Genomic DNA, 55,711 nt, shown 5'->3' on the forward strand with positions numbered 1-55,711 from the left:
ACTCGTCGACCGCCGACTCGACGTCGGCGGGCGCGTACTGGTCATCGATCTGCTCCATACGCGTTGGTCTGCGCGCGCGTATTTGAATACGGCGGAGTCGTGGGAACGGTTCGGTCGGTACGGCGGAGTCGCGAGAGGGGTTCGGTCGGTACGGCGGAGTCGCGAGAGGGGTTCGGTCGCGGGAATCGCGATCGGCGCCGCGGACGGTTCCGGACCGACGACGCCGGAGAGACGGGTAATCGCCCCATACCAATACCGACTTGCTCCGTGGGCCTCCGCATGGACGTCGCACGTTCGACGCTGATCGGCGCGGCAGTACTGTTCGTCGCGGTCGTCGCGACCGGCGGCGCGGTCGCCGCGGATCCGGTCACGCTCACCGTCTCGGTGACCGATCAGGACGGCGACACGCTCGGCGGCGTGACCGTCGAGGCGACGTGGGAGACCGAGTCGGGGGAGACGGAGACCGCGTCGGGGACGACGGCGAGCAACGGGAACGTGCTCCTCGACGTCCCCGAGGGGGCGAACGTCGAGCTGGACGTCGACGACGACACCTATGTCCGGAACAGACCGCTTCGGGTCACTAACGCGAGCGCGACGGCCGTCGCGCTCGGCGTCACGCGGAGCGGGACCGCGACGGTGACCGTGGTCGACGGCGAGAACCGGTCACAGGCCAACGCGACGGTCCGGATCCGCGAGGACGGGCGGACGGTCGACCGCGGCGAGACCGGCGCCGACGGCGTCTACGAGACAGCGCGCCTCGAGCGCGGCGCGTACGAGGTCGCCGTCGTGAAGCCGGGGTACCTCCGGACGGAACGCGAGGTTACGGTGGCGCTGAACGCGGAGACGACGGTCGGAATCGAGCGGGGGGCAACGACGCTCGACGTGCGCGCCCTCGACGACCACTTCGACCCGCCCGCCCGGATCGAGACGGGAGCGGTTCAGGTGTCCTCGTCGGTGTACGAGGCCGAGGTGAGCGTGACCGAGGGGACGGCCTCGATCAACGTCCCCGTGAACGCGGTGTACACGGTCGAGGTCGTCAAGGAAGGGTACGACGCTTCGCCCGAACGCGTCAGGGTGCGGGAGTCCTCGGTGAGCGTGAACGCCACGGCACAGCGGGCCGCCACCCTCTCGGTCACACCGGCGAACCAGCGCGTCCTCGTCGGCGAGACGACCCGCGTGACGGTGCGGAACGCCTACGACGAACCGGTATCGGGCGCGACCGTCGAGGTCGACGGCGACGCGGTCGGTGAGACCGACGACCGCGGGGAAGTCGACGTACCGGTGTCCGCGGCCGGGAACCGAACGGTGGTCGCCCGGGACGGCTCCGTCGCGTCTGAGCCGGTGACGATCGAGGGCGTCGACAGCGCGGAGGAAGCGGACGCAAACAGCTCTGACGGCGCGGGAAGCGGGGGCGATGACGACGGCTCCGGGAGTACCGACGACGACTCCGGGAGTACCAATGACGACTCCGAGAGTACTGACAGCGACTCCGGGAGTACTGACAACGACTCCGGGAGTACCGACGACGACAGCCCCGGACTCGGGGTCGTCGCGGCCGTGCTCGCTCTCCTGGCGGTCGGTCTCGGGAGCCGCGTTCGCCGTCGGTGAGGCGTCAGACTGAGGGGGCGAGCGAAGGTCGTCGCGGGCATCGACCGGCGCCGGCCGGGGACGTTGCCGCTCACCGCGGGTCAACCGCGCCGTCGGCGAAGTAGTCGGCGAGCCGCTCGGCGGCCTCGGTCGCGCGCGGCGTCACGAGGGCGAACCGGATCCACTCGTCGCGGGCGGTGCCGAACGCCTCGCCCGGCATCCCGGCGACGCCCGCCTCGTCGACCAGGCGCTTGACGTTCGCCATCGTGCCGGGGAACCCCTCGAAGCGCGCCAGGACGTAGAAGGCGCCCTCCGGGCGGCTGTACTCCGCGCCGGCCGCGTCGAGCGCGTCGGTGAACGCGTCGACGCGGTCCGCGAGCAGGTCGCGCGACGCGGCGTAGTAGTCCGACGGCGTCTCCGCGAGCGCGTGGTAGACCGCGTACTGGGAGGGGCGCGCCCCGGTGACGTTCACGAGCATGTGCCGGGTCTTGGCGTCGCCGACGTGCGCCTCCGGGAACACGCCGTAGCCGACGCGGAGCCCGGTGATCGCCATCGACTTCGAGAAGCCGCTCGTGACGATCACGCGGTCGGAATCGAGGGTGAGGGCGGACTCGAAGGAGCCGGAGAGGTCGAAGCGGTCGTACACCTCGTCGACGACGACGAGCGCGTCGACCGCCTCGGCGACACCGACGACCTCGCGGACCGCGTCGAGGTCGTAGACGGCGCCGGTCGGGTTGTTCGGCGTGTTGAGGACGATGAGGGCGGTGTCCTCGCTGGCGGCCTCGCGGACCGCGTCGACGTCGAGGCCGCCGTCGCGCTCGGTGGGCACGAGCGTCGGCTCCCCGTCGAGCAGGTGCGTCTTTCCCGGGTAGTACGGGTACACCGGGTCCATGAGCAGCGCCTCGTCGCCGGCGTCGCGGTTGAGCGCGCGCGCCATTGCGAGGTAGTTCGCCTCGCCGGTGCCGTTGGTGACGACCACGCACTCGGGGGCGACGTTTTCGCGGGTCGCGATCGCCGCCCGCAGCTCGCGGAGCCCGTCGCTCGGCGGGTACTGGAAGTCGGCGGGCGGCAGGTCGGCGTACTCGCGGAGCGCCTCGCGGAGCGCGGCGGGCGGCTCCCAGTCGGGGTTGCCGCTCACCATGTCGATGACGTCGCCGTCGGCGGCCGCGGCGTACTGCATCACGTGGAAGAACTTCGGCTCCTCGTACTCCATACGGGCGGGTCGAGCGCGCCCGCCGTGGCTCTTTCGACCCGGGAGCGGTAGCGCGGGACGGCTCGTGGTAAGCACCGCTTACGTCCCTCGCCGCGATCCGGTGGTTTGACCTACCGACGCGCACAGCCAGCGGTATGAACAAACGCGGCCACGTCCTCAACGGGCTGCTGCTCGCCTTGGGGCTGGGGTTCATCCTCGAACCGAGCCTTACCCTCGCGACCGCCGAGACGATCGCAGAGATCACCGTTCCCGTCGTGTTGGGGGCGCTGTTCCCCGACGTCGACACCGCCTTCGGGCGCCACCGGAAGACGCTCCACAGCCTCCCCGTGTTGGCTGTCTTCCTCGCGTACCCGATCGTCTTCGGGAACCTCCAGTACGTGTGGATCGGCGTGTTGACCCACTACATCCTCGACGTGGTCGGGAGCCGGCGCGGCATCGCGCTGTTCCACCCGCTCTCGGACAAGGAGTTCGGGATGCCGTCCGGCGTGACGACGAGCAGCAAGTACGCCGACCTCGTCACCGTGATCATCACCGGTATCGAGCTGGCGGCCTTCTGGGCGATCCACACCTACGTCGTGAACCTCGATCTGGACCTGTCCGCGGCGTCGGAGGCGGCGGCCGGATTCGGCTTATAAGTGAGTCGGCGTCGGGCCGGTCTTGTGGGGATCGACGGCTCCGAGGAGGTCGTCAACGATCCGGCCGTCCACTTATAAATAGCCGGTGTAGGATCGGCAGCTACGAGCGCCAAATCTCCGACCGCTTATTTATAACTAGTTGTTAGCAGATCAGCGGCGGACACTGCCAAAGATTCGGCCATTCGCTTATAAATGAGTGACTGCGGATCGATAGCGAACACCGCCAAAGCCCCAGCCGCGAGGGCTCGGTGCGCTCGCTGCGCGCCTCGTTCGTTCGCTCCGCTCACTCACTGCGGTGCTTACGTCGCGCGGCTTCGCCCTCACGGCTGCCCCTTTGATTCCCACCCCGCACAGCGCCTCACGCCTCCCCAGCCTCGCCGCTCGCTCGGGGCTCCCTTCGGTCGCCCACGTCGCTCGCGGCGTCCCTCGCGCGCGCTCCTCGCGGCCGCCGCCGGCGGCCGCTCGCAGGCACGCGCCACCGCAATCTCTCTACTCGTAAACGCTCACGTCGTCGAACCGGCCCTCGTAGGCGACGTTCGAGGGGAGGGTCGGCTCGTTGCCGGAGAGAAACATCCGGTCGAGTTTCACCCACGTGTTCTCGTAGGCGAGGTGTGCAAACTCCACGAGGCCGCGGAGCCGGTGGCCGGCCCCGCCGCGGTGGATCACCTTGCGGGGGCGGCGCTCGCGGAACGCGTCGGCGACCGCCTCGGCGTCGTCGAGGTCGCCCTCGAAGGCGGTCCACGCCTCGCCCGCCGTGCCGGGGAGGTGCGCGTACGACGAACCGAAGCCGGCGCAGCCGGTCGCCTCCGCGGTCCGGCGCGCCCTGACATTCTGGTGGGGGAGCAGCTTCGTGTTGTACGTCTCGACCGCGTCGATCCGGTCGGCGTGGGCGTCGACCTCCGGCCGCGTGAGCGAGATGGTGGCGAAGCCGGGATGGGGGACGAGGACGGCGGCGTCCTGCCGCTCGAACTCGGCCATCGCGCCCTCGAAGGTGATGTAGTCGGGGACCGGCTCGGAGAGGCCTAAGACGAGGAGGTGCCGCCGGTTTCCCCAGTCGCCGGTGAACACCTCGCGAGCGGGAACGACCGTCAGCTCGTCGTCGGTGTACCGGGCCGCACGCTCGCGGATCGTCGGGAGGCGCGTGAAGTGCGGCGCGTACACGAGCGCGTCGATCCCGCGGGCCTTCGCGCGGGCGACGACCTCGTCGTCGAGCACCTTGACGTGGGCGTCGACGCGCGTTTGCGATCGGGTCACGGTCGCATGGTCGTCGCGCCCGCGCAAAGGCGTATCGTTCGACGACGACGGTGCCGCGACCGCGGACAGGGACGGTTGTGGCAGCAGGCACCGGTCGACGCCGGGAGGAGAGTCCGCCGGCTTGGGAAACCGTTAATCCCCCTCGGGCGAGAGTTCGGGTATGGCCCCTCGCTGGACGTGCGGCATCGGCGACTGCGACGCCGCCTTCGACGACGTGGAGGCGGCGATCGTCCACCAGACGAACGACCACCAACGCCACGAGTGCAAGGTCTGCGGCACCATCGTCCCGGACGGCTACTTCGCGATCCGCCACGCGTTCGACGAGCACACCCGCGCCGAGTTCGTCCGCGCGTACGACGCTGACTCAGCGGCCGTCCGCCGCCGCGAGGAGATCAAAGGCGAGATCGAGGCCGCGGCGGACCTCCAGCGGGTCGTCGAGGACCTCGACCGCGGCGTCTGACCCGGCGTTTCGCTCGCCCGGGGTTCCGCCCGCTCTGTCTCCCTCCCTCCGAGTTATAAGACGCGCTTCCCGAACGCGCTCGCTGCCAGCTCCGTCGCCAGCTCGGCCGTCTCGTTGTGCTGGTCCAGCGTCGGATTCACCTCGACTATCTCCATCGAGCGGAGCGCGTCCGTCTCGTCGACGATCTCCATCGCGCTGTGCGCCTCGCGGTAGGTGACCCCGCCGCGGACGGGGGTCCCGACGCCGGGCGCGGCGTTGGGGTCGAGCCAGTCCAGATCGAGGCTGACGTGGATCCCGTCGACGCCGTCCGCGGCGACCGACAGGGCCTCCTCCGTGACCTCCGTGATCCCCCGCTCGTCGATGTCGGACATCGTGTACGCGGCGAAGCCGCGCTCTTTGATTAGCTCCGCCTCCGCTCCGTCGACCGAGCGGAGCCCGACCAAGGCGACGTTCTCCGGCGAGAGCCCCGGCGCGTTCGCCCACTCGGTGTCCGCGAACTCGTCGATCCCGAGCGCGGCCGCCAGCGGCATCCCGTGAACGTTGCCCGACGGCGTCGTCGCGGGCGTGTTGAGGTCGGCGTGCGCGTCGAACCACACGGCGCCGATCTCCGCGTCGCGCGCGGACCCGGCGAGGCTCCCGATCGCGATGGAGTGGTCGCCTCCGAGCGCGAGCGGCACCTCGCCGTCGGCGAGCGTCGCGGCGACCTCGTCGCCGAGCCGGCGGCAGACGTCTTCTGTCTCCCGGAGGAACTTCGCTTTCCCCTCGCTGGGCGCGTCCGCGTCCGGGTCGCGCTCCTCCGCCCGCGGGACGAGGAGGTCGCCCCCGTCGACGGTCTCCACGCCGGCGCCGGCGAGCTGGTCCGCGAGCCCGCCGTACCGGATCGCCGAAGGCCCCATGTCGACCCCGCGTCGGTTCGCCCCGTAGTCGGTCGGCGCGCCGATGATCCTGACCGTGGTCATACCGGCTACGCGGCGCGCCGCCGCTTCAATGGTGGGGGATCGGCGCGCTCGCGTCGCCCCGGATTCGTCGGCGACCCCGCCGTCCCCCCTCGCCGGATCGGACACCGTTTTGCGCCCGGCCCGCCACGGGATGCTCATGGACAGCTCCGATCCCTACTCGGTCGACCCCGGCGACATCGAGCCGATCGGCGCCGTGATCGCGGTCGCGTTCACCGGGGCGGCGATCGGACTCGTCGGCGCCGCGGTCTCGTTCGTCGCGGTCGACTTCGGCGTCGCGCTGATCGGCGTCGGCGTCGTCGTCGCGCTGTCGAGCCCGCTCGCGTACGTCCGGATGAAGCGGCTGCGCGGGGAGTGAGCCGGCGCCCTCGCGCGGACGGCGACCCGCTCACCGAGCGGATCTCACACGATCATTTATAAGTGAATTCCATCGCATTTAAGCGGGGGCGTCGTGTATTCGCCACCATGTCATCGATCGAGCTCACGTCGAGCCAGAAAAGCATCCTCACGGCCCTCATCAACCTCTACGGGGAACAGGAGGACGCCGTGAAAGGCGAGGCGATCGCCGAGGAGGTCGACCGCAACCCGGGGACGATCCGCAACCAGATGCAGAGCCTCAAGGCCCTCCAGCTGGTCGAGGGCGTACCCGGACCGAAAGGGGGGTACAAGCCCACCTCGAACGCCTACGAGGCGCTCGACATCCAGCGCATGGACGAGCCGGCCGACGTCCCGATCTACCACGAGGGCGAGCAGGTCGAGGGGACCAACGTCGACGGGATCGACCTCTCCAGCGTCCACCACCCCGAGCTGTGCCGCGCCGAGATCCACGTCCAGGGCTCGGTCCGCGACTTCCACGAGGGCGACAGCGTCACCGTCGGCCCGACGCCGCTCTCGAAGCTCGTCATCGACGGGACCGTCGACGGGAAAGACGACACCGCGAACGTGCTCATCCTGCGGATCGACGACATGCGGGCGCCCGACGAGCCGGCCGAACACTGACTGCGAGAAGTCCTTCGATCGCTTCGAGAACAGTTCTATCGGAAATCGCGAGCCGTCCGTCGCCGAGCCGCCGGACTAGTTCGTCGCCGAAAAGCGTCGAAATCGGTGTCGAAAGAAGCGTCGCTACCGCGAGTCGCCCGGGCTCACATGTCGCCGAACGCGCCGACGCCGCGGCTCGCGGAGGAGACCTTGGCGATCCAGCGCGTGGCGATGGCCTTCTTCAGCAGCTTCGCAGGCGTGCCGCCGAACGTCTTGATCGGCATGCCCATCACGTCGTGGGCGACCGCCTCCTCGCCGACGGAGATGACCGTCCCCTTGTCCTCGTGGGTCCACGAGCGGAGCGGCGCGCCGCGGGCGGCGCGCGCGAGGTTGGCGCCCGCGACCTCCGCGGCCTGCCAGGCGGCCTGCGCGGTCGGCGGTGCCACGTCGTCTTCGCCCTGCTCAACGAGCGCGGTGTCGCCGATGGCGAACACGCGGTCGTCGCTGGTGGCGAAGTCGGAGCCGGCGTGGACGCGGTTCGAGCGCTCGTCCTTCTCGATCTCGACGTTCTCGAGCTCGGGCTGTCCCGTAATTCCGCCGGTCCAGATCAGGACGTCGTAGGCGAGCTCCTCGGGCTCCTCCTCGTCGCCGCCGCCGAGGTAGACGGCGTCCTCGTCGGCCTTCGAGATGAAGTCGCCGGTGAGGATCTCGATGTCCGCGTCCTCCAGCCGCTGGCGGAGCGCGCCCTGAATCTGGGGGTCGTTGCCGGGGAAGACCTCGTCGAGCCCCTCGACCAGCTTGATCTCTATCGGCGCGCGGTGTTTGTCGCGGTACTCGGCGATCTCGCCGGCCGTCTGGATGCCGGAGAGCCCGGCGCCGCCGACGATGACCTCGACGGGGTCGGAGCGGGTCGCCTCGGCCGCCGCCTCGCGGACCTCCTCGTGGATCGCCTTCGCGTCGTCGAGCCCCTTCAGCTGGTGGGCGTTCTCCTCTAACCCCTCGATGCCGAAGAAAGCGGTCGTGGAGCCGACGCCGAGCAGCAGGTAGTCGTAGTCGACGGTCGTCCCGTCGTCGGTCTCGACGACGCGCTCGTCGGTGTCGACGTCGACGACGCGGCCCTGGACGAAGTCGGACTCGGGCGACTTGATCTCGTCGACGGGGATCGTGATCTTGTCCTCGACCGCGGGGTTGCGGATCGCGCGGTGGACCTCGTGTAAGACGAGGTGGTAGTCGTGTTCAGAGACCCACGTGAGTTCCGCCTCGCCCTCGCCGACCTCGTCTTCGAACGCCTTCACCGCCCCTGCGCCGGCGTAGCCGGAGCCGACGACGACGACCTGTGTACTCATGCCAGTAAGTCCACGGTGCGCGGATAAAGTCGCTTTGGAACGCTCGCAGGCAGATAACGTCAACGCGGCGGGGCGACGCGGCCGCTACAGCGAGAGGCCGGCGTGCCAGCGGTCGGCGCCCGCCTCGCGTTTCACCTCGTCCATGCGAGCGAGCAGCTTCACCGCGAGGCTCGCGGTCTCGGCCGCGCGCGACTCGCCCTCCGCCCGGAACTCGCCGGTCACGCGGTTCGCGTAGACGGAGCAGACCGCGCCGGCGCGGAGCCCGTACACGTTCGCGATCGTGAGGATCGCCGACGCCTCCATCTCGATGTTCTTCACGTTCGCGTCCTGAAGCTCCGCGACGAGCTCGTCCGAGCCGGCAGCCTCGAACCCCTCGAACCCGGGGCGGCCCTGCCCGGCGTAGAAGGAGTCGGCGCTCATCGTAACGCCGGTGTGGTAGTCGTGGCCAAGCCGCTCGGCGGCGGCGACTAGCGCGGAAACGACCTCGCCGTCCGCGGCGGCGGGGTAGTCCTCGCGGACGTACTCGTCGCTCGTCCCCTCCTGGCGGACGGCGCCGGTCGTGATCACCAGGTCGCCCACGTCCATCTCCGGCTGGATCGCGCCGCAGGAGCCGACCCGGACGAACGTGTCGACGCCGACGCGCGCGAGTTCCTCGACCGCGATGGCGGCCGATGGAGAGCCGATCCCGGTCGACGTCACCGAGATCGGCGCGCCGTCGTAGCTGCCGGTCGCGGTGCGGTATTCGCGGTGGCGGGCGACCTCCTCGTGGTCGTCCCACAGCGCCGTGATCTTGTCGACCCGCTCGGGGTTGCCCGGGAGGAGGACGGCGTCCGCGACGTCCTCGGGCGCGGCCTCGACGTGGTAGCCGGCCTCGTCGTTGGGGTCCTCGCTGTCGTCGGTCATGTCTTCGCTCTTCGGCGAGCCGTTTAAAAGTAGTTCCGTCTCGGTCGCTCGGGGACGTGTAGCGGGCATCGGGCCGCCGTGCGTCAGTCCTCCCTGGCGTCGTCGAGCGTCCCCTCCGAGATGGTGTTCGGGAGCAGCTCGCCGAGCGTGTACTCCGTGGCCGCGTCGCCGCCCTCATCGCAGGCGACGACGAGGTCGTCGGCCGCGAACTCGGCGAGCGTCTGGCGGCACATCCCGCAGGGGGTGACCCCGTCGCGGACGCCGGAGGAGACCGCGATGCGGTCGAACTCGCGGTGGCCCGCCTTCACCGCCTCCGCGAGCGCGACCTCCTCGGCGTGGAGGCTGTTGGAGTAGTTCGCGTTCTCGATGTTACAGCCCGTGTAGACGGTGCCGTCGGCGGTCCGGAGCGCGGCGCCGACGCGGTACTCGGAGTACGGGACGTGGGCCGCCTCTAAGGCCTCGCGCGCCGCGGCGATCAGCTCGTCCATACGGGCGAGTGACGCGGCGGGCCGATAACTGTACTGTGTCGCGATCGCGAGGGAGCCGGCGGCCCGGTCAGCCGTCCGTCCACGCCGAGAAGCCGCCGTCGATGAGCGTGTCAGCCTGCTGGCGGATGTACTCGCGCTGGGTGTTGACCACGGCCGCCTCGAAGTCGTCGCCGTCGTCGAGGCGGGCGCGGACGCGGTCCCGCTTCCAGCTGGCCGGGGTCGTGCGGTTCGCGACGCGCCAGCGGAGCGGCGCGATCCACGCTGCGGCCTCGTCGTCGGCGCAGCCGGCGGTCCGGAGCCCCGCCTCGGCGTGGTCGAGGAGGTCGGCGTACAGCGCGTCCGTGTCGGTCGTGCGCTCCCCGTCGCGGCCGATCCACGTCATGTCGGCGTCGAGCCCGTCGGCGACGGCGGCGTAGAAGTTGTCGCAGGCGGTCTCCCAGTCGAGCCCGATCACGGGGTGTTCGCGCTGGGCGAGCGCCTGCATCAGCCCCGCGAACGCCCCCTGGAACGCGATGGAGTCGCGGACCGTGGGCTGCCCGGGGATCGGGCGGAACTCGATCCGGGCGTTCGCGGCCGAGCGGCTCGACCCCTCGAAAACTGGGCGGACCCACCGCCAGTAGCTGCCGTGTTTCGTCCGGAACGTCGCGAACGCGTCGTCGAAGCGGTCGCTGCCGCCCGGGTCGGGCATCGGGATCAGCGTCTCGTCGGCCGCGATGCGGTCTACCGCCGTCTCGACGTCGTGGACGTCCCGCGGGAACCGCACCTTGTCCGCGTCGGTCCGCGCGTTGAGGACGGACTCGAACACGTGGATCCGGTTCTCGGTCGCCCCCTCGGCGAGGACCCGCTCGCCGTCCCAGCCGTCGTCGTAGAGGTCCGGCGGGAAGAAGGGTGAGTTGACGCCGAGCGCTAAGAGCGGCCCGGCGATCCGGAGGGCGTATCGGAAGTGCCGCGGCAGCGTCTCGGCGTGGGCCACCTGATAGTGCGGCTGGATCGACGTGATGAGGCTCTCGGGCATCACCGTCTCCGCCGACAGCGACACGCCCGGCGCGGAGAGCTCGACCCGATCGCCCGCCGGCCGTGCGTCCGCCGACCCGTCCCGGTCCGCCCTCTCGGGGTCCGCGTTGGCCATCGCGTGGTACCGGACCGCGTCGCTCATGTTGACCGCCACGGTCACGCCGTCGACCGCGACGCTGTCGGTGAGGTACTCGCGGGCGGTCTCGCCCGCCGGCGGGATGGTCCAGAGCCCGTCGGAGACGAGCCGCATCCCCTCGACGCCCGCGGTGTTCTCCGCGGCCTCCAGCCGCGCGCGGACCTCGGCGAGCTGGGCGCGGAGCCCGTGGTCGGAGAGGGGCTGCGGGCTCGTCGACATCTCGGCGTTGTGGAGCCCGAGCTCCTTCTCGAACCCCATCAGCTCCAGCAGGCGGCGCGGCACGCGCATCAGCGCGTACTCGCCCGCCCGCGACTCCTCACTCCACCGCCCGTCGCCGACCGCGTAGAACTCGTACTCGAAGCCGACGATCGACTGGTGGTTGTCGAAGGAGCCGTCGCGCAGCTCCTGTTTGACGATCTCGGCCTCCTCGGCCGCGCGCTCGGCGAACGCCTCGGCGTCGACCGAAAGCGCCTCCCGGACCCCGTCGGCGAGCGCGGACTCCGTGGTCATGCGACCGGGGAAGGACGCGGCGAGGTAAAAAGGCCTCCGACCGGCTACTGGTTCGCCGAGCGCGCGTCGAGCGCGACGGGGATCGACCGGCTCGCGACGTCGCCGGCGAACGCCTCGCCGTCGGCCTCCAGCATCTCGAAGGTGTCGTAGTGGATCGGGACGACGAGGTCGGGGTCCATCGCCTCGGTCAGGTCGGCCGCCTCGCGCCGGTCGGCGACGATGCCGCCCCCGCCGATGTTCGCGAGGAACACGGAGACGTCGAGCTCGGCGAACCCGTCCAACGCGTCGGAGTCGCCGGGCCAGAAGACGGTGCGCCCGCCGAGCGACAGCAGGAAGCCGCAGCCGAACCCTGGCGGGTGCGGCACCGAGCCGTCGGCGTCCGCGTTCGGCCCCTCCGGGTCGTTGTGGGCGGGGACGGACCACACCCGCACCTCGCCCACCGGGGTCTCGACGTCGACGCGGTCCTCCTCGCCGACGCGGACGACCTCGTAGTCGGCCGCGAGCGCGTCGATCGACTCCACGTTGCGGTCGATGCCGGCGGGGTCGACGGCGTCGTAGATCACGACCGTCGCGTCCTCGCTCGCGACCGACCGGATCCCGTCGCTGTCGTAGTGGTGGTCGTGGGTGACGACGACGAGGTCGCCGTCGCGCGCCCAGTAGTCGTCGAGGACGCCGTACCGGCCGGGGTCGGTGTAGACGACCGGACCCCCGTCGGTCTCCAGCCGCGCCGTCGCGTAGCCGAGCCACTCCACCGCGAGCTCCTCGTAGCGGACCGTCATGTCACCGACTGTGGCCCCGGTCGTCTTGAGGGTGGCTATCGCTCTTCATCGTCGATCACGGTGAGGTCCCACGCCGCCGCGAGCGCCTCGTCGTCGATCGACCGCCCCAGCGCGTGTTCAGGGACCAGCGGCATCGGAATCGGGACGTACCCGGCCTCGCGCATCGCCCCGAACCCGCCGACCGTCTCGACGACGGTCCCGTCGTCCCCGCGGCGGACGCGGAACCGCTTGTCCGTCGGGTCGCGACGGTACGCGAACGGGAACGACTCGGCCGGCGGCGTCTGGAGGCTGTCGACGCCCGCGAGGACCGCGACGGGCGCCCCGTCGACCTCGCAGACGAGCCGGGGGACGACCGGGCGGCCCTCGTCGTCGATCGCGGCGGCGTCGACGTCCTCGCGGCCCGTCACCGGGCCGACGGGAGTGTCAGTCTCGCGCCAGCCGAACGTCGGCTCGCCGAGGCCGTCGGCGCGGACGCAGGCGTACCCGCCGCCCGAGACCGGGATCCGGTCCGGGCCGAGGTGGAAGGTGCGCCGACCGTCGCTTCGGGCGGCGAGCAGCGGCGGGTCGGCGAGGAGGTCGCGCACGGCCGCGGCGGTGTCGGGGTCGCGGACGGCGAACAGGACGCGGCGGTCGCGGTCGAGCGCGTGCCCGAGCCGCGAGGTGATCACGACCGGCGTCGCGTCGTCCGCGGCGAGCGGCTCCACCGCCACCCGGTCGTCGCCGCGGGTCGCGACCGCCGGCGGCTCGGCGCCCGTCTCCGGGCGCTCGACCGCGAACCCCGCGGCCGCGAGCCGGTCTGCGGCCGCGTCGGTGAGGTCGCGCCGCGTGGCGTCGCCGAGCGGGCCTGGCATACGCGACGCTACGGGCCGGATCGTCAAGGGGTTTCGCGTGTCGGAAGGTCAGTCGTCGCCGGCTACCGCGTCGCCGGCCGCCCGGCCGACTCGGCTCAGTCGTCGCCGGCGAGCCGGCGGACGCGGGCGAGCGAGTCGGCGTCGTCGACGTCTTTGTCCTCGCGGACGCCGACGAAGCGGGGGAATCGGAGGGCGTAGCCCGCGGAGTACGTCGGCGAGGTCTGGATCTCCTCGTAGCCGACCTCGACCACCAGCTCGGGGTCGAACGCGACCGTCGTCCCCGTCTCGTCGACGACGTGCGGCTCCAGCCGCGCAGTGAGGTCCGCGAGCGCCTCGTCGGTGATCCCCGTCGCCACCTTGCCGACCGTGGCGTACCCCGCGGGCGCGAGGTCGTCGTCGTCGTCGCGGTCAGTTCCTTCCGCGCGAACCGCGAGCAGGAACGTGCCGAACAGCTCTGCGCGGCGCCCCTCGCCCCACTCGGCGCCGACGACGACGGCGTCGAGCGTCTCCACGTCCGGCTTGCGCTTCAGCCAGTCTCGCCCGCGGTCGCCGGGGGTGTACGCCGCCTCGGGGTTCTTCAGCATGACGCCCTCGTGGCCCGCGTCGAGGGCGTCCCGCTCCGCGGCGGCGATCGCGTCCGGGTCGGCCGCAAGTTTGAGGTCCGCGGCCGCGTCCGGGAGGACGGCTCGGAGCCGCTCGTGACGGTCGCGGAGCGGCTCGTCGAGCAGGTCGTCGCCGTCGGCGTGGAGGCAGTCGAAGGCGTGGAGCCGCAGGGAGACGGTCTCGCGCATGCGCTCGACGTCGTGTTTGCGGCGGAACCGCCGCAGCACTTCTTGGAACGGGAGCGGGTCGCCGTCGTCGTCGACCGCGACGACCTCGCCGTCAAGGATGACCGGGACGTCGACGCGTTCGGCGACGTACTCGACTATTTCTGGGAGCGCCTCGGTCACGTCGTCCATGTTCCGGGAGTAGAGCTGCGGACCGAGTGCCTCGCCGTCCGCGTCGTCTCCGTCAGGCCCGGCTCCGGCGTCTGTCGCGTTCCCCTCGGGCGCGTAGTGGACCTGGACGCGGGCGCCGTCGAACTTCGTCTCGACGGCGACCTCGCCGAACGCGTCGACCGCGTCGGTCGCGGTGCCCGCCTGCGCGAGCATCGCTTGGACCGGTCGTCCGACCCGAAGCGACTCCTCGCGGAGCCCCGGGATCCCCTCGTCGCGGGCGCGGACCGCGACCCGGCCGTAGTCGTTCGTCACCTGAAGCGCGCGTTCGACGGCCGCGACCGCCTCGTCAGGGGCGGCGAGTCGGGGGTCATCGGTCGCATCCGCGCCGGCTGATTCGGGCTCCTCCGCCGACGCGAGGAACGCCTCCGCGACCGCGTCGCGGACCGTCCCCTCGCCGACGCCGAGCCGCATCTCGCCGAGGACGAGCCGGGCAAGGAACGCCGCCTCGCTCGGTGAACACCGGGTGAACAGCCCGAACAGCGCGTCCCGCTTGCGCGACTCGCTCCCGTCGCCGCTCGCGGCCGCGAGGTCGCGGAGCGCCTCGTCGAGCGCGGCCACCGTGAGCGCGTCGCGGCCGGCCCCGAACGCGGCGAGCCCCTGCTGGCCGCCGAAGTCGTAGTCGGCCGCGACGGCGCCGATCTCGCCGCGCTCCGCGAGGCGGTCCTCCACGTCAGCCGCGGAGACGTTCGGGCCCGCGGCGCGGGCGATAGCCTCGCGGCAGAGCGCGGGGCCGACGTCGAGGGTCCGGGTGTCGTGAGCGGGGAAGACGCGCCCGAGGAGGAACCGGACGACGACGGGCAGGTCGTCGGTGGGTCCGTCGGTCGATCCGTCGCTCTCGGGGCCGTCCCCCTCGGCGCTGTCCCCCTCGGCGTCGCCTCCGGCACCGTCGCCAGCGCCGGCGTCTGCGAGTAGGTCGGCGACGGCGAGCGTCGTCTCGATGTCGCCGTCGTTCGCGGCCACCCGTTCCGCCCGTTCCGCCAGCGCGGCGAATTCCATACGCGTCCGGTCGGCGGCCGGCGGGCAAAAGCGGTCCGTCTCGGGCGGGCGAGGCAATCGCGCCGGCGGCGCGGTCGGGGAACGCGAGACGGGCCGCCGGGGAACCGCTTTTCACCTCCGGTCTCGTACGTCCCGGTATGTACGTCCGCGACGCCAAAAACCGTGACGAGGCGTGGTTGTTGGACGCGATCGAGCAGTTGGGGCTCGACGACGTCGCCTTCCGGTCGCGGGACTACGTGATCGCGGTCGACGAGGAGTCCGGCGACCGGGCCGGGTTCGGCCGGCTCCGGCTCCACCGCGGCGACGAGAGCGAGGCAAACCGGATCGAGCTCACCGGCATCGGTGTCCTGCCCGAGTGGCGCGATCGCGGGGTCGGGGCGCACGTCGTCGAGCGCCTCGTCGACACCGCGGCCGCGGACGGGTTCGAGACGGTGTACGTGCTCACCGACCAGCCGGAGTACCTCGCGCAGTTCGGCTTCGAGCGCGTCGACACCGACGACCTTCCGCCCGCGCTCGGAGAGCGCCTCACCGAGAAGCGAGAGTTCCTCGGCGGCGGGGTCGTCGGCCTCGAGCTGGCCGTCGACGCGTTCGAGATGCCGAGCGGCCTCCGCACGGCGTTCAAAGACGCCGAGCCGACCGGCGACGACGAACCGGAAGAGTCGGCCGAGGATTTCGGAATCGACCCGGACTCGGCGACGTACAAGTACGACACCGGTCGCTGAGCCGCGACGATCACCTGTTTTCTGCGGTCGCGGTCGGCGCGTGCCTGCGAGCGGTCGCCTCCGGCGACCGCGAGACAGCACGCGCGAGGGACGCCGCGAGCGGTGCGAGGTGCGAGCGAAGCGAGCACCTCGGTTGCGAGCGGTGAAACCGCGAGCAGCGAGCGGCGAGGCTGGGGAGGCGTGAGGTGCGGTTGCTGTGCCGGGCGGGCCTCGCGGCTGGGGCTTCGGCGGTGTTCGCCGCTGATCTGTTATCAGCTATTTATAAGCGAGCGGCTGGAGCCTCGGCGGTGTTCGTCGCCGAGCCGTCGTCAATTATTTGGCTCTGTCGAAAGTCTATTATTCAGATATATTATCACTTGAATCAGCGGGTGAATAAAAGTTGCGTATCTTGTACGGAATCAACTACAGATTCACCGAACTGGAGTACTCAATATACGGCAGGGAGGGAGAGATGTGGACTTCCAAGTGCCTCTGACAAGTGTAGGTTGGAAGTCAAGAGAATATAACAGGTATAGCAATAAGTGAGTATTGCTTGATGTGTACGGGTGTATGAAACCCTGTCGACCCTCTAACTACTCGTTTTTCTCCCCCTCATCTGAATCATCTGGACCACCATCAGACTGGCCTTTGCCAGTCTCCTCACCTTCTGAGGCAAGTTGTTCCCAAAAATCCTCTTCAAGAAATCGGGTGATTTCTTCAGCGCTGGCGTCTTTTGGTGGTCGATCCATCGTTCACACTTTTCTTTGTCGAATAATAAATTGTCCTGTCGGTGACCTACTATATTTTACTCAGGCGACCGCAACGCCGCAGCGTCACCACTCGTCGGACAATTCAGCGTATGAATGACGGACAGGCGGGGTAGCCCGGCGTTCCGGCACGGGGTATCCCGATTGCCTCCTCCACCCCGCGACCCGACGAGCGACGGGCGTTCGGCGGTGGGCTGCTCGCTTCCGCGCCTGACCCAGTGTCGCCGACGAACCGCGACGGACCGCTCCTGCGAGCGGGCGCCGCAGACCGCTGTCCCCGGCGGACGAGGCTTCCACGTTGGCTCTCGGGGCCCGCGCCGGTCTGACCGGACGTGCCCGCTGTTCGGTCCCCGCTAAAGACTGCCTCACGGGTGACGAGCGGGGCCTAACCGCCCGACCTAGTCCGTTTGACGATATTCGGGTGCGGCATAAGGGCCTTTCGTTCGGCGGACGCCGGCGCGGGCCGCGGGCGGGTCCGTGGCCGCGGTCTGCGAGCGGGTCCACAGCCGTGGTCCGCGGCCGCAACGGATCGCGGACGGCGCAGCTACGTCAACACCGCCCGAGCGTGCACCGCTGCGGCGAGCGGCACGGGGACCGACAGCGCGACGACGGCGCGCGCGTGCCACACGAGCCAGAGGTGGTCGCGGAACACCGGGCTCGGCTCGACCGCCAGCGCCCACGTCGCCGCGCTCGCGGTCGTCGCCAGTCCGAGGACGACCGCCACGCCCGCGAGCGTCCCGGGGTCGACGTTCCCCCGCTCGACGGAGGCGATGACGACCGCGGAGAGCAGCGCGAACAACGCGATCCCGGTCCAGCCGACGACCCCGGAGGCGTAGTACGCAGCCAGCTGGTCCGCGTACTCCGGCCCCGAGACGACCGCGTACGGGGCGACGAGCGCGACGACGGTGGCGACGGCGGCGGCGATCCCGACGCGGCGCGAGACGGCGCGGAGGTCCATACCCGCCCTCGGGACGGAACCGCGGTAAAAGGACCGGATCGGGCGCGGCAGGCGAACGAGCGCGCGCACAAACCAGACGCCGGACCTGACCGGACCGGGCGCGACCCGCTCCCGTAGCGTTTTGCCCCGTCGGCGCCCACTTCGTGGCATGTCACTCGACGTCGACCCGCCGGAGCCGCCCGAACTCGCCGCCGTCGATCCCAACGAGTACGAGGACGCCGAGGTCGCGGGCGGGGAGTACCGCCGCGACGAACTCGAGGCGTTCCTCCGCGAGGGCGCGTGGGAGGAGGCGTTCGGCGAGTGGGCCGCCGGCAGCGACATGGACGAAGAGGACTGGGAGATCGCGCTCGACCTCGAATTAGTCTCCCGGTTCGACTTCTTCTGGGACGACTTCGCCGACCGCGTCGGCTACCACGCGCCCGGGCTCCCCGAGGACTGGAAGGAGCGGGACCTCCACCCCGACCTCGACTCGTGGGGGACCGTCTCCGCGATCAACGCCGGGCTCACGGAGCTGGGACAGATCGTCTGCGAGACACTCAAGGAGGAGTACATCGACTGGGAGGCCGACTTCGACGCGCCGGACGACCTGCCCGACTTCGAGACGTAGCGGGGCGGCGGAGGCGGCCCCGCCCGGTTTTATGCCCCGCTCAGTGTCCCCAGAGGTTCCCGTCCGGGTCGTAGCGCGCGTCCATGATCCGGTCCCACTGCTCGTCGGAGAGGTCGAGGTCGGCCGCCGCGACGTTCTCGTCGAGCTGGTCGACCGTCCGGGCGCCGACGATGGGGACGCAGGTGAACTCGTCCCACTCGGTGAGCCACGCGAGCGCGACCTGCGCGGGCGTCGCGTCCAGCTCGCCGGCGACCTCGCGGACCGCGTCGAGCACCTTCCAGCCGCGTTCGGAGAGGTAGAAGCGCTCGAACCGGTCGTCGAAGCTCGCGCGCGACCCGTCGGGCGCGATCACCTTCTCGGGATCGTCCGGGTCCGCGCGCTCGTACTTCCCGGTGAGGAACCCGCCCGCGAGCGGGGAGTACGGACAGACGGCCAGATCCTGGTCGATACAGACGTCGAGGTACTCCTTGACGTCCTCGTAGTAGCCCGCGTGGTGGAGCGGCTGGACCACGTCGAAGCTCGCGTAATCGTTGACGTCGGCGGTCCACTGCGCCTTCGTCAGCCGCCACGCCGCCATCGTCGACGCGCCGAGGTGGTGGACCTTCCCCTCGGCGACCAGCTCGTCGAGCGCGCGCATCGTCTCCTCGATGGGAGTCTCCTCGTCCCAGCGGTGGATGTAGTACACGTCGAGGTAGTCGGTGTCGAGCCGGTCGAGGGTCCCCTCAATCTGCGCGCGGATGTGCTTCCGACCGAGCCCCGAGTCGTTGGGGCCGGGCTCGCCGCGCCCGTCGAACGGGAAGTACACCTTCGAGGCGATGACGTAGTCCTCGCGGTCGCGGTCCGCGAGCCACTCGCCGATGTACTCCTCGCTCGTTCCGTGCGGCGACCCGTACACGTTGGCCGTGTCGATGAAGTTGATCCCCTGGTCCGCGGCCGCGTCGAGGAGCTCGTGCGACTCCTCGCGGCCCGTCTCTACGACGCCGTTCGTCTCGCGCCCGAACCGCCACGTGCCGAAGCAGAGCTCCGAGACGCTGAGCCCCGTGTCGCCGAGTCGTCGGTAGTCCATACCCGCTCATCTCGGGGGCGACACGTAAAGCGTGGTGGCACCGGCGGGCGAGGCCGCGGAGCAAAGTCGGCCGCCTGAAAAGCCGCTACCCGAAGTTCTCGACCTTCGCGGCGTCCGCGTCGCCGCCGGCCGCGTCGACCGCGGCCTCGGCGTCTCCGACGAGGTCGGCGAAGCCGTAGACGAAGATCGTCTCGCATTCCCCGCCAGTGAGGACATCGGCGACGGCGTCGGTCAAGGAGTCGTCCGCGTCGAGGAGCCGAACGTCGGCGCCACGCTCGCGGAGGGCGTCGATCCGGTCGGCGTGGGCGACGTCGTCGTCGCGGTAGACGACCGCGGCCTCGGCACCCTCGTCGAGCGCGCGCTCCGCGATGGCGACCGCGGGGCCGACCCCGGGGCCGCCCGCGATCACGACCGCGCGGGCCTCGCCGGCGTAGTGCTGGTCACCAAACGGCCCCGAGAGCGTCATCTCGGTGCCGGCCTCGGCGCCCGAGAGGAACGCCGAGAAGTCGCCGCCCTCCTCGGGGTCGATGCCGACCGTGACCTCGAACGTCTCGCCGACGCGGGGCGACGAGAGGGTGTAGAAGCGCGCGACCGACTCGCCGTCTATCTCGGTGCCGAGCTTCACGAACTGTCCGGGTTCGGCCGCGAACCCCTCGGGCGCGCGGAAGCGGAGCGCGTACGTGTCGGGGCCGACCGACTCGATCGACTCGACCGTCGCTGTCGTGTCCATACCACGGATCGGCGAGGGAGACACAAACGCCTTCCTGTCGGCGGCGGTCCTGCCCGTGTCGAAACGGGTACGCACGGTGCGCTCTGACCCGCCGGACGGCTTTCGACGCCGCGTTCCGGTGGCCCGTTCGCGACCGAGAGTGTTCGACGGTCGTCGAAAACCGGTCCGACGCGAAGGGTCGATCGTGAGGAATGCGGTGGATGTATGTTCAGTTCTATGCGCTCTCTGACCGAATAGACCGCTTAGAGCCGACAATATTCGCGAGAACAAACACGTTCGTCCAGAAACACCTCGGTGGCTCCTTCCAGAAGCCTTTTGATGAGTCCGCCAGAACCTTGCGCATAGCACATGGCCGCGGATTTCAACTGGGCTGTCGGCGGAGAAGCCGGCGACGGCATCGACTCGACGGGGAAGATCTTCGCACAGGCGCTTTCCCGCGCGGGTCGACACGTGTTCACGTCGAAGGACTTCGCATCGCGGATCCGAGGCGGCTACACCGCCTACAAGGTGCGGACCTCCGTCGACAAGGTACAGAGCGTCGTTGACCGGCTCGACGTGCTCATCGCGTTGACTCCTCGGACGATAGAGGAGAACCTCGACGAGCTCCACGAGGGGTCGGTGATCATCTACGACGGCGAGCGGACCACGATGCAAGACGTCGAGATCCCCGAGGGGATGATCGGTCTCGACGTGCCCCTGAAGAGCCTCGCGGAGGAGGCAGGCGGCGCCATCATGCGGAACGTCGTCGCGCTCGGCGCGGCCTGCGAGGTGGCCGAGTTCCCCATCGAGAACCTCGACTCCGCGCTCGAGAAGCGATTCAAGGACAAGGGACAGAAGCTCGTCGACAACAACAAGGAGGCGGCCCGCGCGGGCCAGTCGTACGTCGCCGACGAGTACGTCCACGAGTTCGACTACGACTTAGAGACCACCGACGAGGACTACGTCCTCCTCAACGGCGACGAGGCGATCGGGATGGGCGCCATCGCGGCCGGCTGCCGCTTCTACGCGGGCTACCCGATCACGCCCGCGACCGACGTGATGACGTACCTCACCGGCCGCATCGATCGGTACGGCGGCCACGTCGTCCAGGCGGAAGACGAGCTGTCCGCGATCAACATGGCGCTGGGCGCGGCCCGCGGCGGCGCCCGCGCGATGACGGCGACCTCCGGGCCGGGGATCGACCTGATGACCGAGACGTTCGGGCTGATCGCCACCTCGGAGACGCCGCTCGTCATCTGTAACGTGATGCGCTCGGGCCCCTCGACGGGGATGCCGACGAAACAGGAGCAGGGCGACTTAAACCAGATGCTGTACGGCGGCCACGGCGAGGTCCCCCGGTTCGTCCTCGCGCCGACGACCATCGACGAATGCTTCTGGAAGACCGTCGAGGCGTTCAACCTCGCCGAGAAGTACCAGCTCCCCGTCTACCTCACCGCGGACCTCTCGATGGCGGTCACCGAGCAGACGTTCTCCCCGGAGACGTTCGACATGGACGAGGTGGAGATCGACCGCGGCAACGTCGTCGACGAGACGACGATCGACGACCACATGAGCGAGTCCGGCGGCTTCCAGCCCCACGAGATCACCGACGACGGGGTCTCGCCCCGAGCGTTCCCCGGCACGGCCGACGGCGCGCACATGTCCACCGGCCTCGAACACGACGAGCAGGGCCGCCGGACGGAGGACACGGAAATGCGCGTCGCGCAGGTCGACAAGCGCAACCGGAAGGTGGAGACGGCCCGCGAGCGCGAAGACTGGAGCCCGCGCGAGTTCGGCGACGCGGACGCCGACGACCTCGTTATCACGTGGGGGTCGAACGAGGGTGCGCTCGCCGAGGCGGTCGAGATCCTCGACGACGAGGGGCAGAACGTGCGGGTCCTCTCGGTCCCGTACATCTTCCCGCGGCCGGACCTGTCGGCGGACGTCGAAGCCGCCGAGACGACAGTCGTCGTCGAATGTAACGAACAGGGGCAGTTCGCGGACCTCGTCGAGCACGACGTGCTCGAGCGAGTCGACCGCGTGAACAAGTACAACGGCGTGCGATACAAGGCCGACGAACTCGCAGCGGAGATCAAGTCGACCCTCGAAGCGGGGGTGGAGGCGTAACCAATGAGCTCAGAGATCCGATTCACCGACTTCAAGTCCGACAAGCAGCCGACGTGGTGCCCGGGGTGCGGCGACTTCGGTACGATGAACGGCATGATGAAGGCGCTCGCGGAGACGGGCAACGACCCCGACAACACCTTCGTCGTCGCCGGTATCGGCTGTTCCGGCAAGATCGGCACGTACATGCACAGCTACGCGCTCCACGGCGTTCACGGGCGCGCGCTCCCCGTCGGCACCGGCGTCAAGATGGCCCGGCCCGACATCGAAGTGATGGTCGCCGGCGGCGACGGCGACGGCTACTCCATCGGCGCGGGCCACTTCGTCCACGCCGTCCGGCGCAACGTCGACATGACGTACGTCGTGATGGACAACCGCATCTACGGGCTGACGAAGGGGCAGGCGTCGCCCACCTCCCGCGAGGACTTCGAGACGTCGACGAGCCCGGAGGGGCCGAAACAGCCCCCGGTGAACCCGCACGCGCTGGCGCTCGCCTCGGGCGCGACGTTCATCGCGCAGTCGTTCTCCTCGGACGCGCTCCGCCACCAAGAGATCATTCAGGAGGCCATCGAGCACGACGGGTTCGGCTTCGTGAACGTCTACTCCCCGTGTGTCACGTTCAACGACGTCGACACGTACGACTACTTCCGCGACTCGCTGGTCGACCTCAAGGAGGCGGACCACGACCCGACCGACCGCGAGGCGGCGAAAGACGTCATCCTCGACAACGAGAAGGAACACCAGGGCGTCATCTACAAAGACGAGTCGTCGGTGCCGTACCACGAGCAGCACGGCGTCGACGAGGACATGTCGGTCATCCCGGACGGCGCCCCCGAGGGCGCGACCGACCTCGTCCGCGAGTTCTACTGAGACCGCCGCACGAGGCGGGTAGAATTCCGACCTCTCGTAACGGCCAAAACCGGCCGAACGAGGGCGTTCGCACGGATTTTTCGTCGGGTTTCAGCAAGCCTAATTAGGTGGGTCCGCAACTGGCGTGTATGGTTGATCGCTACGACGTCGCTATCGCCGGGGCGGGTCCGGCGGGCGCGCAGTGCGCTCGCGACCTGGCGACGCGCGACTACGACGTCGTCGTCTTAGAGACGGAGTCTGAAGACGAGTTCCCGCGGCAGAGCAACAAGTCGACGGCCGGCACGTTCCCGTCGATGATGTCCTCGTTCGGAATCCCCGACGACGTCGTGATGTCGTACACCGACGACGTCGTGTTGGAGTCGCCAAACGAGTACTACGAGAGCTACCAGCCGGGGGCGGTGTTGGAGTTCGCCGACTTCAAGCGGTTCCTCGTGGAGGACGGCCGCGAGAACGGCGCCGAATACCGCTTCGACGCGCGGGTCTCGCGGCCTGTCCTCGACGACGACGGCGTCATCGAGGGCGTGCGGTACAACGGCGACGAGGAGGTGTACGCGGACGTCGTGATCGACGCCACCGGGCCCGCCGCGCCGCTCGCGAGCGCGCTCGACGTCGTCGACCTCGAACGCGAGAACCAGGCGATCGGCATCGAGTACGAGATGGAGGGCGTCGAGATGAACCACCCCCAGTACGCGGACCTCCGGCGCGCGATGATGCTCCGACTCGACCACAACATCGCGCCCGGCGGCTACTCGTGGATCTTCGCCACCGGCGAGGACACCGCGAAGGTCGGGATCTGTTACATCCAGAACGACCGGCACCGCGAGTTCGCCGAGGCGGGCAAGACCGTCGACGGCTACCTCGACGACTGGATCGACCGCGACCCCCGGTTCGCCGACGCCGAGCAGATCGACGAGACGGTCCACCGCGGCTCCGCGCACATCCAGCGCCCAGGGCAGATGCACACGGACAGCTTCATCGCCATCGGCGACACCGTGCCGAGCATCGACCCGCTGTGGGGCGAGGGGATCCACAAGGGAATGAAGTCCGCCCGCGCCGCCGCGGCGACTGTCGACCGCTGTCTTACCGACTCGGAGCGGCGCATCGACGCGGAGAGCCTCGCGGTGTACGAGACGCTGTGGCACCGGGACGTGGCGCCGCGCGCGGCGTCGCGGCTGGCGCTCACGGAGCTGCTGTACCTCGCACCCAACGAGCGGTACGACAGGCTGATGCGGGACCTTCAGCGGACCGACGACGACATCTTAGCGAAGGCGAACCGCGGCGAAAAGGCCGGAATGGCCCGGCTGCTCCACCTCGACGACGTTCCGCTGCTCGCGAAGTACGCCCGCGAGCGGTTCGATATCTGAGACGGCGGAGCCGGATCGGCGAGAGGACCCGACGGCTGTCGCGCCGCTCGCGTACCGAAACGGGTTGCGTAAAAAAGAGAACCGGAGCGCGTCGCGTGCGGTCGCTATCGCTCGTCGAGGGGAACGAACGCGGCGTCCTCGGGCCCGGTGTACCGGGCGCGCGGGCGGATGAGGCGGTTGTCCTCCTGGTACTCGGCGACGTGGGCGATCCAGCCGCCGACGCGGCTCATCGCGAAGATGGGCGTGTACATGTCGACCGGGATGCCGAGCGAGTCGTAGACGGAGCCGGAGTAGAAGTCGACGTTCGGCGCGATCCCCTTCTCGACGAGCCCTTGGTCGGTGAGGTACTCCTCGATGGCGGTGGTGTAGTCGAGCCACTTTGTGTCGCCGGACGACTCCGCGAGGTCGCGGAGCTTTTCCTCTAAGATGTTCGCGCGGGGGTCTTTCACCTTGTAGACCCGGTGGCCGAACCCGGGGATGCGTCCGCCGTCGTCTCGCGTGTCTTTCACCCACTGAACCGGGTCCTTCGAGGAGTCGTCGATGTCGTGGAGCACCTCCATCACGTCTTGGTTGGCGCCACCGTGGAGGGAGCCGGAGAGCGCACCGATACCGCCCGTGACGCTGGAGTAGACGTCCGCCATCGTCGAGCCGATCACCATCGCGGTGAACGTAGAGGCGTTGAGTCCGTGGTCGGCGTGGAGGGTGAGCGCCATGTCGAACGTCTCCTCGCTCACGGCGTCCGGCTCGGTCCCGGTGAGCATATAGAGGAAGTTCCCGGCGTGCGAGAGGTCGGGGTCGGGGGCGACCGGCTCCTCGCCCTGCCGGACGCGCTCGAACGCGGCGAGGACCGTCGGGATCTTCGCCGTGATCCGGCGGCCCTGACGGAGTGTGGCCCCATCGTCGTCGCCCTCGTTGTCGGGGTCGTACGCGGACAGCATCGACGTCGCGGTCCGGAGCGCGGCCATCGGCCGCTCGCCGGCGTCGGCGAGCGCGCGGACCGTCTCGATGACGCCGTCGTTCACCTCGCGCTCCGCCGCGAGGTCGGCGACGAACGAGTCGAGCTCCGCGGCGGTGGGGAGTGAGCCGTGCCACAGCAGGTACAGCACCTCCTCGTAGCTCGCGCCGCGCGCGAGGTCCTCGATGTCGTACCCGCGATACACGAGCTTCCCGACCTCGCCGTCGACGTAGCTCAGATCCGACTCCGCGACGAGGACGCCCTCGAGCCCGCGTTTTAACTCATCGGCCATACCACGTCGTTCCGACCAACGGCAAAAAAGCGTTATCTTTCAGGAGGAATACGGTACGTCGATCGTGGTACTCCGCCGCGTCGGACGACGACGTGACAGGGTTCGGAAACGTCACAGCGGGAGAACGGGAGACCCGAAACGCCGGCTCAGCGGGCCGGGACGACCGTCACCGTCCGGTTCCGGTCGATCGCGTCTTCCAGCTCCTCGGCGATGGCGGAGCCGCGGGAGACCTGCACTTCGCCGCCGCGGCCGACGGTGGCGGTGAAGAGGTACTCGCCGTCGGCGCGCACCTCGACCGTCTCGCCGACCCCGTCGTCGACGTCGATGACGACGTGTCGAGAGGTGATCTCCGGCGCGACCACCGTCCCGCGCTCGGCGCCGACCTGACCGTCGCCGCGGCCGTTCTCGCCGGCGCCGCCCGAGGCGCTCGACCCCGACCCGCCGGGCTTCTCGTCGTGCGTTCGGACGTCGATGTCGATCCCGAGTCGGCTCTCGATGTCGGCGATACGACCGCCGCCTTTCCCGATCACGGTGCCGATGTCCCCCTCGGTGACGTAGACGACCGCCTCGTCGTCGCCGTTGAGCTCCACGTCGACGTGCCCGTGGGCGACCGAGCGGATCTCGCGTTCGATCTCCTTTTTCGCGATGCGGCCGACGCCGGACTCGCTTTCGGCCTCGCCGCCATTCTCGTCGAGCGGAACCGTGACGACCTGCCGGTTGAACGTGTAGATCTCGTACTCCGGGCGCCCGGTCTCGAAGTTCGACACCTGTATGACCGGGCGGGCGAGGTCCTCGGCGGTGAGCCCGGCGGGGACCTTCACCTCGGTGGTCACGTCGTAGACGGTGTGGACCTCGCCGGCCTCGATGTAGACGACGGTGTCGACGATCTGCGGGATCATCCCGAGCTCGACCCGGCCGACGAGCCGCTGGAGCGCGTCGATCGCGCGGGAGGCGTGAACGACGCCGACCATCCCGACGCCGGCCATCCGCATGTCCGAGAACACCTCGAAGTCGTTCGTCTTCCGCACCTCGTCGTAGACCGTGTAGTCGGGCCGGACGAGGAGGAGGGAGTCGGCGGTGTTCTCCATCTCGCCGCCGAGCGCGCCGTACTGCGTGATCTCCGGGCCCACTTGGAGGTCCCGCGGCTTCTCCATCGTCTTCACCGCGTAATCGCTGTCGTTTAAGAACTCCGCGACCGCCTGCGCGAACGTCGACTTCCCGGCGCCGGGCGACCCCGAGATGAGCACGCCGCGCTTCCGCTCCGTGAACCGGTCGCGAAGCTCGTCTGCGAACTCGTAGTCGTCGAGGGTCGTCTTCGCTATCGGTCTGACCGCGGTGATTTCGATGCCGTCGGCGAACGGGGGCCGCGCCACCGCGATCCGGTAGTCCCGGAACTGGACGATGTCCATCCCGTCGTCCGACAGCTCGATGAACCCCTCGCTCGACTGGCGAGCGAGGTCCACGATCGAGTTGGCCCACTCGCGCATCTGTGCCTCGTCGCTCGGCTCCTCGGCGATCTCGACGTAGCGCATCTCGCCGAGCGTCCCGCGCTTCGCCTTCGGGACGGTGTCCGTCTTGAGGTGGACGGACATCGTCTCCTCGGTGAAGAAGTCGCGGATCGGGAGGTCGTCGACGACGCCGCGGGCGACCGGTTCGACGTACTCGACGTCGAGCCCCTTCGCGCGGGCGACCTCGGCTTGGACCACGTCGCTGGAGAGCAGCGTCGCGTCGTGGTCGGCGGCGAGGTCGCGGATCAGCGCGTCCACGTCGCCCTCGTGGGCGTTCGAGCGGGCGTCGCCGCTCGCGCGCTCGCCGACGTACCGCAGTTCGATCGTCCCGTCGTCGGCATAGTCGGCGAGCCGCTTGAGCTCGCTCAGCCCGTCCCAGCCCGATTCGAGCCCGTCGTTCGCCTGCGACTCCAGTTCGCCGACGACCGCCTCCGGGACGAACACGGTGACCGACTCGTAGGCCCCGTCGGCGACGCGTTCGGACACGCGGCCGTCGACGACCGCGCTCGTGTCCGGTACTACGTTCATACCGAGGATCGGTCCGGGAGGCGTATAAGGGTGTTCGACCGGGGGCGCTCACCGGGACGAGTCGCCGTCGCGGCTCGCGTCCCCGTCGTCGACGGTGACCGGGACCGCGTCGGCGACGGTCGCGGCGAGCGACGTCTCGCGGATCGCGTGCGCGCTCACCAGCCGGTGACAGACGACGTAGCTGGCGCCGGCGGCCGCGAGCGCGAGGATCAGGTTCCCGACGAGGAGCCGAGCGACGATTCCGGGGCCCGCCGCGAGCGACACGGTCGCTGGCGTGGCGCCCGGAACGGGGCCGAGAATCGCGGTCCCGAGCGCGAAGCTCGCGCCGTACACGCCCCACTTCACCGCGGGATTGAACACGATAACCGACGCGAACATCGCGATCCGGTTGACGCGCTCGGAGAGCCACGCGAGCGCGACGAACGCGAGCAGCCCCGTTCCGAGCGTTGGGAGCATCGTAATGAACACGCCGACGGAGAAGCTGCCGGCGGTCTCGCGGGACGTGTGTTCCTCGGTAAACGACCGCCTGACCGCAGCCGCGGCGCGACCGAAGGCGGCCTCGGCGCGGCGGCGTATCATCGTCTGACGTACGGGAAAGCGGCGAATATAGCTGTCGGCCCCCAAAACCGTTCGTCGCCCGCGGCCGACTCCGTTCAGTCGTCCGCGGCGACCGCCTCTGCCTCCGACTCGTCGCCCGCCAGCCGCTCGGCGTAGGCGGTGAAGTTCTCGAACAGCGCCTTCGCCTCGCAGGCGGCGTCGTACGCCTCGGGAGTGATCGATTCGAGGACGCCGTCCACGCGGGCGTCGCCGATCCGGTCCCGCTTGCCGTCCGTCACCTCGCGGGCCGTCTCGATGTCGTACTCGGGGTGGAACTGGACGCCCCAGCAGTGCCCGTCGCGGAACGCGTGGACGCCCCGGTCGTTCTCGGCGAGCAGCGTCGCGGACGGCGGGAGCTCGACGACCGCGTCGCCGTGAGTCGTGAAGGCGGTAAAGGAGTCGCCGATCCCCTCGAACAGCGGGTCGTCACGGATTCGGCGGATCTCGTTGTAGCCGATCTCGAAGCCATCCATGCCGGCGACGCGGCCCCCCAGCGCCTCCGCGAGCACCTGATGGCCGTAACAGACGCCGAGGACCGGGACGCCGGCCTCGGCCGCCTCGGCGACGTAGTCGACGAGCGGCGGGATCCACGCCTCGTCCCAGTAGACCGAAGAGCGCGACCCCGTCACCACGACGCCGTCGAACTCGGCGTGGTCGGGGAGGTCCCCGGCGGTGGCGTCGAACTCGACGAGGTCCGCGTCGATCTCTCGACGGAAGTTTCGCCGGGTGCTCTCGCCGTCGTGAGCGGCGTTAAGCAGGGCGAACCGGAGCCGTGTCATTAACCCTACTGAGGGCGACGAACGCAAAACGGTTGCGACACGGATCCGCAATCGGCGTCGTGAGATAAGTCCGGCTTACTCGGAGGCGCGACCGGATAACCCGGAGACCGAGTCGACGACGTAACGTCGAATTACTCGGCGGGCGTGACGGGCTACTCGGAGAACGGGTCGGCTCCGTGCTCCGCGAGCCAGCCGACGAGCAGGTCGTTGACCGCGGCCGACGCCTCGACCCCGACGAGGTGCCGGGCGCCCTCGATCGAGTGGAACTCGCCGCGCGGGAGGCCCTCAGCGAGCGTCTCGCCGGCCGTCACCGGACAGACGGTGTCGTCGCTCCCGTGGACGACGAGCGCCGGCGTCGTGACCTCGAAGAGGTCGTCCGCCAGATGGAATCCTTCGACCGCGGCGCGGTGCGCCTCGTACGTCTCGCGGTCGGCGTCCTCCGCGAGGCGCCACTCCGCGATCCGCGAGAGCACGTCTGGGTGCGCCTCGCGGAAGTCGGGCGACAGCAGGCCGGAGAGCGAGCCCTCGACCGCGGCCGGGTCGGCCGGGTCGGCCCAGACGCCGTCGGGGTTGTACGCGTCGCCCGCGGGGGGCGTTCCCACCACGGCGACGCTCGCCGGCCGCGAGGTGGTCAGCGCGGCGGTAAGGGCGACCATACCGCCGAGTCCGTAGCCGACGAGGTGGGCGTTCCGGATCCCCTCGGCCGCGCAGACCGCGTCGAGGTCGGCCGCGAGCGACTCGACCCGGTAGGGACCGGGCGGGGCATCCGACCGACCGATCCCGCGCGTCTCCGGCGTGATAACCGTGTGCGGCCCCGCCAGCGCGGCGTGCTGCCAGCCGAACTGCCAGGCGCCGAGGCCGACGTCGCCGCAGAAGACGACCGCCTCGTCGGGGTCGCCCGCGTCCGGGGCGTCGACCTCGTACCGGACCTCGACGCCGGCGTTGGTCGCGTAGGGCATGGTAGGTCGCGGGAGCTTCAGGCCTCCAGAAGGCTCCGGAGGACGTCCGGCGCCGCGTCGAGCGCGTCGTCGAGCGCGTCCGCGTCCGGGCCGCCGCCCTGCGCGAAGTCCGGCGGCCCGCCACCGCCGCCGCCCACGCGGCCGGCAAGCTCGGAGACAACCTGCCCGGCGTTCACGTCGACGCCGTCGGGGACGCCGACGACGAAGCTCGCTGAGCCGCCGGCGCCGCTACCGATCACCGCGACCCTCCCGTCGTCGACGTGGGCGTTGGCGGTCGCGCGCAGTTCGTCGGCGTCGCCGTCGAGCCGCTGGATCACCGCGGTCGTGCCGGCGACCTCGACCTCCTCGGCGTCGGCGCCGCCGGAGGCGCGCGCGGCCGCCAGCTCCTCTTTCAGCGACTCGATCTCTTTGCCCCGCGCCTTCCACTCCTCGAAGAAGCGCTCGGCGGTTTCGGGCACGTCGGGCGGGTCGACGTCCAAGGCGTCGGCCGCGTCGTACAGCGCGTCCTCCGTGCGCTGGGTCGCCTCGACCGCCGCGGCGCCGGCCGCGAACACGAGGCGCTCGACGCCGTCTTGAACCGGCTCCGTCTTCAGCACCTTCACGGCGCCGATCTCGCCGGTCCGGTCGACGTGGGTCCCCGCGCAGGCCTGTACGTCGGCGTCGCCGACGTGGATCAGGCGGACGTTCGTTCCCGGCGGGACGCCGCCCTGGTACAGGTCGAAGCCGTGTTCCGCCTCCGCTTCGTTGCGATCGGGCCACTCCTGACGGACGGGCACGTCGTCGCGGACGAGTTCGTTGGCGACGCGCTCGATGGCCTTCACGTCCTCGCGGGTGATGCGCTCGAAGTGGCGGACGTCGAGCCGCGCGGAGTCGGTCCCCTTCTGGGCGCCAGCCTGTCGGACGTGGTCGCCAAGGACCTCGCGGGCGGCGTGGCCGATCAGGTGGGTCGCGGTGTGGTGCGCGCGGAGCCGCTCGCGGCGGTCGCCGTCGACCTGCCCCTTTACGAACTCGCCTTTCCCGGGGTCCGCGTCCGTGCGGTGGAGGACGACGCCGTCGCGCTCCTGGACGTCGGTGACGTCGACGGTGGTCTCGCCGACCGTGAGCTGGCCCCGGTCGGCCGGCTGCCCGCCGCCCTCGGGGTAGAACATCGTCTGGTCCAACACGACGTCGTACCCCTCCTCGGCGTCGATCACGTCGAGGACGACCGCCTCGAACTCCGTGCGCCCCTGGTCGTCGTAGAACAGCTTCTCCGTCTCGGGAAGGTCGGCCAGCCGCTCGTCGCGCTCGTCGGCCGTCGCCGCGGCGTCTTCCTCCTCGTGGCGGTCGGCGACGAGCGCGTAGAAGTCGTCGGGCACGTCGACGGCCGCGCCGCGCTCGTCGGCGATGTCGGCGACCATGTCGGGCTGGATCCCGTGGGAGTCGTACAGCTCGAGCAGCTCCTCGGTCGGGATCGGCTCGCCGGTGCCGGCGTACTCGTCGGCGAGCTGTTCGACCTTGCGGGCGCCGCGCTCCAGCGTCCGCTCGTACTTCCGCTCCTCGCTGCGGACGATCTCGCGGATCGTGTCGCGGTTCTCGTAGCCGAGCCGATCGGCTTGCATGTCGACGAGCTCGTCGAGGGGCGCGTCGACGCCCACCTCGTCGACGAGCCGCTTCATCCGCCGTAACACCATCCGGGCGAGGTAGCCCGTGCCGACGTTCGAGGGAACGATCTCGTCGCCGAACATGTACGCGAGCGTCCGCGAGTGGTCGGCGATCGCGTAGATCGACTCCAGGGGTTCGACCAGCTCTCGCAGCCGGTCGACGTCGACGTCGAGCCGGTCTGCGATCTCCCCGCGGGCGGCCTCGACGTCGTCGACGTCGTCGATGTCGAGCCGGCCGGAGAGCTTCGCGGCGCGGTGGACGAGCTCGCGTTCCGCCTCCGTGTGCTCGATGCCGGCGTTGTCCTTCAGGAAGTCGATGGCGTCGGGGTAGACGGCCTCGTACACCGTCGCGGTCCCCTGGCTCATCCACGTCCACCGCTCTAACCCGTACCCGGTGTCGACGATGTACGTGTCCATGAACGAGTACGTGTTCCCGTCTTTCATCTCGTAGTCGCCGTCCGGGTCCTGCTCCATACACATGAAGACGAGCGTCGCCAGCTCGGCGCCCTTGTAAATGACCTCGATGGCGGGGCCGGCGTTGCCGCCGCCGACCCACGGGTCCTCGATGTAGGTGATCTCCTCCAGATCCGCGCCGAGGCTCTCGAACAGCTCGTCGCAGTACCGGACCGTTTCGTCTTTCCAGTACACCTCGCCGTGGTAGGCGTACTCGCCCTCGTCGACCGCCTCGCGCGTGTTGAACGCGTGGTGGGCCATCATCTCGAACGCCATCGTGTGCCGGCCGGTCTTGCCGACGTTGTCGATGTCCTGCATCCGGATACAGGGCTGTGAGATGGTGAGGGGGTTCGCCGGCGGCGGCGTCTGTCCCGAGGTGACGAGCGGCTGGAAGTCGTAGATGGACGCCTGCGTCAGGAGGACGTCGTCGCGCCACCGGTTCGCGGCGACCGGGTACGGGTCGATCCGCTCGTGGCCGTGGTCTTCGAAGAAGGAGAGGAACGCCTCGCGCATCTCCGACAGCGAGTGGGCCTCCGGAAAGCCCGGGTCGTCGATGAAGCTGTAGTCCTCACAGGGCGGCTCGCCGCACAGGTCTCGCCCCGCGTCGCGGGTCCAGAAGTGCGCGCCGCAGGAGGGACACTCCTTGCGCTCGAACCCCTCCTCCTCGAAGTAGTCGAGACGGTACTCCGCTTCGAGATCGCTCATTACACGAACGTGGCCCGTGTTGCTCCAAAAGGGTTCCGGGGTCGCTTTCGTCCGCGACGGCACCGCTCGGCGCCGCGAGACGGGCTCGACGGGGGACTTCCGGAGTGAGCGGCGACCGACGGGTCTCGCATGCGGCCGGAAACGGCGACGATCGGGCGGAAAACGGCGAAATATCCGCGTTTCGGCGGTCGGTACGAAGATTTATGCTCTCGGCGTGGCCTTTCACGAACAATTGTGACTTCTGCGCTGGGCGAGTGCGTGCGTGTCCTCGTGCTCGACGACGACCTCGAACTCGCCCGCGACCTCGGGACTCACCTCGACGCCGAGCGCCGCGACGCCGGCGAGGACGGGGCGGTCGAGACGCACGCCGCCGCTCCGGACGGCGTCGGCCAGGAGCGTCTCGTCGAGGCCGACGTGACGGTCATCGTCGACGAGGCGGGGCTCGACCGGGTTCGGTCGGTCGAGCGCGTCGGCGCCGTCGTCGCGTACGTCGACGACCCGACGGGCCGGACCGCGACCGACCCGATCGTGGACGCGGTCGCGGGCTCGCCCGCGTCGCTCTCGGAGACGGTGTCGTGGCTGCTCGCCAGAGATCGACGGTCCGTCGTCCGGTCGAAACCCACGCTGACCCCGTCGAGGATCGAACAGCTCAACGCCGGGATGACGGAGCTCGCCGCCGTCAGGTCGGTCGACGAGGCGTATCGGGCCGCCATCGCGGTCGCAGGTCAGGTGTTTCCGGCGTATCAGGCCGTCGTCGCCGTCCGGGACGGCGAGTGGGTCGAGCCCGTGGTCGCCTCCAGCGGGACGCCCGTCGACGACTGTAACCGCGTCCGCGTCGGCACCGGCGTGGCCGGCAGGACCGTCCAGACCGGCGACGTCTCCATCGCGCCGAACCCGAACCCCGACAGCCAGTTCGAAACACTGCTCACCGTGCCGGTGGGCGACGACGTCGTCTTCCAGCTCGCGGCGGACGAGACCGATGACGACGCCGAGTTCGACGACGCCGACCGCCGGCTGGCGGAGCTGCTCGCGTCGCACCTCGAAGAGAGCCTCGACCGGATCGCGGTCACGGAGACGCTGCGGAGCGAGCGCGACAAGCTGCTCGCGCTGTTCACGAACGTCCCCGACCCCGCCATCGCCTACGACTACGTCGACGGCGAGCCGATCGTCCGGCAGGTGAACGACGCGTTCGAGGAGACGTTCGGCTTCGACGCCGAGACCGTCCTCGGCGAGTCCGTCGACGACTACATCGTTCCCCCTGGCGCTGAGCCGGAGGCAGACGACCTCAACGAGCGGTTACAGCGCGGCGAAAACGTCCGCCGGGAGGTGACGCGGACGACGGCCGACGGACCGCGACACTTCATCCTCCACGTCATCCCGATCCGGCTCGACGCCGCGAACGCGGCCGGCTACGCAATCTACACCGACGTCACCGACCGGCGCGAGCGCGAGGAGACGCTCCGTCGACAGAACGAGCGGCTCGACGAGTTCGCGTCCATCGTCTCCCACGACCTCCGGAACCCGCTGTCGGTCGCGGAGGGGTACGTCGACCTCGCCCGCGAGACGGGCGAGGCGGACTCCCTCGAGAAGGCCGCGGACGCCATCGATCGGATGGACGAGCTCGTCGGCGACCTGCTGTCGCTGGCCAGAGAGGGCCGGTCGGTGGGAGAGACCGAACCCGTCTCGCTGTCCGAGGTCGCCCGAGAGGCGTGGGAGAGCGTCGACACCGCCAACGCGACGCTGACCGTCGAGTCCGACGCGACCCTCGACGCCAACCGGACGCGGCTCCGCGAGCTGTTCGAGAACGTCTTCCGGAACAGTGTGGAACACGGTTCCACGAGCAGTCGGGCAGAGCCCGACGACAGCGTCGAGCACGGCTCGACGGGCAGCCGGACGGAGTCCGGCGACAGCGTGGAGCACGAACGCGACTCGCCCGACGAACCGCTCAGGGTCCGCGTGGGGGCGGGGACGCTTCGCGACGACGACGGGGAGCCCGTGTCGGGGTTCTACGTCGAGGACGACGGGGTCGGGCTCCCGGAGGAGGCCGACCGGGTGTTCGAGAGCGGCTTCACGACCGACGAGTCGGGCACGGGGCTCGGGCTCGCCATCAGCGAGCGCATCGCCGAGGCGCACGGCTGGACCGCCCACGCGCTCGCCGGCGCGGACGGCGGGGCCCGCTTCGAGTTCCGGACCGGTTGAGCGACCGTCGGACGCGCGCCGGTCCGAAACGACCTTACGCCGCGCGCGAAGGTATCCGGTATGGTCGAGAACGTCGTCTACCCCGCCTACTTCGACGCCGAGCTGTCGCGCTCGGAGGGACGCCGCGTCCCGACGGATCTGGCGGTCGAAGCGCCGACCGTCGACGAGATCGCCAAGGCCGTCCAGCAGGTCGGCTACGACGCCGTCGTCGAGCGTGACGCAACGTACTCCCGGGAGTTCGAACCCCGCGGCTCCGTCGTGGTCAAGGGCACCGAAGACACCGCGAAAAACGACCTCGTCCAGGCGATCGCCGCGTACCTCGGCGTGCTGCGGGAGTAACCGTGCGGCGCGTCGGCACCGTCGTCCGGACCGCCGGGGGGCTCGCGATCGCTCGCGGCGACCCCGGCGCGGACCCGCCGCGTATCGGCGCGAGCGTCGTCGACGAGTCGCTCTCGACGGTGGGCCGCGTCGTCGACGTGTTCGGCCCCGTCGATCACCCCTACGTGGCCGTCACGCCCGGCGACGGCGTCGGACTCCCCGATCTCGTCGGCGGAAAGCTGTACGCGCGGTAGCGTCGCCCGCCGTCACTCCGCCGCGACCGCGTCGGCGGCGTCGGTCACGTCGAAGTCGGCGAGCGTCTTCTCCGTCCGCGCGAGCCGCTCGGCGACGATCAGTTTCTCCCGTCGCTCCAGCCGCTCCCAGTCGAGTTCGGCCGGCGGCGACGCCTCCAACGCCTCGAACCGGTCGACGACCGACTGGTTGGCGAACCGCTCGAACGAGTCGCAGTTCGGGCAGGTCCGCGAGAGGTGCGACGTGTCGAACGCCCGCGTGACGACCTCCTCGAGGCAGCTCAGACACCGATAGGTGTGGGTCCGGGACACGAGTAGATGGAGGGCCCGAACGAATGAGTATCTGTGGTCGGCGGGACGGGGTTCGTCGAGCAAAACCGAGCGCCCGCGGAGAAATCGTCGGCGGCGCGACCGACAGCGAAACCGAAGATCGACCGGCGGAACGCGCCGGTCAGAACAGCGCGGAGGCCGCCGCCTCGGCCGTCTCGATGACGGGCCCGAAGCCGGGTAAGAGTAGCACCGTCGCGACCGCCGCGAAGACGACCGCGGCGTACAGCGCCGTCGGCCGCACGTCGATCGTGTCGAGCGCGCTCGGCGACGCGGGGTCGTCTAAGAACAGCGCCTTCACCACCCGGCTGTAGTAGTACAGCGAGACGACGCTGTTCACCGCGCCGAGGCCGGCGAGCCACAGGAAGCCGTTGTCGATCGCCGCCTGGAACAGGAAGTACTTCGAGAAGAACCCGGCGAACGGCGGGAGCCCCGCGAGCGAGAACATGAACACGGCCATCGCGACGGAGGCGACCGGCGCGCGCCGCCAGAGCCCCGCGTAGTCCGCGAAGGTCTTGCCGACGCCCCACCGCTCCGCCATCGCGACGAAGAGGAACGCGCCGGTGTTCATGAACCCGTAGACGAGCAGGTGCGCCATCGCGGCGCCCATGACGGTGCCGTTGGCGGGCCCGTCGACGGTGAGCGCGGCGACGCCGATGAGCGCGTACCCCGCGTGGCCGATAGAGGAGTACGCGAGCATCCGCTTGACCTCTTCTTGAACCGCGGCCGCGAAGTTCCCGAGCGTCATCGTGACGGCCGCGAGGACCGCGAAGGCGAACATCCAGTCGATGTTCGCCGACGCCGCCAGCTCCAGCGGGAACGCCTCGGTGAACACGCGGAACGCCACGACGAACCCGGCGGCCTTCGAGGCCGACGAGAGGAACGCGCTCACCGGCGCGGGCGCGCCCTCGTACGCCTCCGGCGCCCAGAAGTGGAACGGGACGGAGGCCGTCTTGAACGCGACGCCGCCGATCATCATCACGACGCCGACGCCGAGCACGCCGGCGAGCCCCTCGACGGGCGCCGACGCGATGTCGGCGAGGATGAGCGACCCGGTGGCGGCGTACACGAGCGAGATCCCGAACAGGAAGATGGCCGACGAGAGCGCGCCGACGAGGAAGTACTTCAGCCCCGCCTCCACGCTCCCGCGGTTGTGCTTGAGGTACGCGACGAGCACGTACGACGGCAGCGACACCATCTCTAAGGCGACGAACACGACCGCGAGCGAGTTCGCGACCGCGAGCAGCGCCATGCCGGTCGCGGCGAACGTCACCAGCGAGTAGAACGCCGCCGGGTTGGCGTGGTCGTGGAAGTAGTCGTTGGCCGCGACGACGACGAGCGCCGTCACGGACGCGAAGATGGCGGTGAAGAACAGCGCCATCGTGTCCACCTTGATCGCGTCGGCGAACAGCGTGATCGCGCCGCCGGTGTCGACGCTGCCGGTCCCCGAGGCGACGAACCAGACCGTCGCCGCGAGGGAGGCGAGCGCGCCGAGCGCGCTCACGGCCGCCATCGAGGTGTTCGACCGCTCGTCGGGGCTGATGGTGTCGACCAGCAGCAGCGCGAGCCCGGTGAACCCGAGCAGCAGCACCGGGAGCAGCGCCGCGACCTGCGGAAGCGCGTTAACCATCGACCGTCACCCCCTCGACGACCGGCAGGGCAGCGTCACGGATCATCTCGAAGAAGATGTCGGGCGCGACGCCCAGCACGATGATCGCCACCAGCAGCACCGCGAGCGGGGCGACGTCGTGGAACGCCGCGGGCCCGACGTCGTAGTCGGTCTCCAGTTCGAACGGCCCGAACAGCGTGCTCTGCATCGCCGACAGCAGGTAGCCGGCGACGATGACGATACCGAACATCGCGAGCGCCGTGAACACCGGGGCGTACGGGAGCGCCGGTGCGGACAGCGAGCCGACGAAGATGAAGAACTCGCCCGCGAAGCCGGCCATCAGCGGCAGTCCCATGTAGCCGAAGGCGCCGGCGACGAGGATGCCCACGGTAATCGGCATCCGGTCGGCCATGCCGGCCATATCGTCCACCATCCGGGTGTGGGTGACGTTGTAGATGACGCCGACCGCCATGAACATCAGCCCCGAGATGAGGCCGTGCGCGACCATCTGGAACGTCGCGCCGCCGACCCCGTACTCGGTGAAGACGATGAGCCCGAGGATGACGTAGCCCATCGACGAGACGGACGAGTAGGCAACGATCCGCTTGAGGTCTTTCTGTGCCAGCGCCAGCATCGCGCCGTAGATGACGCTGATGACGGCTATCGCCGCTATCGGGACCGCGAGCATCGACGCCTGCTCGGGCAGCATCGTGAAGTTGAACCGGAGCAGCGCGTACGTCCCCATCTTCAGGAGGACGCCCGCCAGGAGCACCGACGCCGGCGTCGGCGCCTGAACGTGAGCGTCCGGCAGCCACGTGTGGAACGGCACGATCGGGACCTTCACCGCGAATCCGAGGAACATCGCGAGGAACGCCACCATCGCGATCCGGTCCGGCGGGATGCCGAACCACGCGCTCAGATCGCCCGTCGCGATCGCCTGCGCGATCTCCGGCAGGGCGAACGACGACACCGAGTCGCCGAGCGCGAACACGAGGCTCATGAAGCCGATGAACATCAAAAGCGACGCCGCGTTCGTGTAGACGAAGAACTTGATCGCGGCGTACTTGCGGCGCGGACCGCCCCAGATCCCGATAAGGAAGTACATCGGGACCAGCACCGCCTCCCAGAAGACGAACCAGAGGAAGAAGTCGAGCGCGGCGAACACGCCGAGCAGGTTCGCCTCCATGAACAGCATGAGCCCGTAGAACTGGCTCTGTCTCGTGTCGACGGGCGTCCACGCGCTGAGGATCGCCAACGGCACGAGGAACGTCGTGAGCACGAACAGCGGGAGGCTGATCCCGTCGAGCCCGACGAACCACGAGACGCTGCGACCGCCCACTTCGAGCCACTCGATCTGCGTCGCGTACGCGATCTCGCCGCCGAGCAGCGCGTTACCGCCGGCCTCAAAGCCGGACCACAGGTAGAGGCTGCCGACGAACGGGATCAGGCTGACCACGAACGCCAGTCGGCCGGCCCACTCGTCTGGCGCGAGGAACACCGTCAGCGCACCGACGAACGCGGCCGCCATGAGCGCTTCGAGTATCACAGGAACCACCCCCCGGTCGCGCCGAGCACGAGCAGCAGCGCGACGAGTCCGAAGGTGAGCAGCGCGGCGTACTGCGAGACGACCCCCGACTGGAGCTTCCGGATCCGGCCGCTGCCGGTCAGGCTCACCGAGGAGACGCCGTTCACGACGCCGTCGATGATCCCTTGGTCGAAGGTATTCGCGCCGCCCGCGACGTCTTCCGTCCGATACGCGAGCCAGACCTGCAGTTCGTCGAGGTAGTAGTTGTTGTACAGCACGTCTTTGACCCCGCCGAGTTTGGCGGTGTGTTCCGTCGGCGACGCCACGTTGTAGAGCCGCCAGGCGAGTCCGAGTCCGAGCAGCGCGAGGCCGAGCGAGACGGCGGCGCCGACGAGGACGGTTCCGACTTCACCGCCGACGAGGTACGCACTGCTGTACGGGCCGATGTCGGCGTAGTGGTGTGAGGAGAGCCCCTCGATGCCGCCCCACTCGTTGTCGAGCCAGCGGTGGAGCAGGTCGATCCCCTCGAGTCCGAGCACCTTCTGGACCGGCACCATGTTGATGAGGCCGGTGACGACCGCGAGCGACCCGAGGACCGTCAGCGGTCCCTTCACGTTCCAGCGAACGGGTTCGGGGTCGCGGGCGGTGTCGCTGCGGGGCTCGCCGTGGAAGGTCAAGAACACCATCCGGAAGGTGTAGAAGGCGGTGACGGGCACCGCGAGCAGCCCCATCAGGTAGCCGCCGAGCAGCAGCGGGTCGTTGAGGCCGTGGACGAGCGCCTCGTAGAGGATCTCGTCTTTCGACCAGAAGCCGGCAAACGGGAAGATGCCCGCGAGCGCCAGCGAGCCGGCGAGGAACGTGTAGTAGGTGACGGGCATCCGCGATTTGAGCCCGCCCATGTCCCACATGTCCTCGTTGTGGTGCATCGCGATGATGACCGACCCGGCGCCGAGGAACAGCAGCGCCTTGAAGAACGCGTGGGTGGTCAGGTGGAAGACCGCGGCCACGTACCCGCCCGCGCCGAGCGCGAGCATCATGTACCCGTACTGCGAGATGGTGGAGTACGCGAGCACCTGCTTCAGCTCGTCTTTTACGAGCCCCATCGTCGCCGCGAACAGCGCCGTGAAGCCGCCGATGAAGGCGATGACCGCCATCGTCGTCGGCGTCAGCACGTAGAAGCCGTACATCCGAGCGACGAGGTAGACGCCGGCCGCGACCATCGTCGCGGCGTGGATGAGCGCGGAGACGGGCGTCGGGCCCTCCATCGCGTCGGGGAGCCACGTGTGAAGCGGGAACTGCGCGGACTTGCCGACGACGCCGCCTAAGACGAGCAGGCCGACGACTGTCAGCCACGTCCCGAGGTCGAGGCCGCCGGGCGTCCACGCGACCGAGCCGGAGCCGTTGAGCGCCGCGTCGGCGAGCGCCGGGAACGACTCTGGGCCGGCGAACTGCGCCGTGCCGAAGGTGGCGAACACCGCGACGACGCCGACGAGGAAGAAGTAGTCGCCGAAGCGGGTGACGAGGAACGCCTTCTTCGCCGCCGACGGCGGGCCCGGCTCCCGGAAGTGGAAGCCGATGAGCAGGTACGAGCAGAGCCCGACCAGCTCGAAGAACATGAACGCCATCAGCAGGTTGTCGGCGACGACGAAGCCGAGCATCGACGCCGTGAAGAGACCGAGGCCGGCGTAGTAGCGCGGTAGACCTGTTTCGCCCTCGTCGTTCATGTAGCCGAGCGAGAACACGTGGACCAAAAGCGCAACGAGCGTCACGATGACGAGCATGAGCGCCGACAGCGGGTCGATCAGGACGCCGAACGTGAGTTCGATGTCGGTCGGCCCGATCCCCGCGCCGCCCTCGCCCGCCCAGTAGTACAGCGTCTCATTGTACGCCCGTCCGCCCGCGACGGCGGCGGCCACCCAGATCGACAGCAGGAACGACCCCGCCGTGGCCGCGATGCCGCCGAAGGCGCCGCCCTTGGGGAGGTACTTCCCCGCGCCGAGCGCGACGAGGAACGAGAAGAACGGAAGGAGTACGATCGCCGGAACGTATGCGAATGCGTTCACCATCTTACCACCTCATCTCCGCGGGAACAGTCACGTCAGTCGTGCCGAAGTTGCGGTATAACACGAGTATGATGCCAATGCCGATGGCGACCTCGGCGGCGGCGAGCGCGATGACGAACAGCGCGAACACCTGCCCCGTGAGGTCGCTGTAGTACCACGCGAACGCGACGAAGTTGATGTTGGCCGCGTTCATCATGAGCTCGACGCTCATGAGGAAGTACAGCGCGCTCCGCCGCGTTAACACGCCGAACAGCCCGATACAGAACACCGCCGACGCCAACAGCAGGTACCACGACGGCGGGATCGAGGACGCGATGCCGGTCACCGGCGGTCACCCCCGTCGCGTCCGCCGTCGGTGAACGCCTGCCCGAGCGCGGAGACGACCGTGTCGTCCTCCTCGCGCTTCGCCAGGTAGACGGCGCCGTCGACCGCGACGTCGAGCGCGACCGCGGCGATCAGGAAGGCCGCGAGGAACCCCTCGGACGGCACCGAGCCGAGCTCGTACTCGGCGAGGTTGAAGAGGGCGTACCCGATGTTGTGGACGATCGAGGCGTCCGCCGGGAAACCGACCTCCTCGAAGCCGAACGTCGCCGCGTTGACCGTCGCGGCCAACACCGCGAACAGCCCGCCCACGGCGATCGCGGGTGCGATCTTGGAGCCGCGGCTCTCGTCGTTGCTCACGCGCTACTCACCTCCGTTTCCGAATCCGATCGCGTGAGCATCACGGCGAACGTGACCAAGATGAGGACCCCGCCGACGTAGACGAGGATCTGCATGGCGGCGATGAACTCCGCCCGCAGCATCACGTAGTGCACCGCGACGCTCGTGAGGGCTCCGCCCAGAAGCAGCGCGGCGTGGAACACGTCGCGCGCCAGGACGACCCCGAGGGCGAACGCCAGCGTGACCGCGGCGAACAGCCCGAACGCGATGGTAGCATAAACCATTGTGTTTGTCTCCTATGAGAACCCCTTTGAAGATTTCGAGACGTGCCCGCTACTGGTAGTCGACCTCGCCGTCGCCCTCCCCGATCCACGCGCCGCGATCGGGGTTGCGGGACTCCAGCGGGTCGATTCCCTTGTACCACGGGACGTTCTTGAGCTGTTCTTTGTTGAACACGAAGTCGTCTTTCGTGTCGGCGGTGAACTCGAAGTTCTGCGTCAGCAGGATGGCGTCGACGGGACAGACCTCCTCGCAGAGCCGGCAGTAGATGCACTGCCCGATGTGGAGGTTGTACTGCTCGCCGTTGCGCTGGTCGTCCTGAACGATCTGAATCGTGTCGTTCGGACAGACGTTCTCGCACTGCCGGCACCAGATACACCGCTCCTGGCTGAACTTGTGGACCCCGCGGAACCGCGGGCTCACCTCGGGCGCGTCCTCGGGGTATTCCACCGTGAACGTCGTCCCGTCCAGCGCGTGTTTCATCGTCGTCGCCATGGATTTCATAAGTCCGATCATATCAGGCGATCACCCCCACGATTACGGCCGTGAGCACCAGGTTCGCGAACGACAGCACCAGCATTCCCTTCCAGCCGATCTCGATCAGCTGGTCGATACGGACGCGCGGCAGCGCCGCGCGGGCCCACTGCGTGAACAGGAAGAAGCCCCAGATCTTCACCACGAACCAGACGAAGCCGATGCTCTCCGGGCCGGGCCCGGAGGCGCCGCCGAGGAACGTCACGGCGAGGATCGCCCCGCCGAGGAAGATGTGGACGAACTCCCCGAGGTAGAAGAGGACGAAGTACGCGGAGGAGTACTCCGTCTGGTACCCGCCGACGATCTCCGTCGGCGCCTCGGGGATGTCGAACGGGTTCCGCCCGATCTCGGCCATGTTCGCGGTGAGGAACAGCACGAACGCGAACGGGTTCACGAGCGCGTACCACGACGGGATCGAGACCCCGGCGATCGTGACGAGCGTCTCCGTCTGCGCGCCGACGATGCCGCTCATCTGGAGCGTGCCGGCGAAGATCACGACCGACATCGCCGTGACGATGAGCGGGATCTCGTACGCGAGGTTCTGCGCGACCGCGCGGAGGCCGCCGAGCAGCGAGTACTTGTTGTTCGACGCGTAGCCGGCCATCACCAGCGAGACCGACGCGATCGACGCGAACGCGAACACCAGCGCGAACCCGACTTCGGGGTCCGCGAGGTGGAGGTTGATCGGGCCGAGCTGCCCCATCGGGATGACGGAGAAGCCGAGAAGCGCCGACGCCGGCAGGAGGATCGGCGCGATATCCCACGAGGGCCGATCGACGCCCTCGGGGATGATGAGCTCCTTCGCGAGGAGCTGGACCGCGGCCGCCGGGATGATTAACAGTCCGTAGGGGCCGATCCGGTCGACCGCGATCCGGTCGGTGAACGCGGCCGTGATCTTCCGTTTCGCCCACGGGCCCGCGACGCCCGTGAACGCGAGGATGATGTTTCCGACGACGAACGCGGCGACGAGCGAGGCCGCGACCTCGCCGATGACGCTATCGAGGCCGAGCGTGTCGACGATGAACTCGGGGAACAGCTGCGCGGGCGCCGTACCCATCAGCGGTCCACCTCCCCGAGGACGATGTCGAGGCTACCGAGCGCGGCGATAACGTCGGGGATGTACTCCCCGTTCGCCATCTCCGGTAGCGTCTGAAGGTTCGAGAAGCACGGCGAGCGGATCTTGAACCGAGCCGGCTTGTCCGTCCCGTCGGCGCGGATGTAGATGCCGAGCTCGCCTTTGGCGCCCTCGACGGCGCGGTAGATCTCCGTGTCGTCGTCCGGGCGCAGCGTGCGCGGCACGTTCGCCTGAATCGTCCGCTCGTCTTCGGGCCAGTCCTCGAGCAGGTCGACGCACTGCTCGATGATCTTCGCGGACTCTTCGACCTCGCGCATGCGAACGAGGAGGCGGCTGAAGTTGTCACAGCCCTCCTCGGTGACGACGTCCCAGTCGAGCTCGTCGTAGTAGCCGTACGGGTCGTCGCGGCGCAGGTCGTAGTCGACGCCCGACGCGCGGGCGACGGGACCGGTCGCGCCGTAGTTCTTCGCGACCTCCGGCGGGAGGACTCCCGTGTCGATCGTCCGCATCTGGAACACCTCGTTCGAGGTGATCAGGTTGTGGTACTCCTCGATAGACCCCGGGAGCTGGTCGAGGAAGTCGCGGGTGTTCGAGAAGAACTCCTCACGGGGCTCGGGCAGGTCCCAGACGACCCCGCCGAGCCGGAAGTAGTTGAACATCAGCCGCTGGCCTGTCAGATCCTCTAAGAGGTTCTGGACGCGCTCGCGGTCGTTGATGGCGTACATGAACGTCGCCGTGAAGTCGCCGTTGATGTCGAGCGCGAACGTCGCGAGCGCGAGCATGTGCGCGGCGATCCGGCACATCTCCGCGCCCATCGTGCGGATGACCTGCGCGTACTCGGGGACCTCGATGTCGGCGAGGTCCTCGGCCGCGCGGGCGTACGCCCACTCGTTGAGCAGCCCCGCCGAGATGTAGTCCCAGCGGTCCGGGTACGGCATGATCTGGTGGCGGTACGTCCCGGACTGCGCCATCTGCTCCTCGCTGCGGTGGAGGTAGCCGATGTCGGGCTCGACGTCGGCGACCTGCTCGCCGTCGAGGACCGTTTTCAGGTGGAGGACGCCGTGGGTCGCCGGGTGGTGCGGTCCGATGTTGAGGAACATCGTGTCGGACTCGGCGTCCTTGTGGTGGTCCTCCAGCGGGTTCGCGTGCTCCGGCAGCGTCGCGATCTGCGGCCGGTCCTTGTCGTAGTCCATCGACAGGGGGTGGCCCTGCCACGTCTCCGGCAGCAGGATCCGGCGCAGGTCGGGGTGGCCGTCGTACTCGATCCCGATCAGGTCGTACGCCTCGCGCTCGTGCCAGTCGGCCGTGCGGAAGACGGGTTCCGCCGACTCGGAGACCGGATCGTCCTTGTCGGCGGGGACGACGATGCTGACCTCTTGGGTCGGGTCGTCGTACTTCTTCAGGTGGTAGATCGACTCGTAGCGGTTCTCGTACTCCTGAGCGGAGACGACCGAGAGGTGGTCGTACCCCGCCTGCTCTTTCAGGGTCCGAAGCGTTTCCTGAACGGTGTCCGGGCGGATGACGAAGCCGGGCGCGTTCAGATGGTCGTCGCGGTCGACGACGAGGTCACCGAGCAGCGCCTCCAGCTCGTCGGGGGTGCGCTCGATCGCCGCGTCGTCGACGCTGTCTGGTCGTTCGAGGCTCATGGGGAATCAGCGAAGTTGTACCGCATGACGAGCTCGTCGTCGTCTATCTGGTCTGCCAGCTTGTCGACGAGTTCGTCGCGTTCGAGGTCCGAGAACTCCTCCAGCTCGTACGGCTTGACGGTGACGGGCGCGGCCTCGCCGTTGGCGACGCGCTCTTGCAGCTTCACGACGCCGTACACGAGCGCCTCGGGACGAGGCGGGCAGCCCGGGACGTGGATGTCGATCGGGATGACCTCCTCGGCGCCCTTGATCACGTTGTACCCCTCCTGGAACGGGCCGCCGGAGATGGTACACGAGCCCATGCCGACGACGAACTTCGGCTCGGGCATCTGGTCGTAGACGCGCTTCATCCGCGGGGCGAACTTCGAGACGATCGTCCCGGGGACGATCATCACGTCGGCCTGTCGCGGCGACGCGCGGGGGACGCCCGACCCGAAGCGGTCGAGGTCGTGTTTCACCGCGTAGGTGTGCATCATCTCGATGCTGCAGCAGGCGATGCCGAACTGCAGCATGAACATCGAGGAGCCCCGACACCAGTTCAGGAACTTGTCGAACTTGGTGAGGATGAACGGCGAGGAGCCGAACGCCTCCCGGAGCCGGGAGTTGAACCGGTCCCCCTGCCCGGTCATCCGGGCGTCTCGGGTCTCGGTTACGACCTGCGATTCGTCGGTGATAAACGGTTGATCGCTGCTCATTAGTTGATGTCCTCCGTCGTCTTTCTGCTGGTCGCGCGGGGGCTGCGAGCCCAGCTGATCGCCCCCGACCGCCACGCCCAGACGAGTCCGACCGCGAGGATCCCGACGAACGCCAACATCGGCCACAGCAGGTCGGCCATCGGCACGCCGGCCTGAACGGCCGGACGGTAGATGACCGCCCACGGGAACAGCAACACGGTCTCGATGTCGAACACGACGAACAACAGCGCGACCATGTAGTACTGGATGTTGAACCGGATCCGCGTCCCGCCCGTCGGGGTCTCGCCGGACTCGTAGGTGGTACTTTTACCGGTCTCAGGCACGCTCGGACGGAGCAGCGCCGACACTGTCATCATCGCTATCGGGATGAGCAGGCCGACGACCGCCAAGGCGCCAATCGCTATCCAATCGCTCATATAGGTCTCCGTAACGTGCTGGCGTTTGGACCGCCCCCTCATAAGCGTTGAGTCTTGTGCGTCCCCGGGCGTGCGGGCCGGTATCGACCGTTCGCGGTCGAAGCGCCCGCCAACCGTGCGAGAGCCTTCGATCCGGATCGGCGTGCGAATCGACGGAAGCGCAGCGACTCGACGGCGGACGAGCCGATCTCCATTTATAAGTGAACACCGTGCGGTGGCGCGTGCCTCCGAGCGTCCGAAGGACGCGAGGAGCACGCGCGAGGGAGTCGGTGGTCCGGAGCAACGCGGAGGACCACCGACGAGGCTGGGGAGGTGTGAGGTGCGGGGCTGTGCGGTGCGGGGTGGGACTCAAAGGGGCAGTCGCGAGGACGAAGCACGGCGACGGAAGCACCGCAGCGAGTGAGCGGAGCGAACGAGCGAGGAGCGCACCGAGCCGCGCGAGTCCTCGCGGCTGGGGCTTTGGCGGCGTTTGCCGTTGATCTGTTGAGGACTACTTATAAACGAGCGGCTGGGGCTTTGGCGGCGTTTGCCGTCGATACGTCAGCGGTTATTTATAAGCAAGCGACCGGGATTTGGAAGGGTTCACCGCGCCGCAGACACCTCCCGTACGCGTTTATAAATCCGAGAGTCACCTTCACCGATCGCGGAACTCGTCGATGCCGAGGTCGTGGAGGGCCGCGGAGACGTCCGCGACGCCCGCCTTCTGCTCGTCGTGGAACTCGACCAGCCGCTCTTCGATCTCGTCGTGTTCACGCGCGAGTACCTGCGCCGCCGACAGCGCGGCGTTGTACGACTTCCCGGCGTCGACGGCGACGATGGGCGCGCCCGTCGGCATCCCGATGACGGAGTCGACCGACTTCTCTTGGACCGGCACGCCGATCACGGGCACCGGGTAGGCGACGGAGGCGGTCATGTTCGGCAGGTCGGCGGATTTCCCGCCCGCGCCCGCGATGATAACATCTAGCCCGCGGTCGGTCGCGGTCTCCCCGTATGCGTACATCAGCTCCGGCGTGCGGTGCGCGGAGACGACGTAGCTCTCGTAGGTGAACCGCGCGTCCGGCGCCTCCTCGAAGTCGGTCTGCTCCGCGAAGCCGAGGGCGTCGAGCGCCTCGTAGGCGTCCTCCATGACGGGGAGGTCCGAGTCGGAGCCCATGATGATCCCCACGTCCGGGGTGGTCGCCGGGTCCGCGTCGGCCGCCGCCTCAGCTTCGAGCCGCTCGATCAGGTCGTCCACCGTGGTCATAGACGGGCGTTCGGCGGAAGGCGGTAAGGAAGTGCCGGATGCGGCGACTACGCATATCAGTTGGTAGCCGCGGTTGCTGCCGTGGTCGACACCGCCGAAGCCCCAGCCGCTCGCTTATAAATGTCTGTTCGCAGATCGGCGGTGAACACCGCCAAAGCCCCAGCCGGGAAGCGGGCGCACGCTCGCTGTGCTCCTCGCTCAGTCGCTCGTTTCACTCGCTCCTTCGCTGCGGTGCTTACTTCGCCTGCGCCCGCTTCCCGGCTGCCCCTTTGAGTCCCGCCCCGCACAGCACAGCACCTCACGCCTCCCCAGCCTCGTCGGTCGCCCTCCGCTTCGCTCCGGACGACCGACTCCCTCGCGCGGTGCCGCTCACGGCCGCCAAAGCGGCCGTTCGCGGGCACGCAGGGAGGCGCGACGCGCCTCTTGCAGCCGGCGGCAGAGCCGCCGGCGACGCCACCGCAGTTCGTTTATAAGCAGATGTCGCCGTTGCCCGAAATCTACGCGTCTTGGAACGTCAGCTCGTCCCGGAGTTCCCGCGCCCGAGAGAGCAGCGCGTCAGGGTCGGTCTCGCCGTCGCCCGGCGAGTCCGCGTCCCGCTCGGTCACCGTCAGGTGCCCCATCTTCCGGAGCGGGTACACGTCGGCTTTGCCGTACCAGTGGAGGTCGGCGTCAGGCGCGTCGAGGACCGTCTCGACGTTCCGGAGCGTCGCCGCCCCTCGCTCGTCCACGTCGCCGAGGAGGTTCGCGGTGACCGCGGGCGCGACGAGGTCGGTCGGGCCGAGCGGCCAGCCGAGGACGGCCCGGACGTGGTTCTCGAACTGCGACGTGCGCGCGCCCTCGATCGTCCAGTGGCCGGAGTTGTGTGGCCGCGGCGCGATCTCGTTGACCAGCACCTCACCCTCGCGGGCCTCGAACAGCTCGATCCCGAAGACGCCGCGACCGTCGAGGACATCGAGTACGTCGCGGGCGACCGACTCCGCTTCGGCGACGACCGCGTCGTCGGCGCGGGCCGGACTGACGCTCTCGCGAAGGATCTCCTCGCGGTGGACCGTCTCCGTGACTGGGTAGGTCCGCGTCTCGCCGTCGGCGCCCTTCAGCCCCATCACGGCGATCTCGCGCTCGAAATCGAGGAACTCCTCGGCCATCGCGGCGCCGCCGACCGCGTCGAGCGCGTCCGCGGCCTCATCTGGTGTCTCGACCGGGACGTTCCCGCGGCCGTCGTAGCCGCCCTCGCGGGCCTTCAGCATGACGCCGCCGAACTCCTCGACGACGCGTTCGAGCCCCTCCGCGGTCGCGACCGCGACGAACTCGGGGACGGGGATCCCGGCGTCAGCGAGCGCCTCCTTTTGAACCAGTTTGTCCTGAATCGTCTCCAGCGTGCCTGGGTCGGGGTGGACCGGCACGCCGTGCTCCTCGCTCGCGGCCGCGAGGACGTCCGGGTCCGCAAGCTCGATCTCGAAGGTCAGGGCGTCGACGCGGGCGGCGAGCTCGTCGATCGCGTCCGCGTCGTCGAAGTCGCCGACGATCTGGTCGCTCGCGACGGGCGCGGCCGGGCAGTCGGGCGTCGGGTCTAACACGACGAGGTCGACGCCGAGCGGCGCGGCGGCCTCGGCCAGCATTCGGCCCAGCTGTCCGCCGCCGACGACGCCGAGCGTCGGCCCCGGAAGAGTGATCGACATGTGCGCGTCGATACCCAACAGAGATGAATAAGTATTGCCAAACACGCGACCGAATACGCATGAACACGGATCAATTCGCGGCGAGTCGGCCGGAGAGCGTCAGACCGAGACGCGTTCGAGGTCGCTCTCTAGCTCGTCGACGAACTCGTTGTACGCCGCGACGAACCCGTCGAACCGGTCGGCGTACTCCCGGACGTCGGCCGCGGAGGGCGCGCCGTACTGCGAGAGGAGGTAGAGCCCGCCCGACCCGCCGATCCGGAGGTACGAGACGGTCCCCTCGTCGTACTTCAGCTCCCAGCGGTCGCCCTCGACGCGCGCGGTGAACGTCCCGTAGTCGTCCCCCTCGTAGCGGTGGATCTCTCCGGCGATGACCGCGCAGGTGTCGCGGATCCCGTCGAGGACGCGGTCGCGCTCGGCCACCAGCCCCTCGGTCGTCGCCGGCTCGGGGAACTCGGCACTCACGCCGTCGAGGACGCCCGACAGCGAGTCGACGTGGTCGTTCCACGCCGCCACGAACGCCGCGTAGTCATCCAGCGCGGTCGAGAGCGCGGCCGGCTCCGGCGGCTGCTTCGTCGAGATGACGTACGTGTCCGAGCCCGACTTCGGCGAGAACAGCAGGAACTCCAGCTCGCCCGCCTCGTGTTTCACCGTCCACTCGCCGCCGGGCGTCGACAGCGTCTCGCGGCCGTAGTCGCCGCCCTGGAGCCGCGCGAGCTGGAAGGCGATCCGTCCCGCGTGGTCGCGCACGGCGGCCACGATCTCGTCGCGTCGCTCCGCGACGGCCGCGGCGTCGCGCACGTCGAGGTCGATGCCGAGGTCTGCCTGCGTCGTCACGGGATCACTGGGCGCGCCACCCGGTTAACCGGTTCGGGTCGGTCGTCGGCGCTCGACCGCCGGCTCGCTGCGACGCAGTCACGCGATCGTCTCCCGGAGCTCGCGGATCCGCTCCGGCTCGTCGATCCCGGAGCGGATCACGACCGCGGAGACGGCGTCGCCGTCGGGGACCGGGGCGTCGCCGCTCAGGATGGCGTCCGAGCCGGTCTCCTCGGCGAGCCAGCGCCGCCCGTCGGCGATCGCCTCCCGGTTGAGCCACGCCGGCGGGCCGCCGACCACGAGCAGGGTCCGGTCGGCGCGCCCCTCGGGGACCTCGACCGTGTTCTTCCCGCGGGCCGCCTTCCGAATGACCGTCTCGATGGCGGATACCGCGGCGCTCGTGTCGACCTCGGCCGGCTCGGAGGAGCCGAACAGCCCGAGCCCGAACCGCGAGCCAGAGTCGGGGGGCTCCACCGCCTGCGTCGCGTGGCCGATCGCCGCGATCTCGCCGTCGCTCCCGACCGCGCGGGCGACGTCGCTCGCGTCGAGCACCTGCTGGGGCGTCGCCGTGCCCTCGGGCGTCTCGCCGGCGCCGAACAGCGCCGCGACCCGCTCGACGACGACCTCGTTGAGCCGGTCGCGGGCCCCGCCGAGCGTCTCGCTCGGGCGGAGCCACGCCGCGTTGTCGAAGGGGAAGACGGCCGCGCACTCGTCCGAGAGCGCGTCGAGGGTCCGCGCGGCGTTCCGCTCGGCCAGCGGGCGGTGGGGGGTCGGCGGCGCCGACTCGCCGTCCGGAACCCCGCTCGTCGGCCCGTCGTCGTCCGGTTCGTCCGTTTCGCTCGGGACCGGAAGGATCCCGAACGCGTAGACGGGGGCGTCGTAGAGCCGCGAGAGCTCCGCGGCGAGCGCGGGGGCCGCGCCCGCGCCGGCCGCGCCGCCGAGGCCGACGACGATCAGGAACGCCTCCGCGAGGGACGGCTGCTGGTCGTCCATCGTCCGATCGAGTTCGCTCGCGTGGGCGTCCCCGAGGCGGCGCCCGGCGTGGAGGTCGCCCTCGAGCCCGTCCCCGCCCGCGGCGTCGCCGAACCGGTACCGGCGCTCCTCGCCGAGCGCGTCCAACGCCTCAAGGGCGTCCATGTCCGTGTCGAATGCGTGTACGCCCGCGAGGAAGGGTTCGGCGTCGTGGCCGGCCGCGAGGCGGTCGACGATCCGCCCCCCGGCTCCGCCGAGGCCGATGACGTGTAGTCGCATACGTGGGCCGGTCGTCGAGCGGGGATATATGACTTCGGCTCGCCGCGAACGAGGGGCCGGGCGGCGGCGTCGGAGCCGGCGGCGGCGGCGGACGCCGACTCAGAACTCGTCGATCCGGCGCTGCGCCTCGGGGACCTGTGGACCCGGGTCCGGCTCCGCGCCGAGCAGGCGCAACAGCGCGGTGTCCGCGAACGTCAGCGCCAACACGAGGATGATCGGCGCGAGGAACAGCCCGTGGAATCCGAACACGACCGGGCCGAAGATGTACGCGAGCATGAGCAGGCCGACGTGCGTCGTCTCGCCGCTGAAGTACGGCCGGAGGACGATGTCGGGGATGGTGTCGACGACCACGGCCGCGACCGCGAGGAACCCGGCGACGTAAGCGAGCAGCGAGAGCTCGCCGTCGATCGCGATCGGGATCGACATCGCCGCCGCGATCGGGATGTAGACGATCTTCATCCCGATCACAGGGATCAGGCTGGCGACGCCGGTCAGCGCGCCCGCGAGCGTCGGGTAGGGTATCTCGACCGCGGCGGGGGCGACCGCGTTGTACCCGAGGTAGGTGACGACCGCGATGACCGAGATGGCGATGACGTTGAGGAGGTTCCCGTACAGCACCGCCTCCAGCTCGTCGTCGGCGGTCTCGAGGTACTCGCGGACGAGCGCGTCGTCGTCGAATCGCAGGAGCCACTCGTGGAACCGAGAGCCGTCGATGAGGAGGTAGTAGGTGACGACGATGGTGATGAGGAGGTTCAACGCGAGCCCCGAGAGGGTGCTGGCGAGGAGCGACGCCTGGTCGGAGACGAGCTCGATGAGCGGGTCGAACTGCCCCGAGCGGTACGCCGCGAGCAGCTCGTCCATCGTCGGGTTCGACAGCTCCGCGAGGTCGCCGACCACCGAGTTCTCCGCGCCGATGGTGTCGGCCACCGGGTACGTCTCGATGAACCGCCGCGCCTCCAGAACGAGCAGGACCAGCGTGTAGCTCACCAGCCCGATGAGCGGGACGCCGATGACGGACAGCGACACCACCGCGCGCACCCGGGCGGGCAGTCGGAAGCGTTCGAGCCGGTGGTAGAACCGCCGTGTCGAGTAGTAGAGGAAGACGGCGACCGTGAGCGGGGCGACGAACCGATAGGCCACGTAGCCGGCGACGATCGCGACCGCGAGGCCGAAGAGGGCGACGACGAACCGCTTTTCGTCCATGGGCCACGGTCGCCAGCGCCGGACATAAACCATGGTGGTCGTTGCGGGGGTCCCGCGGCCGCGACGGACCTCGTAATCGCGGTCGCGCGGATCCCAAAGCCCCTAACTGCGGGGGGTGAAGGAGGACGCATGAGCGAGATTCACCCGGACCAGCGCGTCGCCGTGCTGGCGGACTCACAAAACCTCTATCACTCGGCACAGAGCCTCTACTCCCGGAACATCGACTACTCCGGCCTGCTCGACGAGGCCGTCGCGGACCGGTCGCTGGTGCGCGCTATCGCGTACGTGATCCGCGCCGACTCGCCGGAAGAGGAGAGCTTCTTCGAGGCGCTCCGCGACATCGGCTTCGAGACGAAGATCAAGGAGATCAAGACGTTCGCCGACGGGTCGAAGAAGGCCGACTGGGACCTCGGGATGAGCCTCGACGCCGTCTCCTTAGCGAGCCACGTCGACACCGTGATCCTCTGCACCGGCGACGGCGACTTCGCCCGGCTCTGCTCGCACCTCCGCCACGAGGGCGTCCGCGTGGAGGCGATGGGGTTCGGCAACTCCGCCGCCGACGAGCTGATCGAGGCCGCCGACGACTTCGTCGACCTCGCCGAGGAGGAAGACACCTTCCTGCTGTAGTTGGTCGCGAATCGCGGCTTTTGGACGGCGGCCGTCCGTCGGTTATCCGAGCAGCGCCGCAACCGCGTCTTCGACCGCCGCCGCCGCGGCCTCGACCTCCCGCACCCGGACGTACTCCCGCTCGGCGTGCGCAACCGCGCCCGCGTCGTCCGCGAGATCGCCCGGCCCGAACACGACCGTCGGCGCCGGTGCGAAGTAGGAGGCCTCCGTCGCGGCGCCGAAGGGGCGCACGTCGCCGCCGCGTTCGCTCGGAAGACCGACCGCGTCGACCGCCTCGCGCGCCGCCCCCGAAACGGTTCGGACGAGCTCGTGGTCCGGGTCCGTCGCGAACGCCTCGAGGAACGGCGACTCGCGGTCCGTTAGCGAGACCGCGGCGTCGACGCCGGTGTGGTCGCCGCCGTCGCCCGTGCCGCCGGGGAGTGACTCCCGCACCGCGCCCGCGAGCGACGACCGGAACTCCTCGGCGGTCTCCGGGGGGACGCTCCGCCGGTCGACGGTGATCGCGCAGTCCGCCGGCACCTGGTTCGTCGCCGCGCCGCCCTCGATGACCGTGGGGGTGAGCTTCGGCGGGCCGAGCTGGGGATGCGCGTCGGCCCCGTCGTCGAACGTCCGGATCGCGGCGAGCGCGTCTTCTGCGGCCGCGACCGCGTTCGCGCCCGCGAACTCCGCGGCGTGGGCCGCCGTGCCCGACAGCTCCACGGTCCCCTGGAATCGCCCCTTCGCTGCGGTACACGCGTCGAGGCCGGTCGGTTCCCCGACCAGGTACAGGTCGCCGTCGAGCCGGTCGTCGGTCCCCGGGAGCCGCCCCGTCAGCGCCGCCGCCCCGAGCGACAGCGCCTCCTCGTCGGGGGTGAGCGCGAGCGTGATCCGCCCGCGGTCGGGGTCGGCGGCGAGGAATCCCGAGAGCAGCGCCGCGAGCGGCCCCTTCGCGTCGCAGGCGCCGCGCCCGCGGATCACCTCCTCGCCGGCCGCCGCGTCTGGCTCGGAACCGCCCCGCTCGTCCTCTCGCGCCGCGCCGCGCTCGAACGGGACGTGCGGCGTCACCGTGTCGAGGTGGGTGTTCAACACGAGGTGCGGGCCGGCCTCGGGCGCCGGCGAGCGCTTCTCCGCGAGGACGCAGCCGTCCGCGACGACCGCGGGGTCGGCGCCCCGGTCGTCCAGCAGGTCGACGACGAACTCGCGCATCTGGGCGACCGACTCGTGGGAGGGAATCCGGACCGCGTCTTCGAGGAAGGAGACCGGGTCGAATCCGGATCCGGCGTCCGCGTCGGCGTCGCCCCCGTCGCTCATCGCGGGTCGGCGGGGAGCGTCCCCGAGAACTCGTGGGCAACAGGGCCGGTGAGCGTGGCGTGGCCCGCGTCGGGGACCGTTATCTCCAGTTCGCCGCCCGGCGGGCGGCTCACCGCGGACTCGCCGTCGATCAGCCCGAGCCGGCGAGCGGCCGCGACGACCGCGACCGCGCCGGTGCCGCAGGAGCGCGTCTCGCCCTCGACGCCGCGCTCGAAGGTGCGCTGGTCGATGACCGCCGGTCCCTCACCGCTCCCGTCGTCGACGACCGCCGCGAGGTTCACGTTCGCGCCCTCGGGGAAGACGTCGGCGTGGCGGACCGGTGTCGCGACCGCGTCGAGGTCGACCGCGTCGATCCCCTCGGGGTCGTCGCGGCCGCCCTCGACGAACGCGACCGCGTGCGGGACGCCGGTGTTAACGGCGGTGACGGTCAGTCCCTCGACCGGTTCGTCGACCAGCGGGTCGTCCCCGAGCGCGCCGTCGCGGGCGACCGGAACGCGACGGGGGTCGAACGTCGGCTCCCCCATCTCGATGGTGGCCGCGGTCGCGTCCGCGGTCACGGTGGCGCGGCGGGTGCCGGCCTGCGTGTCGATCATGAACTCGCGGTCCCCGGTTCGATCGTGGGCCCAGCGCGCGACGACCCGAGCGCCGTTGCCGCACATCGTCGCCGTCGAGCCGTCCGGCTGGACCAGCGTCATCACGACGCGGGTCGGGTCGAACCGCTCCTCGACGCTGACGAAGAGGACGCCGTCGGCGCCGCGCCGGTCCGCGGGCGCGTCGCGCTCGGCGGCGTCGGACCCGAAGTCGCGGCCGGCGACGCCCGTCTCGCGGTCGCAGTGGGCCCGCGCGAACGCCGCGCGGTCGCCGACGTTCTCGGCGGCCGCGTCGACGACGAGAAAGTCGTTGCCCGTCCCGTGGTACTTCTCTACCGGGACGGCGTGAGTGCTCATCGGCCGCCCTCCGGTCGGTCGGTTCGGTGACGCTCGGCCGCGTCTCGTTCGACCGTCGTCAGGTCGCCGAGCGTCTCCCTGCTTCGGGCGACCGTCGCGGTTCCGTCGTCGAGCGCGACCTCCGCGGGCCGCGGTCGTGAGTTGTATTGGCTCGCCATCTCGTATCCGTACGCGCCCGCGACGCCGACCGCGAGGAGATCCCCCCTGGCCGGGTCGGCGAGCGCTCGGTCTCTACAGAGGGCATCGCCGGTCTCACAGATAGGTCCGGCGACCGTGACAGGGGTTGCCTCTCGCTCGGCGACGGGGGGCGCGTCGCTCCCGTCGCGTCCCCGTCCGCCTCCGAGGTTCCGGATCGGGTGATACGCGCCGTACATC

General features: G+C 69.6%; 55 protein-coding genes and 1 other RNA gene (2 of these 56 only partly in view). 14 read left to right on the forward strand and 42 right to left on the reverse strand.

The window, feature by feature from the left end; all coding sequences use genetic code 11:
- Positions 1-58 carry the 5' portion of an isoleucine--tRNA ligase gene (gene ileS, locus F3H13_RS00240; protein ID WP_149797073.1) on the reverse strand. Its footprint begins 3,095 nt before the window's first position, so only the first 58 of its 3,153 coding nucleotides appear in the window; the start codon lies at positions 56-58; its stop codon lies off the left edge, out of view.
- Between the two features lie 221 nt (positions 59-279).
- Here ileS and F3H13_RS00245 point away from each other — a divergent pair, with 221 nt between their 5' ends.
- On the forward strand, positions 280-1,608 hold the full coding sequence (locus tag F3H13_RS00245) for a carboxypeptidase-like regulatory domain-containing protein (RefSeq protein ID WP_149797074.1): 1,329 nt from the start codon (positions 280-282) through the stop codon (positions 1,606-1,608).
- A 70-nt stretch (positions 1,609-1,678) separates the two neighbouring features.
- On the opposite strand, the gene F3H13_RS00250 is transcribed toward F3H13_RS00245, so the two are convergent.
- Positions 1,679-2,800, reverse strand: a complete 1,122-nt coding sequence (locus tag F3H13_RS00250; RefSeq protein WP_149797075.1) for a pyridoxal phosphate-dependent aminotransferase — start codon at positions 2,798-2,800, stop codon at positions 1,679-1,681.
- Positions 2,801-2,934: 134 nt separating this feature from the next.
- Between F3H13_RS00250 and F3H13_RS00255 the strand changes: the two genes are divergently transcribed.
- Positions 2,935-3,435 carry a metal-dependent hydrolase gene (locus F3H13_RS00255; RefSeq protein WP_149797076.1) on the forward strand — a complete coding sequence of 167 codons (501 nt, stop codon included), beginning with the start codon at positions 2,935-2,937 and terminating at the stop codon, positions 3,433-3,435.
- A gap of 489 nt (positions 3,436-3,924) precedes the next feature.
- Here the strand turns inward: F3H13_RS00255 and F3H13_RS00260 are convergent, their stop codons facing one another.
- The gene (locus F3H13_RS00260; protein ID WP_149797077.1) at positions 3,925-4,716 is read right to left on the reverse strand and encodes a PHP domain-containing protein; all 792 of its coding nucleotides are present in this window, start codon (positions 4,714-4,716) and stop codon (positions 3,925-3,927) included.
- 133 nt (positions 4,717-4,849) lie between these two features.
- Between F3H13_RS00260 and F3H13_RS00265 the strand changes: the two genes are divergently transcribed.
- Positions 4,850-5,149 carry a DUF7565 family protein gene (locus tag F3H13_RS00265; protein ID WP_149797078.1) on the forward strand — a complete coding sequence of 100 codons (300 nt, stop codon included), beginning with the start codon at positions 4,850-4,852 and terminating at the stop codon, positions 5,147-5,149.
- Positions 5,150-5,202: 53 nt separating this feature from the next.
- On the opposite strand, the gene rocF is transcribed toward F3H13_RS00265, so the two are convergent.
- Positions 5,203-6,108 (reverse strand): arginase, encoded by a 906-nt coding sequence (gene rocF / locus F3H13_RS00270; RefSeq protein ID WP_149797079.1) that lies wholly within the window; start codon positions 6,106-6,108, stop codon positions 5,203-5,205.
- 136 nt (positions 6,109-6,244) lie between these two features.
- Between rocF and F3H13_RS00275 the strand changes: the two genes are divergently transcribed.
- A complete protein-coding gene (locus tag F3H13_RS00275; RefSeq protein WP_149797080.1) occupies positions 6,245-6,463 on the forward strand; it encodes a hypothetical protein in 219 nt (72 codons plus the stop codon).
- A gap of 107 nt (positions 6,464-6,570) precedes the next feature.
- Positions 6,571-7,104: an Rrf2 family transcriptional regulator gene (locus tag F3H13_RS00280; RefSeq protein ID WP_149797081.1), complete on the forward strand. Its 534-nt coding sequence runs from the start codon at positions 6,571-6,573 to the stop codon at positions 7,102-7,104.
- Positions 7,105-7,247: 143 nt separating this feature from the next.
- Here the strand turns inward: F3H13_RS00280 and F3H13_RS00285 are convergent, their stop codons facing one another.
- From F3H13_RS00285 to ligA, 7 genes are all read right to left on the reverse strand, one after another.
- Positions 7,248-8,429 carry an NAD(P)/FAD-dependent oxidoreductase gene (locus F3H13_RS00285; protein ID WP_149797082.1) on the reverse strand — a complete coding sequence of 394 codons (1,182 nt, stop codon included), beginning with the start codon at positions 8,427-8,429 and terminating at the stop codon, positions 7,248-7,250.
- A gap of 84 nt (positions 8,430-8,513) precedes the next feature.
- Positions 8,514-9,332 carry a nucleoside phosphorylase gene (locus tag F3H13_RS00290; protein ID WP_149797083.1) on the reverse strand — a complete coding sequence of 273 codons (819 nt, stop codon included), beginning with the start codon at positions 9,330-9,332 and terminating at the stop codon, positions 8,514-8,516.
- An 83-nt stretch (positions 9,333-9,415) separates the two neighbouring features.
- Positions 9,416-9,820: a cytidine deaminase gene (cdd, locus tag F3H13_RS00295; RefSeq protein WP_149797084.1), complete on the reverse strand. Its 405-nt coding sequence runs from the start codon at positions 9,818-9,820 to the stop codon at positions 9,416-9,418.
- Positions 9,821-9,887: 67 nt separating this feature from the next.
- Entirely contained in the window at positions 9,888-11,480 is a 1,593-nt protein-coding gene (locus F3H13_RS00300; RefSeq protein WP_149797085.1) for a hypothetical protein, read from the reverse strand.
- A gap of 44 nt (positions 11,481-11,524) precedes the next feature.
- Positions 11,525-12,259, reverse strand: a complete 735-nt coding sequence (locus F3H13_RS00305; RefSeq protein WP_149797086.1) for an MBL fold metallo-hydrolase — start codon at positions 12,257-12,259, stop codon at positions 11,525-11,527.
- 35 nt (positions 12,260-12,294) lie between these two features.
- On the reverse strand, positions 12,295-13,110 hold the full coding sequence (locus F3H13_RS00310) for a hypothetical protein (protein WP_149797087.1): 816 nt from the start codon (positions 13,108-13,110) through the stop codon (positions 12,295-12,297).
- A 95-nt stretch (positions 13,111-13,205) separates the two neighbouring features.
- Positions 13,206-15,104: an ATP-dependent DNA ligase LigA gene (ligA, locus tag F3H13_RS00315; protein WP_149797088.1), complete on the reverse strand. Its 1,899-nt coding sequence runs from the start codon at positions 15,102-15,104 to the stop codon at positions 13,206-13,208.
- Positions 15,105-15,241: 137 nt separating this feature from the next.
- Between ligA and F3H13_RS00320 the strand changes: the two genes are divergently transcribed.
- On the forward strand, positions 15,242-15,826 hold the full coding sequence (locus F3H13_RS00320; RefSeq protein WP_149797089.1) for a GNAT family N-acetyltransferase: 585 nt from the start codon (positions 15,242-15,244) through the stop codon (positions 15,824-15,826).
- A gap of 572 nt (positions 15,827-16,398) precedes the next feature.
- Here F3H13_RS00320 and F3H13_RS16025 read toward each other — a convergent pair.
- The 3 genes from F3H13_RS16025 to F3H13_RS00335 form a co-directional block, all read right to left on the reverse strand.
- Positions 16,399-16,554 (reverse strand): hypothetical protein, encoded by a 156-nt coding sequence (locus F3H13_RS16025; RefSeq protein ID WP_188127964.1) that lies wholly within the window; start codon positions 16,552-16,554, stop codon positions 16,399-16,401.
- 115 nt (positions 16,555-16,669) lie between these two features.
- Positions 16,670-16,981, reverse strand: an RNA gene (ffs, locus tag F3H13_RS00330) — signal recognition particle sRNA.
- 135 nt (positions 16,982-17,116) lie between these two features.
- Positions 17,117-17,530: a DUF7548 family protein gene (locus tag F3H13_RS00335; RefSeq protein ID WP_149797091.1), complete on the reverse strand. Its 414-nt coding sequence runs from the start codon at positions 17,528-17,530 to the stop codon at positions 17,117-17,119.
- Between the two features lie 148 nt (positions 17,531-17,678).
- On the opposite strand from F3H13_RS00335, the gene F3H13_RS00340 reads away from it, so the two are divergent.
- On the forward strand, positions 17,679-18,137 hold the full coding sequence (locus F3H13_RS00340) for a hypothetical protein (protein ID WP_149797092.1): 459 nt from the start codon (positions 17,679-17,681) through the stop codon (positions 18,135-18,137).
- A 40-nt stretch (positions 18,138-18,177) separates the two neighbouring features.
- Here the strand turns inward: F3H13_RS00340 and F3H13_RS00345 are convergent, their stop codons facing one another.
- Together F3H13_RS00345 and F3H13_RS00350 are read right to left on the reverse strand one after the other, a co-directional pair.
- Positions 18,178-19,203, reverse strand: coding sequence for an aldo/keto reductase (locus F3H13_RS00345; protein WP_149797093.1), 1,026 nt, complete (start codon positions 19,201-19,203; stop codon positions 18,178-18,180).
- Between the two features lie 85 nt (positions 19,204-19,288).
- Positions 19,289-19,933, reverse strand: a complete 645-nt coding sequence (locus F3H13_RS00350; RefSeq protein ID WP_149797094.1) for an FAD-dependent oxidoreductase — start codon at positions 19,931-19,933, stop codon at positions 19,289-19,291.
- Positions 19,934-20,281: 348 nt separating this feature from the next.
- Between F3H13_RS00350 and F3H13_RS00355 the strand changes: the two genes are divergently transcribed.
- The 3 genes from F3H13_RS00355 to F3H13_RS00365 all read left to right on the forward strand — a co-directional run bounded on the left by F3H13_RS00355 (position 20,282) and on the right by F3H13_RS00365 (position 24,270).
- Positions 20,282-22,039, forward strand: a complete 1,758-nt coding sequence (locus F3H13_RS00355; RefSeq protein ID WP_149797095.1) for a 2-oxoacid:acceptor oxidoreductase subunit alpha — start codon at positions 20,282-20,284, stop codon at positions 22,037-22,039.
- Positions 22,040-22,042: 3 nt separating this feature from the next.
- Positions 22,043-22,906 (forward strand): 2-oxoacid:ferredoxin oxidoreductase subunit beta, encoded by an 864-nt coding sequence (locus tag F3H13_RS00360; RefSeq protein ID WP_149797096.1) that lies wholly within the window; start codon positions 22,043-22,045, stop codon positions 22,904-22,906.
- Between the two features lie 128 nt (positions 22,907-23,034).
- A complete protein-coding gene (locus tag F3H13_RS00365; protein WP_149797097.1) occupies positions 23,035-24,270 on the forward strand; it encodes a digeranylgeranylglycerophospholipid reductase in 1,236 nt (411 codons plus the stop codon).
- A gap of 104 nt (positions 24,271-24,374) precedes the next feature.
- Here the strand turns inward: F3H13_RS00365 and citZ are convergent, their stop codons facing one another.
- The 6 genes from citZ to alaS form a co-directional block, all read right to left on the reverse strand.
- Positions 24,375-25,517 (reverse strand): citrate synthase, encoded by a 1,143-nt coding sequence (gene citZ / locus F3H13_RS00370; RefSeq protein WP_149797098.1) that lies wholly within the window; start codon positions 25,515-25,517, stop codon positions 24,375-24,377.
- Between the two features lie 146 nt (positions 25,518-25,663).
- Positions 25,664-27,553: a PINc/VapC family ATPase gene (locus F3H13_RS00375; protein ID WP_149797099.1), complete on the reverse strand. Its 1,890-nt coding sequence runs from the start codon at positions 27,551-27,553 to the stop codon at positions 25,664-25,666.
- 48 nt (positions 27,554-27,601) lie between these two features.
- Positions 27,602-28,132: a DUF2062 domain-containing protein gene (locus F3H13_RS00380; protein WP_149797100.1), complete on the reverse strand. Its 531-nt coding sequence runs from the start codon at positions 28,130-28,132 to the stop codon at positions 27,602-27,604.
- A gap of 74 nt (positions 28,133-28,206) precedes the next feature.
- On the reverse strand, positions 28,207-28,929 hold the full coding sequence (locus tag F3H13_RS00385) for a type 1 glutamine amidotransferase (protein ID WP_149797101.1): 723 nt from the start codon (positions 28,927-28,929) through the stop codon (positions 28,207-28,209).
- Between the two features lie 152 nt (positions 28,930-29,081).
- Positions 29,082-29,888 (reverse strand): alpha/beta fold hydrolase, encoded by an 807-nt coding sequence (locus F3H13_RS00390; protein WP_149797102.1) that lies wholly within the window; start codon positions 29,886-29,888, stop codon positions 29,082-29,084.
- A gap of 17 nt (positions 29,889-29,905) precedes the next feature.
- A complete protein-coding gene (alaS, locus tag F3H13_RS00395) occupies positions 29,906-32,686 on the reverse strand; it encodes an alanine--tRNA ligase (RefSeq protein WP_149797103.1) in 2,781 nt (926 codons plus the stop codon).
- A gap of 234 nt (positions 32,687-32,920) precedes the next feature.
- On the opposite strand from alaS, the gene F3H13_RS00400 reads away from it, so the two are divergent.
- From F3H13_RS00400 to F3H13_RS00410, 3 genes are read left to right on the forward strand one after another with little or no spacing between them, the layout of a single operon-like run.
- On the forward strand, positions 32,921-34,885 hold the full coding sequence (locus tag F3H13_RS00400) for a PAS domain-containing sensor histidine kinase (RefSeq protein WP_149797104.1): 1,965 nt from the start codon (positions 32,921-32,923) through the stop codon (positions 34,883-34,885).
- A 60-nt stretch (positions 34,886-34,945) separates the two neighbouring features.
- Positions 34,946-35,224 (forward strand): signal recognition particle subunit SRP19, encoded by a 279-nt coding sequence (gene srp19, locus F3H13_RS00405; RefSeq protein WP_004596410.1) that lies wholly within the window; start codon positions 34,946-34,948, stop codon positions 35,222-35,224.
- Between the two features lie 2 nt (positions 35,225-35,226).
- Entirely contained in the window at positions 35,227-35,457 is a 231-nt protein-coding gene (locus tag F3H13_RS00410) for an H/ACA ribonucleoprotein complex subunit GAR1 (protein WP_149797105.1), read from the forward strand.
- Positions 35,458-35,469: 12 nt separating this feature from the next.
- Here the strand turns inward: F3H13_RS00410 and F3H13_RS00415 are convergent, their stop codons facing one another.
- The 17 genes from F3H13_RS00415 to F3H13_RS00495 form a co-directional block, all read right to left on the reverse strand.
- Positions 35,470-35,766 (reverse strand): hypothetical protein, encoded by a 297-nt coding sequence (locus tag F3H13_RS00415; protein ID WP_149797106.1) that lies wholly within the window; start codon positions 35,764-35,766, stop codon positions 35,470-35,472.
- Positions 35,767-35,905: 139 nt separating this feature from the next.
- Entirely contained in the window at positions 35,906-37,411 is a 1,506-nt protein-coding gene (locus tag F3H13_RS00420) for an NADH-quinone oxidoreductase subunit N (RefSeq protein WP_149797107.1), read from the reverse strand.
- Positions 37,404-38,918 carry a complex I subunit 4 family protein gene (locus F3H13_RS00425; RefSeq protein ID WP_149797519.1) on the reverse strand — a complete coding sequence of 505 codons (1,515 nt, stop codon included), beginning with the start codon at positions 38,916-38,918 and terminating at the stop codon, positions 37,404-37,406. The genes F3H13_RS00420 and F3H13_RS00425 overlap by 8 nt, the downstream gene beginning before the upstream one ends.
- A gap of 14 nt (positions 38,919-38,932) precedes the next feature.
- Positions 38,933-40,981, reverse strand: a complete 2,049-nt coding sequence (gene nuoL, locus F3H13_RS00430; RefSeq protein ID WP_149797108.1) for an NADH-quinone oxidoreductase subunit L — start codon at positions 40,979-40,981, stop codon at positions 38,933-38,935.
- Between the two features lies 1 nt (position 40,982).
- Positions 40,983-41,303, reverse strand: coding sequence for an NADH-quinone oxidoreductase subunit NuoK (nuoK, locus tag F3H13_RS00435; protein WP_149797109.1), 321 nt, complete (start codon positions 41,301-41,303; stop codon positions 40,983-40,985).
- The gene (locus F3H13_RS00440) at positions 41,300-41,659 is read right to left on the reverse strand and encodes a hypothetical protein (RefSeq protein ID WP_149797110.1); all 360 of its coding nucleotides are present in this window, start codon (positions 41,657-41,659) and stop codon (positions 41,300-41,302) included. The genes nuoK and F3H13_RS00440 overlap by 4 nt, the downstream gene beginning before the upstream one ends.
- Positions 41,656-41,922, reverse strand: coding sequence for an NADH-quinone oxidoreductase subunit J (locus F3H13_RS00445; protein ID WP_017342604.1), 267 nt, complete (start codon positions 41,920-41,922; stop codon positions 41,656-41,658). Before F3H13_RS00445 ends, F3H13_RS00440 begins: the two co-directional genes overlap by 4 nt.
- A gap of 49 nt (positions 41,923-41,971) precedes the next feature.
- Positions 41,972-42,433 (reverse strand): NuoI/complex I 23 kDa subunit family protein, encoded by a 462-nt coding sequence (locus F3H13_RS00450; RefSeq protein ID WP_006113010.1) that lies wholly within the window; start codon positions 42,431-42,433, stop codon positions 41,972-41,974.
- A 1-nt stretch (position 42,434) separates the two neighbouring features.
- Positions 42,435-43,508, reverse strand: a complete 1,074-nt coding sequence (locus F3H13_RS00455; protein WP_149797111.1) for a complex I subunit 1/NuoH family protein — start codon at positions 43,506-43,508, stop codon at positions 42,435-42,437.
- Positions 43,508-45,172 carry an NADH-quinone oxidoreductase subunit D gene (locus tag F3H13_RS00460; RefSeq protein ID WP_149797112.1) on the reverse strand — a complete coding sequence of 555 codons (1,665 nt, stop codon included), beginning with the start codon at positions 45,170-45,172 and terminating at the stop codon, positions 43,508-43,510. Before F3H13_RS00460 ends, F3H13_RS00455 begins: the two co-directional genes overlap by 1 nt.
- On the reverse strand, positions 45,169-45,867 hold the full coding sequence (locus F3H13_RS00465; RefSeq protein WP_006113007.1) for an NADH-quinone oxidoreductase subunit B: 699 nt from the start codon (positions 45,865-45,867) through the stop codon (positions 45,169-45,171). Before F3H13_RS00465 ends, F3H13_RS00460 begins: the two co-directional genes overlap by 4 nt.
- Positions 45,867-46,283, reverse strand: coding sequence for an NADH-quinone oxidoreductase subunit A (locus F3H13_RS00470; RefSeq protein WP_004596397.1), 417 nt, complete (start codon positions 46,281-46,283; stop codon positions 45,867-45,869). Before F3H13_RS00470 ends, F3H13_RS00465 begins: the two co-directional genes overlap by 1 nt.
- Positions 46,284-46,917: 634 nt before the next feature.
- Entirely contained in the window at positions 46,918-47,526 is a 609-nt protein-coding gene (gene purE / locus F3H13_RS00475) for a 5-(carboxyamino)imidazole ribonucleotide mutase (RefSeq protein WP_149797113.1), read from the reverse strand.
- 497 nt (positions 47,527-48,023) lie between these two features.
- On the reverse strand, positions 48,024-49,205 hold the full coding sequence (locus F3H13_RS00480) for a 5-(carboxyamino)imidazole ribonucleotide synthase (RefSeq protein WP_149797114.1): 1,182 nt from the start codon (positions 49,203-49,205) through the stop codon (positions 48,024-48,026).
- 99 nt (positions 49,206-49,304) lie between these two features.
- Positions 49,305-50,039, reverse strand: coding sequence for a hypothetical protein (locus tag F3H13_RS00485; RefSeq protein ID WP_149797115.1), 735 nt, complete (start codon positions 50,037-50,039; stop codon positions 49,305-49,307).
- 78 nt (positions 50,040-50,117) lie between these two features.
- Complete coding sequence (locus F3H13_RS00490; protein WP_149797116.1) at positions 50,118-51,269, reverse strand: FtsZ/tubulin family protein; 1,152 nt, start codon at positions 51,267-51,269, stop codon at positions 50,118-50,120.
- A gap of 99 nt (positions 51,270-51,368) precedes the next feature.
- Positions 51,369-52,472: an AI-2E family transporter gene (locus F3H13_RS00495; protein WP_149797117.1), complete on the reverse strand. Its 1,104-nt coding sequence runs from the start codon at positions 52,470-52,472 to the stop codon at positions 51,369-51,371.
- Positions 52,473-52,601: 129 nt separating this feature from the next.
- Between F3H13_RS00495 and F3H13_RS00500 the strand changes: the two genes are divergently transcribed.
- Positions 52,602-53,099: a LabA-like NYN domain-containing protein gene (locus tag F3H13_RS00500; protein WP_149797118.1), complete on the forward strand. Its 498-nt coding sequence runs from the start codon at positions 52,602-52,604 to the stop codon at positions 53,097-53,099.
- A gap of 42 nt (positions 53,100-53,141) precedes the next feature.
- On the opposite strand, the gene F3H13_RS00505 is transcribed toward F3H13_RS00500, so the two are convergent.
- The 3 genes in view from F3H13_RS00505 to lysA are tightly spaced (each overlapping or abutting the next) and all read right to left on the reverse strand, a layout consistent with a single transcriptional unit that may run on beyond the window.
- Positions 53,142-54,389, reverse strand: coding sequence for a M20/M25/M40 family metallo-hydrolase (locus F3H13_RS00505; RefSeq protein ID WP_149797119.1), 1,248 nt, complete (start codon positions 54,387-54,389; stop codon positions 53,142-53,144).
- Positions 54,386-55,336: a diaminopimelate epimerase gene (dapF, locus tag F3H13_RS00510; RefSeq protein ID WP_149797120.1), complete on the reverse strand. Its 951-nt coding sequence runs from the start codon at positions 55,334-55,336 to the stop codon at positions 54,386-54,388. The genes F3H13_RS00505 and dapF overlap by 4 nt, the downstream gene beginning before the upstream one ends.
- Positions 55,333-55,711, reverse strand: the final stretch of a protein-coding gene (lysA, locus tag F3H13_RS00515; RefSeq protein ID WP_149797121.1) for a diaminopimelate decarboxylase. It continues 1,031 nt past the right edge of the window; only the last 379 of its 1,410 coding nucleotides appear in the window; its start codon lies off the right edge, out of view; it ends in the stop codon at positions 55,333-55,335. The genes dapF and lysA overlap by 4 nt, the downstream gene beginning before the upstream one ends.

It is taken from the genome of Halorubrum xinjiangense (assembly GCF_900102375.1).
In the GTDB taxonomy this organism is placed as follows: Archaea; Halobacteriota; Halobacteria; order Halobacteriales; family Haloferacaceae; genus Halorubrum; species Halorubrum xinjiangense.

Coding starts and splice junctions, on each gene's coding strand:
- F3H13_RS00245 (WP_149797074.1), top strand. CDS start 280: ATGGACGTCGCACGTTCGACGCTGATCGGCGCGGCAGTACTGTTCGTC.
- F3H13_RS00250 (WP_149797075.1), bottom strand. CDS start 2,800: ATGGAGTACGAGGAGCCGAAGTTCTTCCACGTGATGCAGTACGCCGCG.
- F3H13_RS00255 (WP_149797076.1), top strand. CDS start 2,935: ATGAACAAACGCGGCCACGTCCTCAACGGGCTGCTGCTCGCCTTGGGG.
- F3H13_RS00265 (WP_149797078.1), top strand. CDS start 4,850: ATGGCCCCTCGCTGGACGTGCGGCATCGGCGACTGCGACGCCGCCTTC.
- rocF (WP_149797079.1), bottom strand. CDS start 6,108: ATGACCACGGTCAGGATCATCGGCGCGCCGACCGACTACGGGGCGAAC.
- F3H13_RS00275 (WP_149797080.1), top strand. CDS start 6,245: ATGGACAGCTCCGATCCCTACTCGGTCGACCCCGGCGACATCGAGCCG.
- F3H13_RS00280 (WP_149797081.1), top strand. CDS start 6,571: ATGTCATCGATCGAGCTCACGTCGAGCCAGAAAAGCATCCTCACGGCC.
- F3H13_RS00285 (WP_149797082.1), bottom strand. CDS start 8,429: ATGAGTACACAGGTCGTCGTCGTCGGCTCCGGCTACGCCGGCGCAGGG.
- F3H13_RS00290 (WP_149797083.1), bottom strand. CDS start 9,332: ATGACCGACGACAGCGAGGACCCCAACGACGAGGCCGGCTACCACGTC.
- cdd (WP_149797084.1), bottom strand. CDS start 9,820: ATGGACGAGCTGATCGCCGCGGCGCGCGAGGCCTTAGAGGCGGCCCAC.
- F3H13_RS00300 (WP_149797085.1), bottom strand. CDS start 11,480: ATGACCACGGAGTCCGCGCTCGCCGACGGGGTCCGGGAGGCGCTTTCG.
- F3H13_RS00305 (WP_149797086.1), bottom strand. CDS start 12,259: ATGACGGTCCGCTACGAGGAGCTCGCGGTGGAGTGGCTCGGCTACGCG.
- F3H13_RS00310 (WP_149797087.1), bottom strand. CDS start 13,110: ATGCCAGGCCCGCTCGGCGACGCCACGCGGCGCGACCTCACCGACGCG.
- ligA (WP_149797088.1), bottom strand. CDS start 15,104: ATGGAATTCGCCGCGCTGGCGGAACGGGCGGAACGGGTGGCCGCGAAC.
- F3H13_RS00320 (WP_149797089.1), top strand. CDS start 15,242: ATGTACGTCCGCGACGCCAAAAACCGTGACGAGGCGTGGTTGTTGGAC.
- F3H13_RS16025 (WP_188127964.1), bottom strand. CDS start 16,554: ATGGATCGACCACCAAAAGACGCCAGCGCTGAAGAAATCACCCGATTT.
- F3H13_RS00335 (WP_149797091.1), bottom strand. CDS start 17,530: ATGGACCTCCGCGCCGTCTCGCGCCGCGTCGGGATCGCCGCCGCCGTC.
- F3H13_RS00340 (WP_149797092.1), top strand. CDS start 17,679: ATGTCACTCGACGTCGACCCGCCGGAGCCGCCCGAACTCGCCGCCGTC.
- F3H13_RS00345 (WP_149797093.1), bottom strand. CDS start 19,203: ATGGACTACCGACGACTCGGCGACACGGGGCTCAGCGTCTCGGAGCTC.
- F3H13_RS00350 (WP_149797094.1), bottom strand. CDS start 19,933: ATGGACACGACAGCGACGGTCGAGTCGATCGAGTCGGTCGGCCCCGAC.
- F3H13_RS00355 (WP_149797095.1), top strand. CDS start 20,282: ATGGCCGCGGATTTCAACTGGGCTGTCGGCGGAGAAGCCGGCGACGGC.
- F3H13_RS00360 (WP_149797096.1), top strand. CDS start 22,043: ATGAGCTCAGAGATCCGATTCACCGACTTCAAGTCCGACAAGCAGCCG.
- F3H13_RS00365 (WP_149797097.1), top strand. CDS start 23,035: ATGGTTGATCGCTACGACGTCGCTATCGCCGGGGCGGGTCCGGCGGGC.
- citZ (WP_149797098.1), bottom strand. CDS start 25,517: ATGGCCGATGAGTTAAAACGCGGGCTCGAGGGCGTCCTCGTCGCGGAG.
- F3H13_RS00375 (WP_149797099.1), bottom strand. CDS start 27,553: ATGAACGTAGTACCGGACACGAGCGCGGTCGTCGACGGCCGCGTGTCC.
- F3H13_RS00380 (WP_149797100.1), bottom strand. CDS start 28,132: ATGATACGCCGCCGCGCCGAGGCCGCCTTCGGTCGCGCCGCGGCTGCG.
- F3H13_RS00385 (WP_149797101.1), bottom strand. CDS start 28,929: ATGACACGGCTCCGGTTCGCCCTGCTTAACGCCGCTCACGACGGCGAG.
- F3H13_RS00390 (WP_149797102.1), bottom strand. CDS start 29,888: ATGCCCTACGCGACCAACGCCGGCGTCGAGGTCCGGTACGAGGTCGAC.
- alaS (WP_149797103.1), bottom strand. CDS start 32,686: ATGAGCGATCTCGAAGCGGAGTACCGTCTCGACTACTTCGAGGAGGAG.
- srp19 (WP_004596410.1), top strand. CDS start 34,946: ATGGTCGAGAACGTCGTCTACCCCGCCTACTTCGACGCCGAGCTGTCG.
- F3H13_RS00420 (WP_149797107.1), bottom strand. CDS start 37,411: ATGGTTAACGCGCTTCCGCAGGTCGCGGCGCTGCTCCCGGTGCTGCTG.
- F3H13_RS00425 (WP_149797519.1), bottom strand. CDS start 38,918: ATGGCGGCCGCGTTCGTCGGTGCGCTGACGGTGTTCCTCGCGCCAGAC.
- nuoL (WP_149797108.1), bottom strand. CDS start 40,981: ATGGTGAACGCATTCGCATACGTTCCGGCGATCGTACTCCTTCCGTTC.
- F3H13_RS00445 (WP_017342604.1), bottom strand. CDS start 41,922: ATGGTTTATGCTACCATCGCGTTCGGGCTGTTCGCCGCGGTCACGCTG.
- F3H13_RS00450 (WP_006113010.1), bottom strand. CDS start 42,433: ATGATCGGACTTATGAAATCCATGGCGACGACGATGAAACACGCGCTG.
- F3H13_RS00455 (WP_149797111.1), bottom strand. CDS start 43,508: ATGGGTACGGCGCCCGCGCAGCTGTTCCCCGAGTTCATCGTCGACACG.
- F3H13_RS00460 (WP_149797112.1), bottom strand. CDS start 45,172: ATGAGCCTCGAACGACCAGACAGCGTCGACGACGCGGCGATCGAGCGC.
- F3H13_RS00465 (WP_006113007.1), bottom strand. CDS start 45,867: ATGAGCAGCGATCAACCGTTTATCACCGACGAATCGCAGGTCGTAACC.
- F3H13_RS00470 (WP_004596397.1), bottom strand. CDS start 46,283: ATGAGCGATTGGATAGCGATTGGCGCCTTGGCGGTCGTCGGCCTGCTC.
- purE (WP_149797113.1), bottom strand. CDS start 47,526: ATGACCACGGTGGACGACCTGATCGAGCGGCTCGAAGCTGAGGCGGCG.
- F3H13_RS00480 (WP_149797114.1), bottom strand. CDS start 49,205: ATGTCGATCACTCTTCCGGGGCCGACGCTCGGCGTCGTCGGCGGCGGA.
- F3H13_RS00490 (WP_149797116.1), bottom strand. CDS start 51,269: ATGCGACTACACGTCATCGGCCTCGGCGGAGCCGGGGGGCGGATCGTC.
- F3H13_RS00495 (WP_149797117.1), bottom strand. CDS start 52,472: ATGGACGAAAAGCGGTTCGTCGTCGCCCTCTTCGGCCTCGCGGTCGCG.
- F3H13_RS00500 (WP_149797118.1), top strand. CDS start 52,602: ATGAGCGAGATTCACCCGGACCAGCGCGTCGCCGTGCTGGCGGACTCA.
- F3H13_RS00505 (WP_149797119.1), bottom strand. CDS start 54,389: ATGAGCGACGGGGGCGACGCCGACGCGGACGCCGGATCCGGATTCGAC.
- dapF (WP_149797120.1), bottom strand. CDS start 55,336: ATGAGCACTCACGCCGTCCCGGTAGAGAAGTACCACGGGACGGGCAAC.